General features: G+C 69.1%; 54 protein-coding genes (1 of these 54 only partly in view). 41 read left to right on the top strand and 13 right to left on the bottom strand.

Features of this window, described 5'->3' with window-relative positions; all coding sequences use genetic code 11:
- The 5 genes in view from JAV51_RS00490 to JAV51_RS00470 are tightly spaced (at most 45 nt apart) and all read left to right on the top strand, a layout consistent with a single transcriptional unit that may run on beyond the window.
- On the top strand, positions 1-935 hold the 3' portion of the coding sequence (locus JAV51_RS00490) for a thiamine ABC transporter substrate binding subunit (RefSeq protein WP_197318580.1). Its footprint begins 139 nt before the window's first position; 935 of the gene's 1,074 nt are visible here — the last part of the coding sequence; its start codon lies beyond the left edge, outside the window; its stop codon occupies positions 933-935.
- Positions 911-2,551, top strand: coding sequence for an iron ABC transporter permease (locus tag JAV51_RS00485; RefSeq protein ID WP_197318579.1), 1,641 nt, complete (start codon positions 911-913; stop codon positions 2,549-2,551). The genes JAV51_RS00490 and JAV51_RS00485 overlap by 25 nt, the downstream gene beginning before the upstream one ends.
- The gene (locus tag JAV51_RS00480) at positions 2,551-3,588 is read left to right on the top strand and encodes an ABC transporter ATP-binding protein (protein ID WP_197318578.1); all 1,038 of its coding nucleotides are present in this window, start codon (positions 2,551-2,553) and stop codon (positions 3,586-3,588) included. Before JAV51_RS00485 ends, JAV51_RS00480 begins: the two co-directional genes overlap by 1 nt.
- 34 nt (positions 3,589-3,622) lie before the next feature.
- The gene (locus JAV51_RS00475) at positions 3,623-4,051 is read left to right on the top strand and encodes a (deoxy)nucleoside triphosphate pyrophosphohydrolase (protein WP_197318577.1); all 429 of its coding nucleotides are present in this window, start codon (positions 3,623-3,625) and stop codon (positions 4,049-4,051) included.
- Between the two features lie 45 nt (positions 4,052-4,096).
- A complete protein-coding gene (locus JAV51_RS00470) occupies positions 4,097-4,396 on the top strand; it encodes a YciI family protein (protein WP_197318576.1) in 300 nt (99 codons plus the stop codon).
- 9 nt (positions 4,397-4,405) lie between these two features.
- On the opposite strand, the gene JAV51_RS00465 is transcribed toward JAV51_RS00470, so the two are convergent.
- The gene (locus JAV51_RS00465) at positions 4,406-4,735 is read right to left on the bottom strand and encodes a hypothetical protein (RefSeq protein WP_197318931.1); all 330 of its coding nucleotides are present in this window, start codon (positions 4,733-4,735) and stop codon (positions 4,406-4,408) included.
- A 142-nt stretch (positions 4,736-4,877) separates the two neighbouring features.
- Between JAV51_RS00465 and typA the strand changes: the two genes are divergently transcribed.
- The 5 genes from typA (at position 4,878) to JAV51_RS00440 (ending at position 13,090) form a co-directional block, all read left to right on the top strand.
- Entirely contained in the window at positions 4,878-6,791 is a 1,914-nt protein-coding gene (gene typA, locus JAV51_RS00460; RefSeq protein ID WP_197318575.1) for a translational GTPase TypA, read from the top strand.
- 242 nt (positions 6,792-7,033) lie between these two features.
- On the top strand, positions 7,034-8,905 hold the full coding sequence (locus JAV51_RS00455; protein ID WP_197318574.1) for an ABC transporter family substrate-binding protein: 1,872 nt from the start codon (positions 7,034-7,036) through the stop codon (positions 8,903-8,905).
- Between the two features lie 301 nt (positions 8,906-9,206).
- Positions 9,207-10,967: an ABC transporter family substrate-binding protein gene (locus JAV51_RS00450; RefSeq protein WP_197318573.1), complete on the top strand. Its 1,761-nt coding sequence runs from the start codon at positions 9,207-9,209 to the stop codon at positions 10,965-10,967.
- A gap of 172 nt (positions 10,968-11,139) precedes the next feature.
- Positions 11,140-12,156 carry an ABC transporter permease gene (locus tag JAV51_RS00445; RefSeq protein WP_197318572.1) on the top strand — a complete coding sequence of 339 codons (1,017 nt, stop codon included), beginning with the start codon at positions 11,140-11,142 and terminating at the stop codon, positions 12,154-12,156.
- A gap of 1 nt (position 12,157) precedes the next feature.
- Positions 12,158-13,090, top strand: coding sequence for an ABC transporter permease (locus JAV51_RS00440; RefSeq protein ID WP_197318571.1), 933 nt, complete (start codon positions 12,158-12,160; stop codon positions 13,088-13,090).
- A 364-nt stretch (positions 13,091-13,454) separates the two neighbouring features.
- Here JAV51_RS00440 and JAV51_RS00435 read toward each other — a convergent pair whose 3' ends face one another.
- A complete protein-coding gene (locus tag JAV51_RS00435; RefSeq protein ID WP_197318570.1) occupies positions 13,455-15,227 on the bottom strand; it encodes an ABC transporter ATP-binding protein in 1,773 nt (590 codons plus the stop codon).
- Between the two features lie 140 nt (positions 15,228-15,367).
- Here JAV51_RS00435 and mshB point away from each other — a divergent pair, with 140 nt between their 5' ends.
- The 3 genes from mshB to JAV51_RS00420 are packed head-to-tail and all read left to right on the top strand — an operon-like array spanning position 15,368 to position 17,369.
- Entirely contained in the window at positions 15,368-16,201 is an 834-nt protein-coding gene (gene mshB / locus JAV51_RS00430; RefSeq protein ID WP_197318902.1) for an N-acetyl-1-D-myo-inositol-2-amino-2-deoxy-alpha-D-glucopyranoside deacetylase, read from the top strand.
- On the top strand, positions 16,195-16,611 hold the full coding sequence (locus JAV51_RS00425) for a hypothetical protein (RefSeq protein WP_307845695.1): 417 nt from the start codon (positions 16,195-16,197) through the stop codon (positions 16,609-16,611). Before mshB ends, JAV51_RS00425 begins: the two co-directional genes overlap by 7 nt.
- Positions 16,612-16,613: 2 nt before the next feature.
- A complete protein-coding gene (locus tag JAV51_RS00420; protein WP_197318569.1) occupies positions 16,614-17,369 on the top strand; it encodes a hypothetical protein in 756 nt (251 codons plus the stop codon).
- Between the two features lie 10 nt (positions 17,370-17,379).
- On the opposite strand, the gene JAV51_RS00415 is transcribed toward JAV51_RS00420, so the two are convergent.
- Positions 17,380-18,150: a site-2 protease family protein gene (locus JAV51_RS00415; RefSeq protein WP_197318568.1), complete on the bottom strand. Its 771-nt coding sequence runs from the start codon at positions 18,148-18,150 to the stop codon at positions 17,380-17,382.
- A gap of 276 nt (positions 18,151-18,426) precedes the next feature.
- Here JAV51_RS00415 and JAV51_RS00410 point away from each other — a divergent pair, with 276 nt between their 5' ends.
- Positions 18,427-18,708 (top strand): WhiB family transcriptional regulator, encoded by a 282-nt coding sequence (locus tag JAV51_RS00410; RefSeq protein ID WP_231641034.1) that lies wholly within the window; start codon positions 18,427-18,429, stop codon positions 18,706-18,708.
- Between the two features lie 284 nt (positions 18,709-18,992).
- Entirely contained in the window at positions 18,993-20,930 is a 1,938-nt protein-coding gene (locus JAV51_RS00405; protein WP_197318567.1) for a hypothetical protein, read from the top strand.
- A gap of 36 nt (positions 20,931-20,966) precedes the next feature.
- Here JAV51_RS00405 and JAV51_RS00400 read toward each other — a convergent pair whose 3' ends face one another.
- The gene (locus JAV51_RS00400; RefSeq protein ID WP_197318900.1) at positions 20,967-21,428 is read right to left on the bottom strand and encodes a metallopeptidase family protein; all 462 of its coding nucleotides are present in this window, start codon (positions 21,426-21,428) and stop codon (positions 20,967-20,969) included.
- 93 nt (positions 21,429-21,521) lie between these two features.
- On the opposite strand from JAV51_RS00400, the gene JAV51_RS00395 reads away from it, so the two are divergent.
- The 7 genes from JAV51_RS00395 (at position 21,522) to JAV51_RS00365 (ending at position 28,018) form a co-directional block, all read left to right on the top strand.
- Positions 21,522-21,890 carry a DUF3499 domain-containing protein gene (locus tag JAV51_RS00395; RefSeq protein ID WP_197318566.1) on the top strand — a complete coding sequence of 123 codons (369 nt, stop codon included), beginning with the start codon at positions 21,522-21,524 and terminating at the stop codon, positions 21,888-21,890.
- Between the two features lie 78 nt (positions 21,891-21,968).
- Positions 21,969-23,324: a phosphomannomutase/phosphoglucomutase gene (locus JAV51_RS00390; protein ID WP_197318565.1), complete on the top strand. Its 1,356-nt coding sequence runs from the start codon at positions 21,969-21,971 to the stop codon at positions 23,322-23,324.
- Positions 23,325-23,386: 62 nt separating this feature from the next.
- On the top strand, positions 23,387-23,620 hold the full coding sequence (locus JAV51_RS00385; RefSeq protein ID WP_197318564.1) for a Trm112 family protein: 234 nt from the start codon (positions 23,387-23,389) through the stop codon (positions 23,618-23,620).
- Positions 23,610-24,701 (top strand): SIS domain-containing protein, encoded by a 1,092-nt coding sequence (locus tag JAV51_RS00380; protein WP_197318563.1) that lies wholly within the window; start codon positions 23,610-23,612, stop codon positions 24,699-24,701. The genes JAV51_RS00385 and JAV51_RS00380 overlap by 11 nt, the downstream gene beginning before the upstream one ends.
- 53 nt (positions 24,702-24,754) lie before the next feature.
- Positions 24,755-25,987, top strand: a complete 1,233-nt coding sequence (manA, locus tag JAV51_RS00375; RefSeq protein WP_197318899.1) for a mannose-6-phosphate isomerase, class I — start codon at positions 24,755-24,757, stop codon at positions 25,985-25,987.
- A gap of 156 nt (positions 25,988-26,143) precedes the next feature.
- Positions 26,144-27,061, top strand: a complete 918-nt coding sequence (locus JAV51_RS00370) for a cation diffusion facilitator family transporter (RefSeq protein ID WP_197318562.1) — start codon at positions 26,144-26,146, stop codon at positions 27,059-27,061.
- 189 nt (positions 27,062-27,250) lie between these two features.
- Positions 27,251-28,018 (top strand): LPXTG cell wall anchor domain-containing protein, encoded by a 768-nt coding sequence (locus JAV51_RS00365; RefSeq protein ID WP_197318561.1) that lies wholly within the window; start codon positions 27,251-27,253, stop codon positions 28,016-28,018.
- Between the two features lie 16 nt (positions 28,019-28,034).
- On the opposite strand, the gene JAV51_RS00360 is transcribed toward JAV51_RS00365, so the two are convergent.
- Complete coding sequence (locus JAV51_RS00360; protein ID WP_197318560.1) at positions 28,035-30,377, bottom strand: hypothetical protein; 2,343 nt, start codon at positions 30,375-30,377, stop codon at positions 28,035-28,037.
- Between the two features lie 169 nt (positions 30,378-30,546).
- On the opposite strand from JAV51_RS00360, the gene JAV51_RS00355 reads away from it, so the two are divergent.
- The 7 genes from JAV51_RS00355 to secA all read left to right on the top strand — a co-directional run bounded on the left by JAV51_RS00355 (position 30,547) and on the right by secA (position 40,641).
- Complete coding sequence (locus JAV51_RS00355; RefSeq protein WP_197318559.1) at positions 30,547-31,227, top strand: dTMP kinase; 681 nt, start codon at positions 30,547-30,549, stop codon at positions 31,225-31,227.
- Positions 31,228-31,524: 297 nt separating this feature from the next.
- Entirely contained in the window at positions 31,525-32,202 is a 678-nt protein-coding gene (mtrA, locus tag JAV51_RS00350; RefSeq protein WP_005448994.1) for an MtrAB system response regulator MtrA, read from the top strand.
- Positions 32,203-32,223: 21 nt separating this feature from the next.
- Positions 32,224-33,909, top strand: a complete 1,686-nt coding sequence (mtrB, locus tag JAV51_RS00345; protein ID WP_197318558.1) for an MtrAB system histidine kinase MtrB — start codon at positions 32,224-32,226, stop codon at positions 33,907-33,909.
- 17 nt (positions 33,910-33,926) lie between these two features.
- On the top strand, positions 33,927-35,651 hold the full coding sequence (locus tag JAV51_RS00340) for an LpqB family beta-propeller domain-containing protein (RefSeq protein WP_197318898.1): 1,725 nt from the start codon (positions 33,927-33,929) through the stop codon (positions 35,649-35,651).
- Positions 35,652-35,727: 76 nt separating this feature from the next.
- Positions 35,728-36,510: a ComF family protein gene (locus JAV51_RS00335; protein ID WP_231641032.1), complete on the top strand. Its 783-nt coding sequence runs from the start codon at positions 35,728-35,730 to the stop codon at positions 36,508-36,510.
- A gap of 381 nt (positions 36,511-36,891) precedes the next feature.
- Positions 36,892-37,569 (top strand): ribosome hibernation-promoting factor, HPF/YfiA family, encoded by a 678-nt coding sequence (gene hpf / locus JAV51_RS00330; RefSeq protein ID WP_197318557.1) that lies wholly within the window; start codon positions 36,892-36,894, stop codon positions 37,567-37,569.
- 186 nt (positions 37,570-37,755) lie between these two features.
- On the top strand, positions 37,756-40,641 hold the full coding sequence (gene secA / locus JAV51_RS00325) for a preprotein translocase subunit SecA (protein ID WP_197318896.1): 2,886 nt from the start codon (positions 37,756-37,758) through the stop codon (positions 40,639-40,641).
- On the opposite strand, the gene JAV51_RS00320 is transcribed toward secA, so the two are convergent.
- A complete protein-coding gene (locus JAV51_RS00320; RefSeq protein WP_197318556.1) occupies positions 40,638-41,117 on the bottom strand; it encodes an Rv3235 family protein in 480 nt (159 codons plus the stop codon). The genes secA and JAV51_RS00320 overlap by 4 nt on opposite strands.
- Before the next feature lie 166 nt (positions 41,118-41,283).
- Between JAV51_RS00320 and JAV51_RS00315 the strand changes: the two genes are divergently transcribed.
- The 5 genes from JAV51_RS00315 to JAV51_RS00295 are packed head-to-tail and all read left to right on the top strand — an operon-like array spanning position 41,284 to position 44,781.
- Complete coding sequence (locus tag JAV51_RS00315; protein ID WP_197318555.1) at positions 41,284-41,685, top strand: HAD-IA family hydrolase; 402 nt, start codon at positions 41,284-41,286, stop codon at positions 41,683-41,685.
- Positions 41,686-41,744: 59 nt separating this feature from the next.
- Positions 41,745-42,218 (top strand): hypothetical protein, encoded by a 474-nt coding sequence (locus JAV51_RS00310; protein WP_197318554.1) that lies wholly within the window; start codon positions 41,745-41,747, stop codon positions 42,216-42,218.
- Positions 42,219-42,848, top strand: coding sequence for a DUF3558 domain-containing protein (locus tag JAV51_RS00305; protein WP_197318553.1), 630 nt, complete (start codon positions 42,219-42,221; stop codon positions 42,846-42,848).
- 11 nt (positions 42,849-42,859) lie between these two features.
- Positions 42,860-44,029, top strand: a complete 1,170-nt coding sequence (locus JAV51_RS00300; protein WP_231641031.1) for a hypothetical protein — start codon at positions 42,860-42,862, stop codon at positions 44,027-44,029.
- An 8-nt stretch (positions 44,030-44,037) separates the two neighbouring features.
- Positions 44,038-44,781: an ESX secretion-associated protein EspG gene (locus JAV51_RS00295; RefSeq protein ID WP_307845693.1), complete on the top strand. Its 744-nt coding sequence runs from the start codon at positions 44,038-44,040 to the stop codon at positions 44,779-44,781.
- 3 nt (positions 44,782-44,784) lie between these two features.
- Here the strand turns inward: JAV51_RS00295 and JAV51_RS00290 are convergent, their stop codons facing one another.
- Positions 44,785-45,555 carry an RNA methyltransferase gene (locus JAV51_RS00290; protein ID WP_197318550.1) on the bottom strand — a complete coding sequence of 257 codons (771 nt, stop codon included), beginning with the start codon at positions 45,553-45,555 and terminating at the stop codon, positions 44,785-44,787.
- Between the two features lie 72 nt (positions 45,556-45,627).
- On the opposite strand from JAV51_RS00290, the gene JAV51_RS00285 reads away from it, so the two are divergent.
- The 3 genes from JAV51_RS00285 to pruA are packed head-to-tail and all read left to right on the top strand — an operon-like array spanning position 45,628 to position 49,242.
- Positions 45,628-47,049: a wax ester/triacylglycerol synthase family O-acyltransferase gene (locus tag JAV51_RS00285; RefSeq protein WP_197318549.1), complete on the top strand. Its 1,422-nt coding sequence runs from the start codon at positions 45,628-45,630 to the stop codon at positions 47,047-47,049.
- Positions 47,046-47,558 carry a hypothetical protein gene (locus tag JAV51_RS00280; RefSeq protein WP_197318548.1) on the top strand — a complete coding sequence of 171 codons (513 nt, stop codon included), beginning with the start codon at positions 47,046-47,048 and terminating at the stop codon, positions 47,556-47,558. The genes JAV51_RS00285 and JAV51_RS00280 overlap by 4 nt, the downstream gene beginning before the upstream one ends.
- Before the next feature lie 55 nt (positions 47,559-47,613).
- Complete coding sequence (gene pruA / locus JAV51_RS00275; RefSeq protein ID WP_197318547.1) at positions 47,614-49,242, top strand: L-glutamate gamma-semialdehyde dehydrogenase; 1,629 nt, start codon at positions 47,614-47,616, stop codon at positions 49,240-49,242.
- 136 nt (positions 49,243-49,378) lie between these two features.
- Here pruA and JAV51_RS00270 read toward each other — a convergent pair whose 3' ends face one another.
- Positions 49,379-50,188, bottom strand: coding sequence for a hypothetical protein (locus JAV51_RS00270; RefSeq protein ID WP_197318546.1), 810 nt, complete (start codon positions 50,186-50,188; stop codon positions 49,379-49,381).
- 112 nt (positions 50,189-50,300) lie between these two features.
- Complete coding sequence (rsgA, locus tag JAV51_RS00265; RefSeq protein ID WP_197318545.1) at positions 50,301-51,305, bottom strand: ribosome small subunit-dependent GTPase A; 1,005 nt, start codon at positions 51,303-51,305, stop codon at positions 50,301-50,303.
- Positions 51,306-51,453: 148 nt separating this feature from the next.
- Between rsgA and JAV51_RS00260 the strand changes: the two genes are divergently transcribed.
- Together JAV51_RS00260 and JAV51_RS00255 are read left to right on the top strand one after the other, a co-directional pair.
- Positions 51,454-52,248 carry an SOS response-associated peptidase gene (locus tag JAV51_RS00260; protein WP_197318544.1) on the top strand — a complete coding sequence of 265 codons (795 nt, stop codon included), beginning with the start codon at positions 51,454-51,456 and terminating at the stop codon, positions 52,246-52,248.
- A complete protein-coding gene (locus tag JAV51_RS00255; RefSeq protein WP_197318543.1) occupies positions 52,245-52,859 on the top strand; it encodes an alpha/beta family hydrolase in 615 nt (204 codons plus the stop codon). The genes JAV51_RS00260 and JAV51_RS00255 overlap by 4 nt, the downstream gene beginning before the upstream one ends.
- A 51-nt stretch (positions 52,860-52,910) precedes the next feature.
- Here JAV51_RS00255 and rsrA read toward each other — a convergent pair whose 3' ends face one another.
- Positions 52,911-53,246 carry a mycothiol system anti-sigma-R factor gene (gene rsrA / locus JAV51_RS00250; RefSeq protein WP_197318542.1) on the bottom strand — a complete coding sequence of 112 codons (336 nt, stop codon included), beginning with the start codon at positions 53,244-53,246 and terminating at the stop codon, positions 52,911-52,913.
- Positions 53,243-53,893: a sigma-70 family RNA polymerase sigma factor gene (locus JAV51_RS00245; protein WP_197318541.1), complete on the bottom strand. Its 651-nt coding sequence runs from the start codon at positions 53,891-53,893 to the stop codon at positions 53,243-53,245. Before JAV51_RS00245 ends, rsrA begins: the two co-directional genes overlap by 4 nt.
- 196 nt (positions 53,894-54,089) lie before the next feature.
- Between JAV51_RS00245 and ybaK the strand changes: the two genes are divergently transcribed.
- Complete coding sequence (gene ybaK / locus JAV51_RS00240; protein ID WP_197318540.1) at positions 54,090-54,566, top strand: Cys-tRNA(Pro) deacylase; 477 nt, start codon at positions 54,090-54,092, stop codon at positions 54,564-54,566.
- Between the two features lie 70 nt (positions 54,567-54,636).
- On the opposite strand, the gene JAV51_RS20515 is transcribed toward ybaK, so the two are convergent.
- Positions 54,637-54,711 carry a 50S ribosomal protein bL37 gene (locus JAV51_RS20515; RefSeq protein ID WP_369299112.1) on the bottom strand — a complete coding sequence of 25 codons (75 nt, stop codon included), beginning with the start codon at positions 54,709-54,711 and terminating at the stop codon, positions 54,637-54,639.
- Positions 54,712-54,807: 96 nt separating this feature from the next.
- Between JAV51_RS20515 and JAV51_RS00235 the strand changes: the two genes are divergently transcribed.
- Positions 54,808-56,343, top strand: coding sequence for a sensor histidine kinase (locus JAV51_RS00235; RefSeq protein WP_197318539.1), 1,536 nt, complete (start codon positions 54,808-54,810; stop codon positions 56,341-56,343).
- Positions 56,344-56,510: 167 nt separating this feature from the next.
- Here JAV51_RS00235 and JAV51_RS00230 read toward each other — a convergent pair whose 3' ends face one another.
- The gene (locus JAV51_RS00230; protein ID WP_005440673.1) at positions 56,511-56,765 is read right to left on the bottom strand and encodes a WhiB family transcriptional regulator; all 255 of its coding nucleotides are present in this window, start codon (positions 56,763-56,765) and stop codon (positions 56,511-56,513) included.
- Positions 56,766-56,837 lie beyond the last annotated feature (72 nt).

Here is a 56,837-nt window from a genome sequence, read left to right as displayed (position 1 = left end):
TCACGCACCAGTCGTGGGCGGTGCCGCAGGAGGTCGTGAACGCCTTCGAACAGCGCTCCGGCGTGCGCATCAAGATCCGCAAGGAGGGCGACGCGGGGGAGCTGACCAACAAACTGGTGCTCACCAAGGACAACCCGATCGCCGACGTCGCCTTCGGCATCGACTCGACGTTCGCCACCCGCGCGCTCGACGAGGGCGTCTTCCAGCCGTACACCTCACCGGAGGCCGACCGCGGTCCGCAGCGGTACGCCGTCGACCCGCAGCAACGGTTGTCGGCGGTGGACGTCGGCGACGTCTGCGTCAACATCGACTCCGAGTGGTTCGCCGAGAACGACGTCTCCGAGCCGACGAGTCTCGACGACCTGACCGAGCCGGAGTACGAGGACCTGTTCGTGGTCCCGAGTCCCGCCACCTCGTCTCCGGGGCTGGCATTCCTGTTCGCCACCGTGTCGCAGTTCGGCGAGGACGGCTGGAGCGATTACTGGAAGGACCTGAAGGACAACGGCGTGAAGGTCGTCAGCGGGTGGACCGAGGCCTACACGCAGGACTTCTCCGGCTCGTCCGGTGAGGGCGACCGGCCGATCGTGCTGTCCTACGCGTCGTCGCCCGCCGCGGAGTTGAACGCCGACGGCACGCCGCGCACGAAGGCGTTGCTCGACACGTGCTACCGCCAGGTCGAGTACGCGGGCGTGCTCGCGGGCACCGAGCACCCGGACGAGGCGGGCAAGGTGGTCGACTTCCTGCTCTCGCACGAATTCCAGGCGACGGTCGCGGACAACATGTACGTCTATCCGACACGCGAAGGCGTCGTGCTGCCGGAGGGTTGGGCCCAGGCGGCGCCGTTGCCGAGCGAGCCGATGTCGTTGCCCGGTGAGCAGGTGCAGGCGAACCGAGAGCAGTGGATCAAGCAGTGGCGCGGGTTGCTGGAGGGCTGACGTCCCGGCCCGTGCGGAGGGCGACGGCGGTCGGTGCGCTCGGCGTACTGCCCGTGGCGTTCCTCGGGCTGTTCTTCGCCTGGCCGGTGATCGCGATCATTCGGCTCGGCTTCACCGATGGCGGGGTCGCCGAGACGCTGGCCGACGCGTCGACGTGGCGGCTCGCCGCGTTCACCGTGGTCCAGGCGGCGGCAGCCACCGTGGTGGCATTGCTCGCCGGGTTCCCGCTGGCGTTCGTGCTCGCACGGGTGCGGCTGCCGGGCATCGCCGTGGTCCGCACGCTCGTGCTGGTGCCGTTCGTGTTGCCGACCGTGGTCGTGGGTCTGGCGTTCCGAGCGCTGTGGCCCGAGAGCGGTGTGTTCGGCATCGTCCTGGCCAACGCGTTCTTCAACGTCGCCGTCGTCGCCCGCACCGTCGGCGGCCTCTGGTCGCAGCTCGATCGGCGGATCGAGGACGCGGCCCGCTCGCTCGGCGCTTCCCGGTTCCGGGCCTTCCGCACCGTGACGCTGCCCGCGCTGTTGCCTGCCGTGTCGGCAGCCGCGGCCGTGGTGTTCCTGTTCTGCGCCACGAGTTTCGGCGTGGTTCTGATGTTGGGCGGCAACCGGTACCGCACGTTGGAGACGGAGATCTACCTGCGCACGGTGGATCTGCTCGACCTCTCCGGCGCGGCGGCCCTGTCGCTCGTCCAACTCGTGGCCGTCGTCGCCGCGCTGGCGGTCGGTGCGGTGGCCCGTCGCCGTAACGAAGCCGCGGCACAGTTGCGGTCCGCCCGACACGCCGCGCGCCGTCCCGAGGGCAGCGAGTGGGCCGTCGTGGCCGTGGCGGTCGGGGTGCTCGGTCTGCTGCTCACACCGATCGTCGCGTTGTTGCTGCGGTCGGTCTCCGGCCGGGAGGGCTGGACGCTCGACGGTTACCGCGCGCTGTCGGGCTTCGGCGAGAACGGCGCGCTGGACGTCACCGGTTGGGAGGCGGCGTTCAACTCGTTGCGCACCGCGTCCGACGCGACAATGCTCGCGCTCGTCGTGGGTGTGCTGGCCGCCGTCACGGTGGTGGTGTTGCGGCGGTCGCCGAGTCGTGCCGCCCGGACGACGGGCGAACTCACCGACGCGGCACTGATGCTGCCCCTCGGCGTGTCCGCGGTGACCGTCGGGTTCGGGTACCTCGTGACCCTGGGCGACCTGCCGTGGGATCTGCGGACGTCGCCGCTGCTGATCCCGTTCGCTCAGGCGCTGGTGATCATCCCCATGATTGTCCGGCTCGTGCTGCCGGTGTTGCGCTCGGTGGACGAACGCCTGCGGCAGGCCGCCGCGACGCTCGGTGCCGGCCCGGCGAGGGTGTGGCGGGAGGTCGACTTCCCGTTGGTCGCTCGGTCGCTGCTCGCGGCGGCGGCGTTCGGGTACGTCGTCGCCCTCGGGGAGTTCGGCGCGACGAGCTTCCTTGCCCGACCCGACGCGCCCACCCTGCCGGTGGCCGTCTCGGACCTCGTCAACCGGCCCGGCGAGCTGAACCACCTCATGGCCTACGCGGGGTGTGCGCTGTTGATGGTGGTGACCGTGTTCGTCGCGGCATTGATCGAGAGCGTGCGTGCCCCGCACGCGCGGCTGGGAGAGTTCTGATGTTGACGGTCACGGGTGTCTCCGTCCGCTACGGCGACGTGGTCGCCGTGCGCGACGCCGCTCTGGAGATCGCGGACGGCGAGGTGCTGGCCCTGCTCGGCCCGTCGGGCTCGGGCAAGTCGACGTTGCTGCGCGCGATCGCGGGTCTCGAGCCGGCCGTCGAGGGCCGGGTGTGCTGGGACGGCGAGGATCTCGCCGGGGTGCCCGTCCACCGCCGCAACTTCGGCCTGGTCTTCCAGGACGGCCAGCTCTTCCCCCACCGCGACGTCGCGGGCAACATCGCCTTCGGGCTGCGCATGCGCGGCGTCGACCGCGCCACGCGGGACGAGCGGGTGCGCACGCTGCTCGACCTCGTCGGCCTTTCCGGCTACGGCCGGCGCAAGATCACGGCGCTGTCCGGCGGTGAGGCGCAACGAGTGGCGCTCGCACGGGCCCTCGCGCCCAGCCCCCGGTTGTTGCTGCTCGACGAACCGCTCTCCGGCCTCGACGCGGAACTGCGGGAACAACTCGCCATCGAGGTCACCGAGTTGCTGCGCCGGACGAAGACGACCACGTTGCTCGTCACGCACGATCAGGAGGAGGCCTTCACTGTCGCCGACCGCATCGCGGTGCTCGACGACGGCTCGATCCGGCAGGTCGGCGACGTGCTCGACGTGTGGCGCAGGCCCGTCGACGAGCGGATCGCGCGCTTCCTCGGGGTGACGACGTTCCTGCGGGGAGACGTCGACCACGGCCGACTGCAGTGCGCGCTCGGCGAGGTGACGCTGCCGTGGGTCACCTCCGGCGAGGTGACGGTGGGGTTGCGGCCCAACGCCGTGCGCGCGGTCGAGCTGGACCGGGAGGCCGAGCCCGCCGGTCGGTTGGTCGGGCAGGTGGTGAGCAGGGTCCATCGGCGTGATCACGTCCGCTTGCTGGTGCGGCCCGACTCCGACGTCGGCGAGGTGTCCGCCGTCGCCGCCATGACGAGCCGCGCGGTGCCGGGCGACCGGGTGGTGCTGTCCCTGGACGCGGACGGCATCGCGACCGTCGGATCGTGACGGGCCTCGACGTCGCGGGTAGGTTGTTCGATTCGTGACGACCGACGAACGATCCGCGTTCCCCGCGAGCCGGGGCGCGACCGTGGTGGTGGGTGCGGCCCTGGTGCACGACGGTCGGCTGCTCGTGCAGCAGCGGGCCTTCCCACCTGACGTGGCGGGGCTGTGGGAGGTGCCCGGCGGCCGGGTCGAGGACGGCGAGACCGATGCCGAAGGCCTGCGCCGGGAATGCCGGGAGGAGCTGGGCGTCGAGGTCGTCGTGGGGGATCGCGTGGGGCCGGAGGTGCGGTTGCCGAACGGCATGCTCTTCCGCGTCTATGCCGTGACGCTGGCCGACGGTATGAAGCCCCGGCCCGTGGAGCATCGGGCACTGCGCTGGGTGACGGAGACGGAACTGGACGCACTCGACTGGCTCCCCGCCGACCGGGCGTTCCTGCCCGACCTCCGGGCGCGGCTGCGCGCGTGACCCGACCGAGGTGTGACGGAGGACTCACCGGCCTACCGTGGGGGTATGTTCGTCGTTCTGCTCACGTACACGGCTCCCCAGCCCGAGATCGACTACGCGATACCCGACCACACCGAGTGGCTCGCCCGGCAGTTCGAGCACGGGTTGTTCCTCGCCTCGGGGCGTCGGGTGGACCACCGCGGGGAGGTCCTGCTGGCGCGACCGATGTCCACCGGCAAGTTGGAAGCCACGCTCGCGGGCGACCCGCTGTTGCTGAGGCACCTGGCACATCACGAGGTCGTCGAGTTCTCGGCCACGCGCACGGCGCCCGAACTGCGTGCGCTCAACGAGGCGTTGGCCGGATAGGACCGTCGCTCACCGATCGGCGCAGGTCAGCGTGTCGGCCGACGACGTGCCCGACGCCTGCCGCAGGGCCTTCTCCACGTTCTTGGCGGCCTTCTTCTTCCGCTTCTTCCCGCCCGCCTTCGTGCCGGTCGTCGTACGCACCTGCTTCTCGTCCTGCTTGCGCGCCCGCTTCTGTGCTTCTTTCTGGGCCTTCTTCTGGGCCTTCTTGAGTGCCCTCACCGGACACTTGTCACAGCGAGGCCGCGACCGGCAGCACTTCTTCTTGACCTTGCCTTTCTTGACGAGGTGACGGACGACGGCTTTCGGGTCGTCGGGGCTGGGTCGATCCTTCTTGCCCACCCTGCCGAGGCTAGGTGCGAACGGCGCGGCAGGCAGGTGGCCTTCGGCACTGTCGTGCTGTGACTATGCTGGTCACCGACCACGCCGGGGCCGTCGAGTCCGTTTGGTCGACCATCATTTCTCATTACCAGGGAGCTCCCGCGTGCCCACAGCCGCCGCTCAGAAAGTCCGCACCGACCTCCGCAACGTCGCCATCGTGGCGCACGTCGACCACGGCAAGACCACTCTGGTCGACGCCATGCTGCGGCAGTCCGGTGCCTTCGCCGAACGCTCCGAACCGGTCGAGCGAGTCATGGACTCCGGCGAGTTGGAGCGTGAGAAGGGCATCACGATCCTCGCGAAGAACACCGCGATCCGCCGGGCCACGCCGAACGGTCCGGTGACGATCAACGTGATCGACACGCCGGGCCACGCCGACTTCGGTGGCGAGGTCGAGCGCGGTCTGTCCATGGTCGACGGGGTCGTGCTCCTCGTGGACGCAAGCGAGGGACCGCTGCCCCAGACCCGCTTCGTGCTGCGGAAGGCGCTGGCCGCGCAGCTACCCGTGATTCTCGTGGTCAACAAGGTCGACCGCCCCGACGCCCGGATCGCCGAAGTCGTCGAGGAGACCCACGACCTGCTGCTCGAACTGGCCGGCGAGATCGACGGCATGGACGACGACGCGCTCGACGCCGTGCTGTCGATGCCGGTCGTGTACGCCGCGGCGCGCGCGGGCGTGGCCAGCCTGGAGCGCCCCGCCGACGGTGAGCTGCCCGACGGCGACAACCTCGACCCGCTGTTCGACGTGCTGCTCGACCGCATCCCGGCCCCGAAGGCCGACCCGGACGCGCCGCTGCGCGCGCTCGTCACGAACCTCGACGCGTCGAGCTTCCTCGGCAGGATCGCGCTGATCCGCATCCACGCGGGCAAGCTCCGCAAGGGGCAGACCGTCGCGTGGCTGCGCGAGGACGGCTCGGCACGCAACGTGCGAATCTCCGAACTGCTCGTCACCGAAGCCCTCACCCGAGTCCCCGCGACCGAGGCCGAGGCGGGCGACCTGGTGGCGATCGCGGGTATCCCGGACATCACCATCGGCGACACGCTCGCGGACCCGGAACACCCGGAGCCGTTGCCGCGCATCACCGTCGACGAACCCGCCATCTCGATGACGTTCGGGGTCAACACGTCGCCCCTCGCCGGACGCGGCGGCGGCGACAAGCTCACCGCGCGACTGCTCAAGGCGCGGCTCGACGCCGAGCTGATCGGTAATGTCAGCGTGCGGGTCCTGCCCACCGACCGGCCCGACACGTGGGAGGTCCAGGGCCGTGGCGAGCTGGCGCTGGCGATCCTCGTCGAGACCATGCGACGCGAGGGCTTCGAACTGACCGTCGGCAAGCCGCAGGTCGTCACGCGGACCATCGACGGTGTCGTGCACGAGCCGTTCGAGCGCCTCTACATCGACGCACCCGAGGAACATCTCGGCGCGATCACCCAGCTCCTGGCCGCCCGCAAGGGCAAGCTGGAGCAGATGGACGGGCACGGCACCGGCCGCATCAAGCTGGAGTACGTCCTGCCGTCGCGTGGCCTCATCGGGTTCCGCACCGACTTCCTCACCGAGACCCGAGGCACCGGCATCGCCAACCACATCTTCGAGGGATACTTCCCGTGGGCGGGCGAGATCCGGACGCGCCACAGCGGCTCGTTGGTCGCCGACCGCTCCGGCCCGGTGACCACCTACGCGTTGCTGCAGCTCGCCGACCGCGGCACGTTCTTCGTCGAGCCGGGCACCGAGGTCTACGAGGGCATGGTCGTGGGCGAGAACCCGCGGGCCGAGGACCTCGACATCAACGCGACCAAGGAGAAGAAGCTCACCAACATGCGGTCGTCGACAGGCGACGAGTTGGAGCGACTCGCCCGGCCCCGCACCCTCAACCTGGAGGAAGCGCTGGAGTTCTGCTCCGTCGACGAATGCGTCGAGGTGACGCCCAAGGCCATCCGGGTGCGCAAGGTGGTCCTGGACGCCAACCAGCGGGCGAAGGAGCGCTCCCGGGCCCGCAGCCGCGACCGCAACGCCTGAGCGCGCGTCGACGCCCCGAGTGGCCTTTTCGGGGGCCTTGACACGAACCCGACGGGTCGTCCTGAGAAACTGTGGAACCACATGGTGCGTTCGCGCGTCAGCCACACAGGGGAACAGGACGAGTCGATTCGGTCGGTAGGCCGGGTCGCCCGAACGGGCGTGTCGGGGCCGGTCGAGTGGCGGGCATCGCCGAGACGGTCGGGGCGAACGGTGTCGGAAGCGAGCTGGGAGGGGTCGCGGGCGTGCGGGCGAACAGGGGCAGGCCGTGGACGGTCGTGCTGGCGTCGGTGCTCGTGGGCGTGCTGACCGCGTGCTCGAACACACCGCCGCCTCCCGTGGTCAGTTCGTCGTCGCAGGCGCCACCGCCCACCGAGACGGCCTCGCAGATCGTGGCGGCCGTGGACGACATCGTCGGCGGGTACAACCCGCACACGCTCGCCGACGCGTCCACGGTGACCACGGCGTTGTCCCAGTTGCTGCTGCCGTCCGTCTTCCGGCCCGACGCCGAGGGCGAGTTCGTGCTCGACGACAACCTGATGACGTCGGCCGAGGTGACGAGCGAGGATCCGTTCACGGTCGAGTACCGCATCCGGCCCGAGGCGTCGTGGTCCGACGGTGCGCCCATCGCCGTCGAGGACTTCTCCTACCTCGCCGAGGCCATGCAGACCCAGCCCGGGGTCGCCAACGCCGCGGGGTACGAACTGATCGAGTCCATCGAACCGGGAGAGGGCGGCAAGCTCGTCCGGGTCACCTTCAGCGACCCCTATCCCGGCTGGAAGACGCTGTTCGCGAACCTGCTGCCCGCCCACGTCCTCAAGGACGCCCCCGGCGGTTGGCAGCAGGTGTTGAGCGACAACTTCCCCGCCTACGGCGGCCCGTTCGCCATCAAGAAGATCGACACCGCCCGCGGTGAGATCGTCATCGAACGCAACGAGCGCTACTGGGAGAAGCCCGCCGCGGTCGACCGCATCGTGCTGCAGCGTTCCGACGGCCCCGGCATGGTGTCGGCGCTGCGCAGCGGAAGTGCCCAGTTCGCGCTGGGCAGTGTCAACGGCGACACGCGTGCCCTGCTCGCCGACCTCGGCGAGCACGTCAACCTGCAGGCGGTGCCGCAGCCGTACGTCGTCGACGTGGTGCTGCGTCCGGTGGGGCCCGCGCTGGCCGACGACACGGTGCGGGAAGCCGTCGCAGCGCTGATCGACCGCAACGCCCTCATCGAGGAGGGGACCAGGGGCGGAGACTCGGCGTCCCTGCGGGCCAGCGCGCAGGTGTTGCCGCCGTCGTCGCCGCAGTACTCGCACACGATCCCCGGGGCGGGCCCGCCGCTGAAGCGCGACACCAAGCGCGCCTACAAGCTGCTGGCCGAGGCCGGGTACGAGCGCAAGGCCGGAAGCTGGGTCGACGAGAACGGCCGCGAACTGTCGCTCGTGATCGCCTCGCCCGGGCAGAAGCAGCCGTACCAGCGCATCGCGCAGAAGCTGACCGAGCAGCTCATCGCCCACGGTGTGGACGTCACCGCCGTGCATCCGCCGGCGAAGGAACTGTTCAACTCCACCCTGTCCGCGCCGGTCGACCTCGACGGCGGACCGTCCGGAGAGCCGGTCCCGACCAACGGTCAGGTGGGTATCGACATCGCCGTGATCCCGCGTGCGATCAGCGCCGACCCGGCGACCACGGCCGCCTCCTGGTTCGGGTGCGGTGTGGACTCCGACGAGGAGACCGACGAGGAAAGTTCGTCGGAGAGCGAGAACGCCACGTCCACAGCGGTCTCGACCACGGCACCGAAGGACACGAAGGACGGTTCGGAAGAGTCGTCCACACCGGACGAAGACGACGCCGAGTCCGACTCCGAACCCGCCGTGCCCGCCAACCCCGCCGGCTTCTGCGACCCGGACCTGCAGCCGGTGCTGGACGCCGCGCTGACCGGAGAGAAGCCACTGAAGCAGAGCCTGGCGAAGATCGAGCCCACGGTGTGGGACGCCAGCGTCTCGGTGCCGCTCTTCCAACGCGCCGACACGTTGGCGGTGGGTGCCGGAGTGTCCGGAGTGACCCCCGGCCCGACTCTCGTCGGCCCGTTCTCCGCGGCCGTCAACTGGACGCGCGCCCCCCGCTGACGAACGGTGCAGCGCCGTTCACCGCAGTGGACGCACCCGTCGCGACGAACGACGTAACCGACCAGGTGGCTGGTCTTGCGACTGCTCACAGCCCGTTACTGCGGTATGTTGCGTTCGCTGGAAAGATGTCACCCTTTGGTCACGATCCTCGGAGAAGTGCTGACCGATGGTGGTCATCCTTCTTAGCGTTCCCCCGCAGTGCGCCAATCGAGTGTGATGGGCGTGTCATAAGCTCCGGCGCTAACCGGAGAGTTGGGTCCCACTGAGGAGTCCGGGACTCAGTGCTAGGAGGGCACACGTAATGAGGAGATCGAAGGCCATCTCCGCGTGGTCGATGCTCGCCGCGTCAGCGCTCGTGCTGACCGCGTGCGGTGGCGGCGACAACGCGGACGCTAACGGCTCGACCGTTGACGCCGCGAGCATGGCGGAGGGCAAGGCTCAGGAGGGCGACAACTTCAAGCTCGCCGACGTCCCCGAGATGGACCCCGTTACGGTGGCCATCGACGAGGGCTACTCCGCGTACAACAACAACACCGCGGACGCCAACAGCTCGTACAACACCTACATCCTGACGAGCGTCATCACGGGCCCCACCGTCCTCGACGGTAACAACAAGGTCCTGGTCAACGCCGACGTGATGGAGTCCGTCGAGCTCGTCTCCGAGGACCCGTTCGTCGTCGAGTGGAAGGCCAAGCCCGGCGTCAAGTGGTCCGACGGCGACGAGTGGGACTGCCGCGAGTTCTACCTCGCGTGGCTCGCCAGCTCCGGCACCACCGACGGGTTCAACTCCGCCTCCACCACGGGCTACGAGCTCATGACGCCCGAGTGCACCGACGACCAGACCTTCCGTGCCGAGTTCAGCGAGCCGTACCTGGACTACATGGGCATGTTCGGTGACGTGCGCCTGCTGCCCGCGCACATCATCGAGAAGGAAGTCGGCATCGACGACATCCGCGACGTCGAGCCGGGTTCGAAGGAAGCCAAGGACGTCGCCAAGTTCTGGTCGGGCGAGTGGAAGGGCTTCAAGGCCGAGATCATGCCCGGCTCCGGCCCGTACAAGATCAAGTCTTACGACTCGAACTCCGACACGGTCGTCCTGGACAAGAACCCGAACTGGATCGGGGCCAAGGGCGGTCCGAAGGAGATCACCGTTCGCGCCATCCCGGACACCAAGGCCATGGCCACGGCGTTGCAGAACGGTGAGATCGACGTCGCCGCGTCGACCCAGCCGGACGCCACCGCGGCCGACACCCTCAAGGGCCTGTCCGCGCAGGGCGTGAAGTACGCCTCCGCCGCGCAGCTCACCTACGAGCACCTCGACCTGAACCTCAAGCGTGACGTGTTCAAGGACGAGGCCGCGCGCAAGGCGTTCTTCCAGGTCGTCAACCGCGAGGAGATCGTCAGCAAGCTGCTGAAGCCGGTCCAGGCCGACGCCGAGCCGCTGGGCAGCATCGTCTTCTTCACCGGTGAGGAAGGCTACGAGGACCGCTACAGCGACAAGATGAACCAGGGTGCCGAGGCCGCGGCCAAGACCCTCGAAGAGGGCGGCTGGAAGAAGGGCTCCGACGGCATCTACGAGAAGGACGGCGTCCGCTTCTCGGTCACCATCTCGCACAACGAGAACGCCCGTCGTAGCCAGACGGTCGAGATCATCCAGTCCCAGGCGCAGGCCGCGGGCATCGAGGTCAAGGACGACACCGACCCGAACTTCCTGAAGGGTCGCGTCGACAAGGGTGACTACGACATCGCCCTCTTCGGCTGGTCGTCCGCGCCGTTCAAGGCCGAGTCCAAGGCCATCTACATCAGCGACGGCAACCAGAACTGGCAGGGCCTCGACGACCCGAAGATCGACGAGGCTTTCGCCAAGGCGACCTCGGCGACCAGCGAGGACGACGCGCTGGAGAACTACATCGCCGCTGACGAGGCGATCGCGAACAACTACGCCACCATCCCGTTGTTCGAGACGCCGTCGATGTGGGCCTTCCGTGGTATCGACCGCGTGTACATGCAGTCGTACAACGGTGCTCTGTGGAACGTCGGGGAGTGGGAGGCCGCCGAGTAATCGGCGTCTTCCACACGTCACCGGCTGACGTCTGATCCTGTCGGGGGCCGGTCAACAGGCCGGTCCCCGACAGACGACGTTAGTAGCTGTTCACGCAAACCCGACCCCCACTACCGTGGCGCGGGACGGTGACGAAATAATTCCGGGCGATCCCGGGACTAGGAGCAAGTCGTTGAACCTGGTTTTCTACATCCTTCGCCGTCTGGCGATCTCGATTCCGATCCTGATGATCGGAAGCTTTCTGGTCTTCGTGATGGTGGCCGGTGCGGGCGACCCTCTCGCGGAGCTGCGTACCCAGCCGAACATCAACCAAGAGTCCATCGACGCCATCGCGCGAGAGCTCGGTCTGGACAAACCGCTGATCCCCAGGTACTTCGACTGGCTCGGCGGGTTCCTGACCGGTGACTGGGGTATCTCGATCGCGCAGGGCTCGGCGATGGAGCCGGTCTTCCCGAAGATCATGGATGCCTTCTGGGTGTCGATCCGACTGATCCTCGGAGCCGAGATCCTCGCCGTCATCCTCGGCGTCGCCGTCGGTCTGCTCGCTGCCGTCAAGCAGTACAGCGTCATCGACTACGCAGCGACCACGTTGGCGTTCCTCTTCTTCTCGATGCCGATCTTCTGTGTCGCCATCGTGCTGAAGATGTACGCGATCGACCTCAACGTCGTCATCAACAACCTCGGTCTGAACGACATCTTCGGCAATCCGTTCCTGAGAACGACGAGTCCGGAGACGCTCGCCGCGGACGGCTTCTGGGACTTCGTCATCAAGTACACCGGGGCCTTCCTGCTGCCGACGCTGTCCATCATGTTCATCAGCTTCGCGGCGTACAGTCGCTTCCAGCGCGCGTCCATGCTGGAGACGCTGAACATGGACTACGTGCGGACGGCGCGCGCCAAGGGCTTGACCGAGCGGCGGGTGATCTGGAAGCACGCCTTCCGGAACGCCCTGATCCCGACGACCACGCTGTTCTCGGTGAACTTCGTGACCGTCGTGACGGGCGCCGTCATCACCGAGCGGGTGTTCAACTGGAACGGCATGGGCGCTGTGCTCGTCGAGGCCGTGAACAAGAACGACCCGAACGTGATGATGGGCTGGATCGTGGTGATCTCCATCGCGGTGATTATCGCGAACCTGATCGCGGACTTGTTGTACGGCATTCTGGACCCGAGGATTCGCGTTGGCTGACATGAACTCGCTTGTGACCGGTGCGGAAACCGGTGACAAGCCTCCGATTTCCGAAGGTGCGCTGAGCGCGGAAGCGATGCCGGAGCCACGCAGCCAGGGCGCGCTCGTTCTGCGCAAGTTCCTGCGGCACAAGCTCGCGATGATCAGTGTGGCCATGCTGCTGCTGATCACGCTGGTCGCGCTGATCATGCCGTTGTTCTGGCCGCACGGTTACTGGGACTCGTCGTTCGAGTCCTTCGCCGAGCCGAGTGCCGAGCACCCGCTGGGAACCACTCAGGTCGGCAAGGACATGGTGTCGCAGATCCTGCGGGGTACGCAGTACTCCCTGCTGATCGCGATCACGGTGTCGGTCGTGGCGACCTTCATCGGTGTGGTGCTGGGTGCGTTCGCCGGTTATATGGGCGGGTTCGTCGACTCGGCGATCTCGCGGCTGACCGACCTGTTCCTGATCATCCCCGCGATCGCGGCCGCCGCGATCCTGGTGAAGGTGTTCAGCGGGAGCTGGTGGGTCGTGGCGGTGGTGCTCGCCGGGTTCGCGTGGATGCCGATCGTGCGTATCACGCGTGCCGAGGCGATGTCGCTGTCGCAACGCGAGTTCATCGAGGCGTCGCGCGCGTCGGGTGCGGGCACCGGGCGCATCGTGTTCAAGCACCTCGTGCCCAACATGGTCGGCACCATCACCGTGAACGCGACGCTGGCCGTGGCGCAGGCGGTGCTCGCCGAGGCGGCGCTGTCGTTCATCGGTCTCGGTGTGAAGCCGCCGGACACCTCGCTGGGCCGGGTCATCTCGGAGAACTACGCGCAGATGACCGGTCGCCCGTGGTTGTTCTTCGGCCCGTTCGTCGTCCTGGTGTTGATCTCGTTGTCGATCAACTTCATCGGTGACGGCCTCCGCGACGCCTTCGACCCGCGTCAGCGCAAGGTCAAGGCCTAGCGGCGAACCAGTCCCGGAGCATTTCGCACGACTCGACGGCGGAGGGGAGCACGACCGCGCAAGCGGTGTGCTCCCCTCCGCCGTTTCTGTTGCCGTACCGGCGTGTCCGCGCCTCCCGTCACCGTGTCCGCCGTCCCTGACGGCGTGTCCGCGAGCTGCGTACGCGTGTCTGCACTTCCCGTACGGATGGCGGCAGCCTGACGGCGTGTCCGCAAGCTGCGCACGCAATGTCTGCGTCGCACGCCGCGGACACGCGTGCGTAGGGCGGTGACACGCGTGCGTAGGGCGGTGACACGCCGACAGACGAACGGGGGTGGCACCGGTCGGTGCCACCCCCGTCGGGTCTTGTCGAGGCGCTCGCTCGTCAGTCCTCGACCGGAGCCACGCGGCCTTCCTCCCACGCCTTCCTACGCTCCGCCTGGAGCTCCGGGTTGGCGACGGGGGCGGCCGACAGGAGCCGCTTCGTGTACTCCTGCTGCGGGTTGTGGAGCACCTGGTCGCGCGTGCCCACCTCGACCAGCTTGCCGTGCTGCATCACGGCGACGCGGTCGGCCAGCAAGTCCACGACGGCGAGGTCGTGGCTGATGAACAGGCACGCGAAGCGCAGGTGCTGCTGGAGGTCGAGGAACAGGTCCAGCACCTTGGCCTGCACCGACACGTCGAGCGCCGAGGTCGGCTCGTCGGCGATGAGCAGCTTGGGGTTGAGCGCCAGCGCGCGGGCGATGGCGATGCGCTGCCGCTGACCACCGGACAGCTCGTGCGGGTACCGGTTGCGGTAGTGAGCGGAAAGCTGCACCTTGTCGAGCAGGTCGGCGACTCGGTTGTCGAGCTCCTTGCCGCTGAGGACCTTGTGCAGCACCAACGGCTCCGCGATGGACTCACCGATGGTCATCTTCGGGTCCAGTGTGGACGCCGGGTCCTGGAACACGATGGAGAAGTACGTCCGCAGCGGACGCAGCTCCTTGTGCGACATCGTCGTGATGTCGTTGCCGGCGATCTTGACGGTGCCGGAGGTGGGCTTCAGCAGCCGGATGGCGCAGCGGCCCACGGTCGACTTCCCGGAGCCCGACTCGCCCACCAGGCCGAGGATCTCACCACGGTCGATGTGCAGCGAGACGTTGTCGACGGCGCGGTTCTTGCCCTGGCGACCCTTGCCCGGGTATTCGAGGACGAGGTCCTTGATGTCCAGCGCGGGAGCCGACTCGTCGAGGCGGGAGGCGAGCTTCTCGTGGACCTTCCGGATCGCCTCGTCCGTCTTGGTCTCGACGACCTCGACCTTCGTGTCCTCGAGCAGGCGCCGCCCCTCAGGGCGCTGTCCGAGCACGGGAACGGCAGCGAGCAGTCGCTTGGTGTAGTCCTGCTTCGGGTTGGCGAACAGCTCGTGGACGGGAGCCTGCTCGACGATCTCGCCCTGGTACATCACGACGACGCGGTCGGCGAGGTCGGCGACGACACCCATGTCGTGGGTGATGAGGACGATCGCCGTGTTCAGCGTGTCACGCAGCTTGCGCAGCAGCGCGAGGATCTCGGCCTGCACCGTGACGTCGAGAGCCGTGGTCGGCTCGTCGGCGATGATGACCTTCGGGTCGCACGCGATGGCGATCGCGATGACGACGCGCTGCCGCAGACCGCCCGAGAGCTGGTGCGGGTACTGCTTGAAGCGCCGCTCCGGCTCGGGGATGCCGACCATCTCGAGCAGTTCGACGGCGCGCTTGTCGGCCGCCTGCTTGGAGATGTCCTTGTGGGCGCGCAGAGCCTCCCGGATCTGCCAACCCACCGTGTACATGGGGTTCAGGGCCGTCATCGGCTCCTGGAAGATCATGGCGACGTCGCTGCCGCGGTGCTTGCGGAGCTGCTTGGCCGTCATGTCACTGAGGTCGATCGTCCCGAGCTTGCGCGTGCCGTTGATCTTCGCGGACTTCGGGAGCAGACCCGGCACGGACATCGACGTGACGGACTTGCCCGATCCCGACTCACCGACGATCGCGAGAATCTCGCCCGGCGCGACGTCGAACCCGATGCCCTTGACCGCTTCGACGACGCCGTCCTCGGTCGAGAACGAGATCTTCAAATCCGAAATGGACAGCACGGATTCCGACGATTCCGCCGACTGCGGCGATACTGCTTCTACGCTCACCAGAAGCCCTTCGTGAGGGGAATTAGGGTGTCACGGCGATGTGTGGTTGTGACTCGGCGCGAGGATAGTGCAGATGCGCCGATGTGGGGACGATACGAACGAACTAATCTTAAGTTGTGACCCCGGTACACGGCCGCAGGGTGCTGTTCGTGCACGCACACCCGGACGACGAGAGCATCACCACGGGCGGCACGATCGCCCGCTACGCCGCCGAAGGGGCGCACGTCACAGTGGTGACCTGCACTCTCGGCGAGGAAGGCGAGATCATTCCCGCCGAACTCGACCAGCTCGGCGGCTGGGCGGCCGATCAGCTCGGGGGTTATCGCATCGGTGAGCTGCGAGCGGCCGGAGCGGCGTTGGGCTGGACCGAGCACCGTTTTCTCGGCGGTGCCGGGCGGTGGCGTGACTCGGGTATGGCGGGCACGGAGGCGAACGAGCACCCGCGGGCGTTCGTCCGCGGCGACGTGGAGGAGCAGACCGAGCAGCTCGTGGCGCTGTTCGACGAGCTGCGGCCCGACGTGGTGGTGACGTACGACTCCTTCGGTGGCTACGGGCACCCAGACCACATCCGGGCTCACGAGATCACGACGGCGGCGGTGCAGCGGCGCGGGGGCGCCGACGGGGTGCGTCGCCTGTTCCACACCGTCGCCTCGGCCGAGGCGACCGTGAGCGGGTTGGCGGCGTTGCGGCGGCGCGACGCCGAGGACGCGATCCCCTTCCGTATCCCGGCCGACGACGAGTTGCCCACCACTCCCGACGCCGACATCACCACGCGCATCGACATCGCGCCGTACCGCGACGCGAAGTTCGATGCTTTGCGGGCTCATCGGACCCAGGTGACCGTGGGAGCCGATTGCTTCGCACTCTCCAACGAGATCGCGCAGCCGGTCCCCACCACGGAGTTCTTCGTCCTCGCCCACGGACCCTCCGACGGTGCCGAGACCGACCTGTTCGGAGGTCTCGAAGGGTGCTGACGGAGGCGTCGTCCGTGTCCCGGTGGGGTGTGCTGGCACTGCTGTGTGTGGACGCGGTGCTGCTGGCCACGCTGGAGCTGTTCTACCTGCCGTTGCGGCTCGACGGGCTCGTGTTGCCGAAGGTGGGGGACGCGCCGTTGCCGTTGAGCGTGCTCGTGGCCGTGCTGACCACGCCGTTGCTGGTGACGACGGCGGAGCGGTTGGTCTCCCGAAGGCTGGCGATGGTCCCGTTGCTCTTCTGGCTCGTGAGCCTGTTGGTGCTGGGCGCGGGCGGGCCGGGCGGTGACACCGTCCTGATGGTGGACTGGAGGGCGCTGCTGTTGCTGGCGGGTGGTGCGGTACCTGCTGCTATCGCGCTCGGCGGGTCGCTGGGCCGGGCGGCCAAGGAGGGCGCTGGAACAGGAAGGTGACCGTGGTCGAGCCGAGCAGCGACGAGCAGGTCGTCAAGGTGCTCCGCCCGTTCGTGCGGGCGGCAGGGCCGTTGGTGGACGCGCTTCGCGAGGCGGACCCGTTCACCGTGTCGACCTCCGGCGGCGAGACCGAGGCGTCGGTGCGGGCGCGGCTCGCCGAGGCAGTGAAGTCGGTCAGGGTGCCCGGGTCCGCGGCGTGGGGCACGATGGACACCGACGATCGCGTGGACTGGTGGGTCAACCGGGTCGGCCGCTTCACGGCCCTGGTCACGGCGGCTCCGGGACTGTTGGGTGCCTTGGCGGATCGATTCCCGGTCCAGGACACGATGGGCGTGGCCTCGCAGGGCCTGTTGTTGTGCGCCATCGCCGGGGAGCACGGGGTCACCGACGTCGCGGAGCGGGTCCGACTGATTGCCTGGGTTCTCTTCGAACGCGACATCGACCGCTACGTCGCCGAGGGGCGTTACGCGGGGTACGACCCCGCGGCGGAGGACGAGCGCACGGCGGCGTTGTCGGAGGACCTGCCGACGAACGGACGGAGGCGTGCCCGGTTCGGCGTCAAGGCGGGGGCGCGCACGCTGTGGCGGCTCGGCCGTTCGCTGTTCGGCCTCCTCGGCGAACTGGAGAAGCGTCCGAGCGGTCGCTTCTACCACCAGGCGCTGGGGTCGTTGCCGGTGGTAGGGCTGGTGGGCAACTACCTCGGTGAGCGAGCCGGGTTGCGCCGGGTGGCTGCCCGGGCCCGGCAGTGGTTGCGATAGCGGGGCGTGATCAGCGCCAGAACATGAACACGTACTGACCGACCGCCGCCGCGAACGAGTCACCGCCGACGGCCGCGAACACGGTGTCGGTCAATGACCACAGGGCCGATCCCACACCGGGAACACCGATGACCAGGGCGAAAAGCACGAGAGGAGCCCATGGGCGGGCCTTCGCGCCGAACTCGCGCGCCTTCGGTGACAGGTAGGGCTCGATCGCACCGAACCCGTCGAGGCCCGGCACGGGGAGGATGTTGATGACGAACGCGAGAATCTGCAGCGAGGCCAGGTAGGACAGTCCGGCGAACAGGCCCGGCGGCATGTCGACGGTGGCGACGACCGCCGTGAGGACGACGCCGAGTGCGAGGTTGCTGAGCGGCCCCGCGAGAGACACCCACGACGACACGGTTCGGGACCGCAGCGCCCAGCGGTTGATCCACACTGCGCCACCGGGAAGCGGGATGCCGCCGATCGCGAGGATGATCAACGGAAGCACCAGCGACATGACCGGGTCGGTGTAGCGCCGGATGTCCATCGAGAGGTAGCCCTTGGCGGCCACCTCCCGGTCGCCGCCCTTGTAGGCCACGAAGGCGTGCCCGAACTCGTGCAGGGTCAGCGAGAGGGCCCAACCTCCGATGATCAGCAGGAACATGCCGAGAGTGGGCAGCACCGGACGCTGAAGGATGTCGTCGAACGTCATCGCTGTGGTCAACGCGCCCCCGGCCACGGTGACGGCGAGGATGACGTAGAAGAGTGCGCTTGGCCGAACGACTGAGCGTTGCACTGGCGTGGTGTGTCCTCTCCGTTCGCGGGGAGCAACAGGCGCAAACCGGTCGAGGTTCTCTCGGCGTGTCCCCTTGCGCATGCCGCTCCAAGTATCCCCCAACCTTGCTACTCCGCTTGACCCGGCCGCACTACACAGGTGTAATCACATTGATGTCATTCGACTGTCTTAAAAGGGGGGCAGTCGGGGCATCCGGTACCGCCGGCCCTGGGAGTGCGTGGAAGCGAGGAGGCGGACGTGCGGTTGGATACGACTGGAAGAGAATGGGGGAACGTCATGGAGTGGGGTGGACACCCGGACGATCTGGGTGTGCTCACCGAGCTCTTCGACGTGACGGACGAGCAGGATTGGCAGGATCGCGCGTTGTGCGCGCAGACCGATCCGGAGGCCTTCTTCCCGGAGAAGGGGGGCTCGACCCGGGAAGCGAAGCGAATTTGCCAGGTGTGCGAGGTCCGTAACGACTGCCTGGAGTACGCCTTGGCCCACGACGAGCGGTTCGGCATCTGGGGCGGCCTCTCCGAGAGGGAGCGGAGGAAGCTGAAGAAGCGCGCCGTGTGACCCGCGTCGGGAGCCGCTCGTTAGAGTAGGCGTCCTTGATCTTCACTGTTCGCGGAGTGGCACTTGTCGTGCACGATCGTCGCCTCACCGATCCTTCCTACGCAGTTCTCGGCGTTGTCTCGGCTTCTGGTGCCTCGGCCTGACCGAGGACCCAGCCGGTTCGCGACCCGTTCGGGTCGCCGTGCCCGCGCGTCGAGCATTCTGACCGATACCCGCGTCGAGGTCGAACATGGGTCGATCAACGGCGTGTTGCGGTCATCGCGCGCGTGGTCGGTGAGGTGGGTATGAGGCGGGCGCTGCGTTCGCGGTGGGCTCCGCCCGTGCTCATGGTGACCGCGCTGGCGATCGTTGCACTGGTGCTGCACGCGGGTCGGCTCGGTCTTTCGCTCTCCGGCGGCGCGTTGTCGCCGGTCGGTGAGCTCGGCGAGGTCTGGCGCGAGTACCTCGCAGCCTGGCACGGCGTGGCCGGTGGTGCTTCCGGCGGTGCACCTCCGGCTCTCGCCGTCCTGGGCGTGCTCGGTGCTCCGTTCGCGCCGTGGGGCGGTCCCGCCGCCGCGGTGGCGTTGTTGCTGCTGGCCGACATTCCGTTGGCGGGCTTGTCCGCGTACACCGCGATGCGGCGGCTGCCGGTGGGACGTTCCCACCGGGCCGTCGTGGCGGCGGTCTACGCGCTGTTGCCCGCTGCCACGACGGCGGCGGTGCAGGGCCGGGTCGACGTCGTCGTGGTCCATCTGCTGCTGCCGCTCCTGCTGGCCGGCATCGTGGCGGCGTCGGGGTGGCGAGAAGTTCCGGCACGGTGGCTGAGCCTGAGTGCCGTGTGCGCCCTGGGTCTGGCGACCGTGGGAGCCTTCCATCCGTTGTCCTGGCTGACGCTGCTCGTCGTGGCCGGGGTCGTCTTCGTGGTGTCTCCTGGGCGGGACCGGCCCAGGGCACGAGTTGGTTCTCTCGCCGTTCTGGTGCTGTTGCCCGCCGCGTTGTTGTCACCGTGGCTGCCGGTGCTCGTCGACGAACCCGGGCTCGTGCTGCGCGGTGTGACCGGTGCGGCAGCCGACGTTCCCACCGTGGGCGAGCTGGTCGTCCTGGACCCGGGCGGTCCGGGAGGAACACCGGTCGGAGTCGTGGTCGTGCTCGCGGCGCTGTCGGCCGCGCTCGTGCGCCCCTCGGTCCGGCTGTGGGCGGCGGCCGGACTCGTCGTGGTGGGGGCGGCCGGGCTCGTCGCGACGGTGCTCGACGGCAGGTCCGGCGGTGCGGCGTTCGCGGGGGCGCCCCTGTTGTTCGTCGGAGCCGGGCTGCTCGTCCCGCTCCTGGGCCTCGGCGACCAATCCGCGCGGACGGAGTCGCGACCTCTCCGGCAGCGAGTCGCGGTCGCGGCGGCGTGGGCCGGGGTGCTGGTGCTGGCGGTCGGTGTCGTCCTCGGCGGCCGAGGAGGACCACTCGCGCACCAGCCGGGCGAACCGACGGAACCGCTCGCCGCCGACCTCGCAGCGACGGGGCGCGGGGTGTTGATCCTGGGAGACGACGCGACGGCGACGCCTCGGCTCACGGCCGGGCGCCTGCCCCGATTCGGCGACGACGCGATGGCGTCGAGCGAGTGGATGAGTGCGCGCCTGCGCGACTGGCAACGCCAGCTTTCCGACGGCGCTCGCGAGGGCGTGGTCGACGCGGTGACGTCGGCCGCCACGTCGGGCGTGCTGTTCGTCGTGCTGTCACCCGGCGACGACGGCGAGGTGCTCCGCTCCGTGGCCGGCGACCTCGTGGAGCCTGTCGCGGCGACGTACGACGGCCGGACCGTGCTGCGGCTGACCGCGGAGGCGGGCGCGGCGACGTTGATCTCTCCCGAACAGGCTCAGCGGTCGGTCGGCGGACTGGCTCCCGACGCCGACCTGCTCACGACACCCGCATCGGCGGCGGTGGACGCCGCGCCGCCCGAGATCGGCGTGCGGGTGTCGGAAGGCCCGGAGGGACGTCTGCTCCTGGTGGCCGCGGCCTACGAACCGGGGTGGCGCGCCACGATCGACGGCGTGGGCCATCCGATCGTCAAAGCGTGGGGCGGTCAGGTGGCGGTCGCCGTGCCGCCGGAGCCCGCCGAGGTCCGGGTGCGTTTCGAGAACGGTCGCCACGATCTGCTGCTGCTCGGACAGCTCGCGGCCGTGTCGTTCACGGTGCTCACGGCGGTCCCGTCGCTGCGCCTGGCCAGGTCGTCGCGGTCGTCGGCGACGTGAGAGCCGACGCCGGAGTCGGCGTCGGAGTCGACGTCGTCAGCCGCCGTCGATGATGTCCGGTTCCACGCCGAGGTAGTTGGCGACCTGTTCCACGAGGACGTCGTGGACGAGTTCGGACAGCTCCGTCGGGTCCTTGGCCCGGGCCTCCAGCGGGCGGCGGTACAGCACGATCCGCGCCCGGGTCGGCAGGCCGTCGCGGTCGACGCCCGCGGGCACGAGCCGGGACAGCGGCACCCTCCCGTCGAGCAACACGCCCTCGACCTGCGTGGAGGGAATCTCCATGCGCACTTCCGGCACCTCGTCGACCGCCACGTCCAACTCGGTGAGGTCGTGGCGCCACCGGGCCTCGATCGGCTCCAGCGCGTCGAGGACGAGAGCGTCGAACTTCTCGGCACGGCTCGACGCTGCAGGCACCGTGGACGGGAACAGTGGCCCCCTCAGACCACGACCATGTCGGTCGCGGCGGAACCGCTGCCGCTGTCGCGAGCCTCTCGCCATAGCCACGAGGGGAAGCCTACGCTGCCGTGCCACCGAAAAGTTCTCGGTGTGTCGGCCGCACAGGACACCGCGTACAGGCTATGGTGAGCAACTGTGCGGAGCGTGCGAAAGTGTTCGCGGACGGGTTGCCTCGAACCCGCGGTAGCGACGCTGACCTACGCCTACAGCGACTCGACCGCGGTGGTCGGTCCGCTGGCCACGGCATCGGAGCCTCATTCGTACGACCTCTGCGAGGCTCACGCCCTGCGGCTCACAGCGCCCAAGGGCTGGGAGGTCGTCCGGCACGAGGGGGAGTTCGCTGCCCCGGAACCTTCCAGTGACGAGCTGACCGCGCTGGCCGAGGCCGTGCGTGAGGCGGGGCGTTCCGACCGCCCCAGTGCGCCGCCCCCGGAACAGTCGGAGCCGTCGAGGACGGGTGAGATCCGGCGGGGCCACCTGCGGGTACTCCCCGGCCGCGCCTGAGCGTCCGGACGTGTCGGTAGGCTCCTTCGCGGGTATCGAGGCTTGCGAAGCCTACATCGGAGACGATCGGGGAGAGGCGTGTCGAACCTGTCGGCCATCGTGAAGGCGTACGACATCCGTGGTGTCGTCGGTGACGAGCTGACCGAGGAGCTGGTGGCCGATTTCGGTGCCGCCTTCGCTCTGCTCATCAAGCCGGACTCCCCTTCGGTGGTGATCGGGCACGACATGCGGGAGTCCTCGCCGGGCCTGGCCAAGGCGTTCGCCAGGGGTGTGACGTCGCAGGGACTCGACGTGGTCTCGATCGGCCTCGCGAGCACCGACGAGCTGTACTTCGCGTCCGGCATGCTCAACATGCCCGGCGCGATGTTCACCGCCAGCCACAACCCGGCGCAGTACAACGGCATCAAGCTGTGTCGCGCCGGTGCCGCCCCGGTTGGGCAGGAGTCCGGTCTCGCCGAGATCCGGGACACCGTGGAGCAGGGCGTTCCCGAGTTCGCCGGCCAGGAGGGCACGATCACCGAACGTGACGTGCTGAGCGAGTACGCGGCGCACCTGCACAAGCTGGTCGACCTCAGCGACAGCCGCCCGTTGAAGATCGTCGTGGACGCGGGCAACGGCATGGGCGGCCTCACGGTGCCGAAGGTGTTCGAGAGCCTGCCGTTCGAGATCGTGCCGATGTACTTCGAGCTCGACGGTGCGTTCCCCAATCACGAGGCGAACCCGCTGGACCCGGCCAACATCGTGGACCTGCAGGCGAAGGTCCGTGAGGTGGGCGCCGACGTCGGGCTCGCGTTCGACGGGGACGCCGATCGCTGCTTCGTCGTCGACGAGAACGGCGACCCGGTGCCGCCCAGCGCCATCACCGCCCTCGTGGCGACGCGGGAGCTCGCCAAGGAGCCCGGCGCCACGATCATCCACAACCTCATCACGTCGAAGGCCGTTCCCGAGATCGTGCGCGAACACGGCGGTACCCCCGTGCGGACGCGCGTCGGACACTCCTTCATCAAGGAGGAGATGGCCAGGACGGGCGCCATCTTCGGTGGCGAGCACTCGGCCCACTACTACTTCCGCGACTTCTGGCGGGCCGACACCGGCATGCTGGCGGCCCTGCACGTCCTCGCGGCGTTGGGCGAGCAGGACGGGCCGTTGTCGGCTCTGACCTCGCGGTTCAGTCGCTACGTCGCCTCCGGCGAAATCAACTCCACGGTCGACGACCAGGCGGGTCGGCTGGCGGCCGTGAAGGAGGCATTCGGGGGTCGACACGGCGCGGAGCTGGACGAACTCGACGGCCTCACAGTCGACCTCGGCGAGCGTGGCTGGTTCAATCTTCGTGCGTCCAACACGGAACCGTTGCTGCGACTGAACGTGGAAGCCTCCGACGAGGCCGCCGTGCGTGCGCTGACCGACGAGGTCCTCGCCATCGTGCGTGGCTGAGTCGGTGCCGCGTCCCGGACGAGAAGACGTCACCCAGAATCCGCTAGTGGTAAAGAGGAAGCATGGCCGTCACGCTTGACGCACAGCTCATGGAGATTCTCGCGTGCCCCGCGCCGGACCACGCTCCGCTGACGCCGGGGACACCGGACGACGCCGACGCCGACGCGCTGACCTGCACGTCGTGTGGTCGGGTCTACCCGGTACGTGACGGCATTCCCGTGCTCCTGCTCGACGAGGCGACCCCTCCCGACGACGGGCGTGAGACCGATGACCAGACCAGTTCCGATGGCGCTTGACGACAGTCTCCTCGACGATCCGGCGCGGCTGGCCGGTGCCGACGGTGCCGGTCTGCTGAGGTCGGCCGCGATGGCGGGCGCCCAGGTGCGTTCGACCGTCGAGGCCGCGGCGGAACTGGAACTGAGCGCACGACTGGACGTGGGGCGTCCTCGCTCCCTCGTGATCGTGTCCCGACCGGGGGTCGGGCACGGCGCGGCGAGGTTGTTGGAGGCGCTGATCGCCCCGGCCAGTCCCGTTCCGGTCGTCCTCAGCGACGTCGTGCCGAGCTGGGTCGGCGCTCTCGACGTGGTGTTCGCGCACACCGACGACCCCTACGACCGTGAGCTGGCGTTGTCGCTGGAGCGCGCCGCGCGGTACGGCGCGGGCGTGGTGCTGTCCGCGCCTCTGGACGGGCCGGTGGCGTCGTCGGTGGCGGGGCGCGGTCTCGTTCTGTCACCCCGGGTCCCGGTTCCCGCGGAGCTGACGTTGCCGAGGGCTTTGGCCGCGGGCCTGGTCACCGCCAACGCGGTGGGGCTGGCGACCGTCGACGTCGACGCGCTCGCCGACCGCCTCGACTACGAGGCCGAACGTGGTCATCCCGATCACGAGTCCTTCGTGAATCCGGCCAAGTCGTTGGCGTTGCGGTTGGCCGACCGCACGCCGTTGTTGTGGGGCCTCGACGCGGTGGCCGTCGCGGTCGCGCAGCACGCCGCGTACGCTTTGGCCGCCCACGCGGCCGTCGTCGCGGACGTCGCGCACTACCGGCAAGCACTGTCGCGGCCCGCACTGCGGCGGGCTGCCACGGAGGCGTCGGCGGAGAACACGATCTTCGCGGACCCCGACGACCCGGCCGGTGAGGGGACTCCGGTGCGGGTGGTGCTGCTCGCGGTGATCACGGGTCAGGCGGCGGACGCCAGTCGGCATCGGGCAGGGGAGCTGCTGCCGTCGGCGGACGTGCTGGCGCCGGCGGACGAGATCGTGGCCGACGACGCGGGTCGCGCGGCGGTCCTGGCGCTGCGGTGCGAGTTGGCGGCGCTCTACCTCGGTCTCGCGGCAGGAACGATTGGGGGAGCTGGCCGCGTTGCGCCCGCAACGGCGTAGAGCCAGTACACGAGGAAGGCCGGTGGAACGGCCGGCGAGGAGTTGAGTTGACCGTGGAACTGCTGCGTAACGCAGTCCGGCCCTACGCGTGGGGCTCCAGGACCACGATCCCGGAACTGCTGGGGCGCCCGGTGCCCGCACCGCACCCCGAGGCCGAGCTGTGGATGGGGGCGCACCCCGGGGACCCGTCCCACGTGGTGAGCCAGGACGGGACCGAGCGGAGCCTGCTCGATCTCGTCGAGAGCGACCCCGTCGGCCAGCTCGGTGAGGCATGTGCCGACCGGTGGGGCGGTCGACTGCCGTTCCTGCTCAAGATCCTCGCGGTGGAGGAGCCCCTGTCGATGCAGGCGCACCCGTCCGCGGAACAGGCGGCGGAGGGATGGGCTCGCGAGGAGGCCGCGGGCATCCCGAGGGACGCGCCGAACCGCAACTATCCCGACCCGACGGCGAAGCCGGAACTCGTGTGCGCGTTGACCGAGTTCCACGCGCTCGCCGGTTTCCGCGACCCGCGACGTACCGTGCGGTTGTTGCGGGCCATCGACACACCCGGGTTGACGCGGTACACCGAGTTGCTGGCCGCGCAGCCCGACTCCAACGGGCTTCGGGCGTTGTTCACGTCGCTGATCACCATGCCGCAGCCGACGCTCGACCAGTTGCTACCCGAGGTGCTCGACGCGTGCGTGCGCCACGTCAAGGAACGCGGGGAGTTCGACGTCGAGTGCCGCACCGTCCTGGAACTCGGGGAGGCGCACCCGCACGACGCGGGCGTGCTGGCGGCGTTGCTGTTGAACCGGCTCACGCTGAAGGCGGGTGAGGCGCTCTATCTCGCGGCGGGGAACCTGCACCTCTACCTGCACGGGACGGCGGTGGAGATTCTCGCGAACTCGGACAACATCCTCCGTGGTGGGCTTACGCCCAAGCACGTGGACGTGCCCGAGCTGCTCCGCGTGCTCGACTTCTCCAGCGGCGACATGCCGGTGCTGGGCGGCGACCGGGGCAGTGACGAGCGGGTGGCGGTATATCGCACCGACGCGCCCGAGTTCGAGCTGTCGCGCCTGGAGTGGGCGGCCGGTGACGCGAACGAGGTGACGCTCGGCGGCGCGACGCCGCAGATCCTGTTGTGCACCGAGGGCGAACTGCTGTTGGTGTCCGAGGACGGGACGAAGATCGAGCTGCGTCGTGGTGAGTCGGTGTGGCTTCCGGCTTCCGACCCGGAGGTGCGGATCCGTCCCACGGTGGAGGGGCCTGCCCGCGTTTTCCGGGCGACCGCCGGTACCTGCGCCTGACCGCGGTCGTCGCGGCAGGATGTCCGTTTCGTTCCCTGATTCCGGAGTGTGATCGCTTCACGACCAGGTGCTCCGTCGACGTCGGGGACCAGGTCTTATGCTGCACCCCGATCGCGCCCCGAGTGGTGGGGCCGCGCCTGCGAAGGGGGACACGTCGTGGCAGCAGAAGGTGGTACCAAAGCGATCCTCGCGGCACTGTTCGCGAACGCGGGAATCGCCGTCTCGAAGTTCGTCGGCTTCCTGATCACCGGGTCGTCGTCGATGCTGGCCGAGTCGGTGCACTCGGTGGCCGACACGTCCAACCAGGGGTTGCTGCTCCTGGGGCAGAAGACGTCGAAGCGGCGAGCGACCAAGGCCCACCCGTTCGGATACGGGCGCGAGCGCTACTTCTACTCGTTCATCGTCGCCCTGATGCTGTTCACGCTGGGTGCCGTCTTCGCGCTCTACGAGGGCATCCACAAGATCCAGCACCCCGAGGAGTTGTCGTCGCCGCTCGTGGCGGTGGCGATCCTCGTGGTGGCCATCGCTCTGGAGAGCTACAGCTTCCGCACCGCCATCGTCGAGTCCCGGCAGTTGAAGGGCGAGCAGAGCTGGTGGTCGTTCATCCGGCAGTCGAAGACTCCCGAACTGCCCGTCGTGCTGCTGGAGGACGCCGGCGCGCTGTTCGGGCTCGTGTTCGCGTTGCTCGGGGTCGGGCTCGCGGTCCTCACCGGTGACCCGATGTGGGACGGCGTGGGCACCCTGATGATCGGTGTGCTGCTCGGCGTCATCGCCATCACGCTGATCGTCGAGATGAAGAGCCTGCTCATCGGCGAGGGTGCCAGCGACGGCGAACTCGAGATCATCGCGAACGAGCTGACCTCGGACGACGTCGAGCGGGTCATCCACATCCGCACGCAGTACCTCGGTCCGGACGAGCTGCTGGTGGCCGCCAAGCTCGGCCTGCGGGAGGGGCTGGAGCTCGCGGAGGTCGCGAAGGCGATCGACGAGGCCGAGAGCCGGGTGCGTGCGAAGGTGCCCGCGGCGCGGCTCATCTACCTGGAACCCGATCTCTACCGTCCGGTGAATGCTTGACGGTTCGCGTCACCCGTAGGTTGCGAAGTGACGGCGATCGGGTCGCCGTTCGTCACCGATCGGAATCGAAAGGATCACTGTCCGTCCTTTCGGCATGGAGGTTTCACCAAAAGCGGATAAAGTCCCCTCGCCCACCTGACTCCCTCGTCGGGGGGCTCGTGATCGCCGCTTTCCCCGACGGAGTACCCCATGCCCCCACGCCCCCGACCACGCCTCCTCGCGGCTCTGCTGAGCACGGGGTTGGCCGTGGCGTGCAGCGTGGCCGCAGCGCCGGCGGCGTCGGCGCTGGAGGCCGGGGACGACGCGCGGGCGGAGGTCCGTGAGGGCCTCCTCGCGGAGCCGCAGTGCGAGCAGTTCGGTGGCGGGATTCTGGTCAGCGTCGAGGACGGCGGCATGATCCAGAACATCGGGTTGAGCTACGACGGCGGTGTGCCGGTCCAGGACGACTACGTCACGATCACGGACCTTCCCGACGACATCGCCGTCACCGCGATCGTCGTCGAGGGCGGGTCCCGGCATCACGTGTACCTGCCGGGCAGGTCGGGGCTCGCCAAGAGCCACCCGTGGGTCGAGTTGCGCGCACCGGTGGGTTCGGACGGGACGGTCCCCGTGATCAGCCGCTGGTTCGCCTGCGGTGAGGAGGCGCCCTCGGCGACCGCCACCACGAAGCCGCAGTCGGGTCCCGACGAACCGCCTCGGGACGGGGCGCTGGAGCAGCCCGAGGCGGAGCTCCCGGCGGAGCCGCCGTCCCGGACCAGCACGATCACACCGACCTCCGCCGAGACAGCCGTGCCGACCACACCGACGACAGAGAGCGACGGAGCGGTGGCCGCCGACGACGAACTCGCCTCCACCGGGTTCGGCAGCGGTTGGTTGATCGCTGTCGGAGTCGCGTTGCTCGCGTGCGGCGGTGCGTTGGTGGCTGCGACCCGCAGGCGACGGGGCGAGGAAGCCTGAGAGACGCCGGGCGTCCTCAGCCCGGACCGTTGACCATCCCGTTGCCGTCGAGCCTCGACGATCCCAGCACGTCACCGGGTGCCGGTCCGACCGGTCGGGTCGGCTCCGGGACGGCGGGTGTGGGCCCGGCGAGCCCGGCCGCGTACGCGACGGCGCGGTCCCACTCGGGCTCGGCGATGTAGTCGGTGTGCCGACGCACTCCCGGCGCCCAGCGGCGACCCTGCACGGGGCCGAGCGCCGGATCGGGCAGCCAGTGGTCGCCGCCCAGGACGAGAACTCCGTGGGGGCCACGCTCGGCGGGTTCGAGGGCACCGACGCCGCCGTCCGGCAGGTACCCCACACCCAGCAGCCGCCCGTCGCGCACCTGGTGACGCCAGGTCGTCGCGCCCCCGCCGAACGTGTCGGTGCCTCGGCAGAGTCCGCGCCAGTGTCCGCCGAGAGCGCCGTAGAGGCGGGCGAGCGAGTCGTGGCCGAACACGCCGGGGAACGCGCGTTGGTAGCCCCACTGCAGCGGTGTCCCGGCGGTGAGGAGGCCGAGCCGTTCGAGTTCGGCGTCGGACAGGGTGGCCGAGAGACGTCCCGCCGTGATGACGGTGAGCAGCCCTCCCACGTGGTAGCCGGAGAGGACGACTCGGCTGTCCGGGGCACGCAGGTGCTCCTTGGCGCGCTCGGCGAGTTCGGGCACCACTTTCAGCGCGTACGACGGTGGCACCACCGGGTGGGCGACCCGCGGCCAGAAGCACACGAGGTCGGCGAACGCGGCGAGATGGCGCATCCGCATTGCCCCGGTGGCGGCGGTGAGAACGGCCCGCAGCAGCGCCACGGCCAGCACGCCGAGCGCCACCACGCCCACCGCCGACAACGGCATGAGGAACTCCGGCAACTCCACCGCGCGCAGGCGGACGACCAGCAGAGCGGCGGCGCCGACGATCATGGCCAGCACCACCGTGAGCACGATGCGATGCAGATGCTTGCGTTCCCACGCCGCCCTGGCCCACGCGTCGGCCGCCTTGCCGACGTCTTCGGCCGGGGTGTCCATCAGGTGCAGCACCTCGGGCACTCCGCGTCGGGCACGGCGCAGGGGGACGGCCACGGCGAACACGGGAATGGCGATCAGCGCGGCGAACCCGAGTCCGGCTCCCCACAACACAGTGATGAGCGTGTACCCGCGTGGGAGGGCGATCGAGGGATCGAGGACGTGCCGGGCGGCGATCGCCAGGCCAGCGCCGAAGCCGCCGCCCAGCAACGCGGCCAACGCGAGTGCGGGAGCAGCGGCCCAGCCGCCCGCCCAGGGGCGAAGGCGCTTCGGCAGTCCCGCCCACGCGCGGCGGGCGAGGACGGCGGTGGGCACCAGCAGGAGCGCGAACAGCACACAGACCGCGAACAGCGCCGCTGCCAGCAGCTCCACCGTCGAGTTGGCTCCGTCCGACACCTGTGTGGACAGCGGCGTCGCGACCACGGCCGCCACCCCGACCAGCACCAGCGCCGTCGTGATCAGCAGGACGCGGCCGACCCGCCCGGCGAGTCGGTGTGCGCGAAACGCGGTCGCCCCCGTCGTGAAACCCAGCAATGCCAACGTGACCACCCACGTGACGGTGTCGACGGTCGCGTCCGGCGCGACGAACGGGCCACCCAGCAGGACGAGCACGACGACCCCGAGCGCGGCCACCGTGTGCAGGCAGCGCAACGTCGTCGTGTCCCGTTCGTCGTCGAGCACGGTGCCACCGGGCAGGTCAGGCCGACGCTCGCGCAGTCGGGGCGCGCGGACCGTCCACGACGACGACGCCACCGAGAACAGCACCCCGACGAGCAGGAGCAGCGGGGCGAGTCCCACGGCCGTGCGCACACCCGAGACGTCGCGCAGCCACGACGGTGCCGCCTCCAGGCAGTCCGCACCGGGCCGCAGGCACTGCGCGGCCAACAGATCGAGACTCAGCACCGCGAACTGGGCGACCAGCAGCATGGTGAGCAGCAGGCCCGCCACCCGCAGCAGTGCGCGACACACCACCGACAGCGCTCTCGACGGACGCGTCCCGGAGTCCGGCGGCAGCATCCACTGCGCGACGTTGACCAGCGCGAACGGAAACAGCAGGGCCCAGGCGGCCTTGGCCGCGCCACCGGAGGTCATGCGGTCCCACAGGTAGCCTTCGAGCGTTCGGGAGACGGACCGGCCCAGTGCCTGCAGCACCGGCCCGGGAGCGGGTCGCCGCAGCCGGTCGCACGGGCGGATGATGCGGCCGACGCCGTCACCCGCGACGTCGACCGTGCCCGTCGAGTCCAACAGACTGTCCCCACTGGCGCCGACGAGTCCCGGAACACGCAACTCGACGACGTGGGTGTCGGGACCGGGAAGTGGCACGCGCGGAACACCTCGCTCCTGTGTCGAAGGCACGGACTGCGGAACGGATCTGGTGGCAGCCGAAGTCGATCGTGTACACACGGTAACGAAGTTGTGCCGTTTCCGCTGGTTGCCGATGCGGTCGGTCAGCGCCCGCCGGGCGGGACCCGTGGTACGCCACAATGGGCACATGGGGTCGCAGGGGTTGCTGGTGGCGGTCGAGGGGCTCGACGGCGCTGGGAAACGCACGCTCACGAACGCGCTCACCGAGCAGCTCAACGCGCTTGGCGCGAGCGTCACCACGGCTGCGTTCCCCCGGTACGGCCGGGACGTGCACGCCGACCTCGTCAGGGAGGCGTTGCACGGGCAGCACGGCGACCTCGCCGACTCCGTGTACGGCATGGCCGTGCTCTACGCGCTCGATCGCCGCGACGCCGCCGACGACATCCGTGCGGCGCTGGCCGACCACGACGTGGTGCTGCTCGACCGTTACGTCGCCTCGAACGCCGCCTACCAGGCCGCTCGCCTGCACCAGGGCGTGGACGGCGAGGTGGTGCGCTGGGTGCGGGAGCTGGAGATCGACCGCTTCGGACTTCCGGTGCCCGACCGGCAGATCCTGTTGCGGGTGCCCGTGGCCGTCGCGGCGAGCCGGGCGGCGGACCGGGCACGGCAGGACGCCACGCGCGCGAAGGACGCCTTCGAGTCGGACGACGGCCTCCAGGCGCGCTGTGCACGGGTGTACGACGCCCTCGCCGAGGCGCACTGGCTCTCGGAGTGGCACGTCGTGGACGGCAGCCGCGACCTGCGAGCGGGTGCCGAGGCGACTGAGGCGATGGCCGTGCTCGCGAAGACGCTCTACCTCGGGAAGTGACCGAGTCGGGCCGACGGTGCCCGGGCCGCGTCGGGCAGCGGCGCGAACGGTGACCGTCTCGCCGCATCGTCGACCGACCGGACGCCGACGGGACCGTTCTTCGCCTCGGTCCGCATAGCGCAACAGCCGCGCGCACGACAAGACTCCGAAGGGGCCAACGCCGGTCCTCCCTTTCGCCGTACCCGCAATCGATCGGGACGAGCGGCACGACGCGGACACCGTGTTCTGTGTCGCTTCCCTGACACAGTTTCGCGGGTCGTGCACATTGCACCTGACGGAAATGCGAATATGTGGCTCATGAAGGCGCGTGTGCTGGTCGTCGACGACGACCCCGCTCTGGCAGAGATGCTCACGATCGTGTTGCGCGGTGAAGGCTTCGACACTGCCGTGGTGTCCGACGGCTCCCGTGCGCTGCCCGCGTTGCGTGAACTGAAACCCGACCTCGTTCTGCTCGACCTCATGCTGCCCGGCATGAACGGCATCGACGTGTGCAAGGCGATCAGGGCGGAGTCCGGCGTGCCGATCGTCATGCTCACCGCCAAGAGCGACACCGTGGACATCGTGCTGGGGCTGGAGTCCGGCGCCGACGACTACGTCGTCAAGCCGTTCAAGCCGAAGGAACTCGTGGCGAGGGTGCGGGCGCGGTTGCGGCGGACCGAGTCGGAGCCCGCCGAGACCCTCACGATCGGTGACCTGACCATCGACGTGCCCGGACACGACGTGACGCGGGACGGCCGGTCGATCGCGCTGACGCCGCTGGAGTTCGACCTGCTCGTGGCGCTCGCGCGCAAGCCGCGCCAGGTGTTCACGCGCGAAGTGCTGCTCGAACAGGTGTGGGGTTACCGCCACGCCGCCGACACGCGGCTGGTCAACGTCCACGTGCAGCGTCTGCGCTCGAAGGTGGAGAAGGACCCCGAGCATCCCGAGGTGGTGCTCACCGTCCGCGGCGTCGGCTACAAGGCGGGTCCGCCGTAATGGCACTCGTAAGGTGAGCGTATGAACGGGCGACTGGCTTCGACGGGCCGGTCGGTGCTGTCGGTGGCCAGGCGCGCCGCCGCGTTCGGCAGGCGGCGCTCGGTCGCGTTCGGGGTGCTGTGGCAGCGGTCGTTGCAGTTCCGGGTGACGACGTCGACCCTCGCGCTGTCCTCGGCGGTCGTGTTCGTGTTGGGCGTCGTGCTGCAGAACCAGATCGTCGAGCGGCTGGTGCACACCAAGGAACGGGCGGCGCTCACGCAGCTCCAGGTGGCCGTGCGCACCGCCGAGAGCGAGTTGGTCGGCGACGCGGGACAGGACGACGCCCTGCGAAACCGGTTGTCCAACGCGCTCAAGGCGCTGACCAGCAGCTCGGTGGCGACGCCGAACATCGACAGCTCGGCCGCTGCGGGGGCGTTCGAGCCCGTGCTCGTCGCGGGTGATCCGAGCGAGCCCAATGGCAAGCTCATCCACGCCGGACCGGTGGAGAACGTCCCGACCGGGCTCCGGAACTACGCCGAGAACAACCAGGTCGCGCTGCAGTACCACACGCAGGGCCAGACCTATCTCGTCGCGGGCGCCCCGGTGACGACGGCGACGCGGCCCATCCAGCTCTACCTGCTGTTCCCGATGACCACCGAGCAGAACACGGTGGCCACGGTGCAGAACACGCTGCTGGTCGGCAGTGCGTTCCTGCTCGTGCTGCTCGCGGTGATCACGAACATGGTGACGCGGCAGGTGGTGCTGCCCGTCCGCAGGGCCGCCGCGGCGGCGGAGGGCTTCGCGGAGGGCGACCTCGATCGCAGACTCGACGTGACCGGCGAGGACGACCTCGCCAAGCTCGCCATGTCGTATAACGAGATGGCCGCGAGCATCCAGGAGCAGATTCGTCGCCTCGAGGAGTTCGGGCAGCTCCAGCGGCGGTTCACCTCGGACGTCTCCCACGAGCTGCGTACGCCGCTGACGACCGTGCGCATGGCGGCCGACGTGCTGTACGCGTCGCGTGAACAGTTCCCCTCGGGGCTCGCGCGGTCGTCGGAGTTGCTGGTCGACGAACTCGACCGGTTCGAGAGCCTGCTGCGGGACCTGCTGGAGATCAGTCGACTGGACGCGGGCGTCGAGGAGCTGGCCGCGGAGTCGGCCGACCTCCGCCCCGTCGTGCACCGGGCCGTCGAGCAGGTGAGGGTCATCGCGGGCACCACCGGCAGCGGCATCGAGCTCGAACTGCCCGACGAGGAGGTGACCGCGGAGTTCGACGCCCGACGTGTCGAACGGATCCTGCGCAACCTGCTCGCCAACGCCGTGGACCACGGTGAGGGCCGTCCGGTGCGGCTGCGGCTCGCCGCCGACGAGCACGCCGTCGCGATCAGCGTCCGCGACTACGGCGTCGGTCTGCGCCCCGGTGAGGCCGAGTTGGTGTTCAACCGCTTCTGGCGGGCCGACCCGTCACGCAACCGGAGGACGGGAGGCACGGGACTCGGGCTCGCGATCAGTCACGAGGACGCGCGGCTGCACGGTGGGTGGCTCGAAGCCTGGGGCGAGCCGGGCCAGGGGTCGTGCTTCCGGCTCACGCTGCCCCGGGTCGCGGGAGAGACGCTGGAACACAGCCCCATCCCGCTGCCCCCGGATCCTCCACCCGCCGTTCGCCGGGACGACGAGTCCGAGCAGGGGAGCGACGATCCGGTCGCCGGAGAGGAGGAGGTTCGGTGAGACGACGGACGACCGCCATGCTGGCCGTGTTCCTCTGTTTCGTGACCACCGTGGCCGGCTGCGCCGCGATCCCCACGGAGTCGCAACCCAAGGCCATCCCGCAGCAGAACGCCGGTCAGCCCACCCAGGAGATCCCCGAGCCGGAGCTCGGCCTCGACCCGCTCTCGGTGGTGCGAGAGTACGTGCGCAACAGCGTGCAGCCGGCCAACGACCACGCGGCCTCCCGCGCGTACCTCAGCGGCCCGTTGCGGGACACGTGGACCCCCGACGCCAGCCTGCGGGTGGTGAAGGACGACTTCGGCACCGTGTACGCCCCGGAGGACGCGCAGCCCTCCGATCCCAACGAGCGAGTGGTGGCGCTGCGGGCCGTCGAGGTCGGCAGGCTCGCGGCGGACAACTCGTTCATCGCGGGTGTCGACGAGTACCGGGCGCCGGTGCGGGTGCGTCGGCAGTCGAACGGCGAGTGGCGCATCGTCGACCCGCCGGACGGCATCGTCATCACCGAGACCGACTTCGACACCGCCTACCAACAGGTGCCGGTGTACTTCTTCGCTCCCGACTCGACGGCGCTCGTCTCCGATCTCCGGTACGTCGTCGCGCGTCCGCAGTCCGGGCTTCCGGCCCGCGTGGTGGACCTGCTGTTGTCGGGCCCGTCCGACGGGCTCGCCGACGCCGTGCGCAACCCGATCGGCGAGGCGGCGACGCTCGACAGCAACGTGACGCTGAGCAACGACGGTGCGCTGGTCGTGCCGCTCACGGGCCTCGGTGACGAAGCGGTCCACGAGCGCGAGCTGATGGCGGCGCAGGTGGTGCGTTCCCTGCAGCACGTCACGACAAGCCGGGTGAAGCTGTTGTCCGACGGCACGCCATTGGTGCCCGGGCACACCGAGTGGCGGCCCAGCGATCTCCCTGCGTACGACGTGTTGTCCTCCCCGAACGCCGAGCTGCCGGGACTGATGACCGTGGACGGCCGCCTCCGGTCCCTCGGCTCCGGCGCGCCCGTGGACGGTCCGGCCGGAACGGGTGCGTTGAAGGTCGTCAGCGCGGCCCAGGCGATCAACGGCCATCAACTGGCCGTCGTCGTGCAGGCGGGCGACGGGGTGCGGTTGCAGGTCGGCGACTACGGCGTGGCCGGGCAGGAGGTCGATCTGTCCGGCACGGAGATGACGCGACCGACCTGGCGACCTCCCGGCGGCACCGACGAGAAGTCCACCGAGGTGTGGACGGTGGTCGACGGCGAGCAGGTCACCCGGGTCCGACAGGACGCGAACGGTCGGTGGGTCACGCAGGCGGTCAACGCCGCCGAGCTCTCCGATGCCGGGAAGATCACGGCGTTGCGCCTGTCCCGGGACGGTGCCAGGGCCGCGCTGGTGGTCGACGGGCGACTGGTGGTGGCGTCCGTGGTGCGCAGTGCGTCCGGTGCGACGTTACGGGCGCCGCGGGTGCTCCAGGAGGACCGGTTGAAGTCGGTCGTCGACGTCGACTGGCTCGACCACGACACGCTCGTGGTCGCCACGTCGTCCGACCGCGTGCCGGTCGCGAAGGTGTCGGTGGACGGGTTCCAGCTCGACCAATACAACACCTCGAACCTGACGCCTCCGATGCGGTCGATCACGGCGGCGCCGGGGCGGCCCATCGTCGTGGCCGACCGGACGGGCCTGTGGACGGCCGGGGAGATCGGCGCCGTGTGGGTTCCGCACAACCAGAGCGTCCGGGGAGCCCAGCCGTTCTACCCGGGCTGACCCGTTCGGACACCGAACGGAGCCGTTCGACCTTGCGAGGTCCGCGATCGTCGGAGGTGTCCGCCACGGTGGCGGCATGACTCCGGGTGTGACTTCCACGAACGACCGCTTCCGCGCCGCGATTCGGGCCGTGGCCTTCGCCACCGTCGACTTGGTGCTGCCCGCGGTGTGCGCTGCGTGCGGGCGACCAAGTGCGGCGGTGTGCGGCGGATGCCTGGGGGAGCTGTCCTCGGGACCGACGCTCGTGGCACCCGGTGTCGCGGCGGTGGCCCCGTACGAGGGCGTGCCACGGGAGCTGGTGCTGGCCTTCAAGGAGCGAGGGCGACGCGATCTCGGCCGATCGTTGGGGCGAGCGCTGGCGGCGGCCGTGCCGCGAACTCCGGGTGCGCGGCCGGCGAGCGACGGCACGTGGTGGCTCGTACCGGTCCCGTCGCGGCCTGCCGCCGCGAGAGCGCGGGGAGGGCCGCACGTCCTCGCATTGGCCAGGTGGTGCGCCGCGACGTTGGCCGAGGACGGCGGGGCCGCGGCCGTGGCACCCGCATTGCGGTTGTCGTCACGGGCCAGGGACGCCGTGGGGCTCGACCGCGCCGACAGGGTTCGCAACCTTCGCGGCCGCGTCCACCTCGCACCGGACGGAGCGCCGGAGCCGGGAACGCCGGTGGTGCTGCTCGACGACGTGGTCACCACCGGGGCGACGGTGCGGGAGTGCTCCCGAGTCCTGGCGGGGCACGGCGTCGAGGTCACCGCCGCCTTGACGGTGACGGCCACGCCGCGAGGTTTCGGAGACGCCCGAGTGAAACCTCGCAACTTGTCACCCACATGGGTAGTCGGGGAACTGAAGGAGGGGGGCCGTCGTTGACCGGATATGACGCAGCCCACGGTCACTCAGAGCCAGGCCAGGGTATGCCGACTGCGTCACCGGTATGAATCCGCCACCGGTGCACTGCTCCGAACGGGAATCGACGACACCGTCGCAACCCGGGTTTCATCTCGTACCGTCACCGTCCGCCGATTCTCGGGATCCCCCGCCGCGGGGACTGTTGCGGTGACGTCACGAGGGCTACCGTGCAGCGCTAACGGACGTCCCGGCCGTAGGGGAGGTGAACAGTCGATGTCCCCGGTGTCGAGGCACTGACACGGCGCGGATGCCCGAAACTCCGCCGCATCCGGTTTCGCCGTCGCTTCGACATCAGTGGTCGCCCATTTCAACACTCGCACGTAGTGAGCGAGGAGGTCGTGAATGGACATCGTCATCAGGGGTCGCAACGTGGAGGTTCCCGAGCACTATCGGGTGCACGTCGCGGACAAGATGGCCCGACTGGAGCGTTACGACAGGAAGGTCGTCCGCTACGAGGTCGAACTCTTCCACGAACCCAACCGTCGGCAGGCCAAGAACTGCCAGCGTGTCGAAATCACTGGTAGGGGCAAGGGCCCGACCGTTCGGGCAGAGGCTTGTGCGGGCGACTTCTACGCTGCGCTCGACGCGGCGATCAACAAGCTCGAAAGCCGACTCCGTCGTTCCCACGACCGGCGACGTGTCCATTACGGACGACGTGCGCCCGAGTCCCTCGCAGAGGCCACCGCGGCAGGCATCTCGGCCGCGACCACCCCGTCCCGGGGCCGTTCGGCCACCGCGGTGCTCGAAGCGCCCGCCGAGGTCGAGACCGACGAGGCGGTTTCGACCGACTCGCTGGACGTTCCCGAGCCGCGCTGGGACGACGGTGTCGCTCCGCGCCAGCCCGGGCGAGTGGTCAGGGAGAAGCAGCACTCGGCCGAACCGATGACGATCGACGACGCCCTCTACCAGATGGAACTGGTGGGGCACGACTTCTATCTCTTCAACGACGCCGACACCGGGAAGCCGAGCGTCGTGTACCGCAGGAAGGGCTTCGACTACGGAGTGATACGACTGGGCTGACGGCAAGCGCGGCCTGTCGGACGGGCCGCGCGAGTGCCGAATTTTCGAATCGGCGGCCCGCGCGATCATGACGCGCGGGCCGCCGCGTGCACGCAGGCCTGCACATTCCCTACGATGGGTATGCTGCCCGGCGCCCTGCTGGGGTGCTACGACGTCCATACAGACACCGCTAGCGAGGTCGACCCGATGCTTCTGAACCGCCTGCTCCGTGCGGGCGAGGGCAAGATGGTGAAGCGGCTGCGCCGCATCGCCGACCACGTCAACACCCTCGAAGACGACGTCAAGGACCTTTCGGACGCCGAGCTGCAGGCGAAGACCGACGAGTTCCGGAAACGGCACGAGGACGGCGAGTCGCTCGACGAATTGCTGCCCGAGGCCTTCGCCGTGGTGCGGGAGTCCGCGAAGCGCGTCCTCGGCCAACGTCACTACGACGTGCAGTTGATGGGTGGCGCGGCGCTGCACCTGGGTCAGGTCGCGGAGATGAAGACCGGTGAGGGCAAGACGCTCACCAGCCTCCTGCCCGTCTACCTCAACGCGTTGTCCGGCAAGGGCGTCCACGTCGTCACGACGAACGACTACCTGGCGCAGCGTGACTCCGAGTGGATGGGTCGTGTGCACCGCTTCCTCGGGCTGGAGATCGGTGTCATCCGCTCCGACCTGACGCCCGCCGAGCGCAAGCGCGCCTACGCCGCCGACATCACCTACGGCACGAACAACGAGTTCGGCTTCGACTACCTGCGCGACAACATGGCGTGGAGCCTCGACGACTGCGTGCAGCGCGGGCACAACTTCGCCATCGTCGACGAGGTCGACTCGATCCTGATCGACGAGGCCCGGACGCCGCTCATCATCTCGGGTCCGGCCGACCAGTCGTCCCGTTGGTACGTGGAGTTCGCGCGGATCGCGCCGCTCATGAAGAAGGACGTCCACTACGAGGTGGACGAGCGCAAGCGCGCCATCGGTGTCACCGAGCTCGGCGTCGAATTCGTCGAGGACCAGCTCGGCATCGACAACCTCTACGAGGCCGCGAACACGCCGTTGGTCGGGTTCCTGAACAACGCCCTCAAGGCGAAGGAGCTCTACCGCAAGGACAAGGAGTACATCGTCCGCAACGGCGAGGTGCTCATCGTCGACGAGTTCACGGGCCGTATCCTCGCGGGCCGCCGGTTCAACGAGGGCATGCACCAGGCCATCGAGGCCAAGGAGCGCGTCGAGATCAAGGCGGAGAATCAGACGCTCGCCACGATCACGCTGCAGAACTACTTCCGCCTCTACGACAAGCTCGCCGGCATGACCGGTACGGCCGAGACCGAGGCTGCGGAGTTCCACCAGACTTACAAGCTCGGCGTCGTGCCCATCCCGACCAACCGGCCGATGGTGCGTGTCGACCAGCCCGACCTCATCTACAAGACCGAGGAGGCGAAGTTCGAGGCGGTCGCCGACGACATCGCCGAGCGGCACGAGAAGGGGCAGCCGGTCCTCGTCGGCACGACGAGCGTCGAGAAGTCCGAGTATCTGTCGAAGCTGCTGCTCAAGCGCGGGGTGCCGCACGAGGTCCTCAACGCGAAGCAGCACCACCGTGAGGCGCTGATCGTCGCCAAGGCCGGTCGCCGAGGCGCGGTCACGGTCGCGACGAACATGGCGGGTCGAGGCACCGACATCGTGCTCGGCGGCAACCCCGACATCATCGCCGACGAGGTGCTGCGCGACCGCGGGCTCGACCCGGTGGAGAACTCGGAGGAGTACGAGGCCGCCTGGCCGAAGGTGCTCGAAGAGGTCACCGCCGAGTGCAAGGAGGAGGCCGAGGCGGTGCTGGAGGCCGGTGGCCTCTACGTGCTCGGCACCGAACGACACGAGTCGCGGCGCATCGACAACCAGTTGCGTGGTCGTGCCGGTCGTCAGGGTGACCCGGGTGAGTCGCGCTTCTACCTCTCGCTCGGCGACGAGCTCATGCGCCGGTTCAACGCCGCCATGGTCGAGCGCGTCATGACCACCATGCGGCTGCCCGACGACGTGCCGATCGAGCACAAGATGGTCTCCAGGGCGATCAAGAGCGCTCAGACCCAGGTCGAGCAGCAGAACATGGAGATCCGCAAGAACGTCCTCAAGTACGACGAGGTCATGAACCAGCAGCGCAAGGTGATCTACGCCGAGCGTCGTCGGGTTCTGGAGGGCGAGAACCTGCGCGAGCAGGTCGAGAACATGATCTCCGACGTCATCGGCGCGTACGTCGAAGGGGCGACCGCCGACGGCTACGCCGAGGACTGGGACCACGCCAAGCTGTGGACCGCGCTCAAGACGCTCTACCCGGTCGGAGTGACCTGGGAAGAGATCATCGAGGAGAACGAGGACGTCGACTCGGAGCGCTTGCGCGAGATCCTCGTCGCCGACGCCCTGGCCGCCTACAAGCGGCGTGAGGCCGAGCTCGACGAGAAGGTGGCGGAAGGCGCGATGCGGGAGCTGGAGCGCCGGGTCGTCCTGTCGGTCCTCGACCGCAAGTGGCGTGAGCACCTCTACGAGATGGACTACCTCAAGGAGGGCATCGGCCTGCGGGCGATGGCGCAGCGCAACCCGCTCGTCGAGTATCAGCGTGAGGGCTTCGACATGTTCAACGCGATGCTCGAATCGCTGAAGGAAGAGGCCGTGGGCCTCATGTTCAACCTGCAGGTGCAGCAGGCCGAACAGCCCGCGCAGGCCCCGGCGCAAGCCGAGCAGCCTGCCGCGTCGCCCGCCGCGGCGCCGGCGGCCGCCGCGCCGACGGGCAACGGCAAGGCGGCGGCGCCCGCCAAGGCGGCGCCGAAACCGAGCAGCACTCCGCGGCACGCGCGTCCGGTGCCGCCGCAGCCGGCGATCCCGAAGGAGTCGGTGCCGACGGCGCTGCAGGGCAAGGGCCTCGGCGGCCAGACGCCGCAGGGCCTGACGTTCTCGGGCCCGTCCGAGGGCGGCGGCGTGCAGTCTCGTGGTGACGGGACCAGCAACAAGGCCAAGAACGGCGCCGCTGCCGGGAGCACGCGTCGGGAGCGGCGAGCCGCCGCCCGCGAACAGGCGAAGAAGAACAAGCGCGGCCGCTAGAGGCGTCGACCGAGCACGGTGAACAGGGTGCAGCGCCACCCTGCTTCGCCGTGCTCGAATCGCGCCACGAGAGCGTAGGCACGGTCGGTCAGATGCGCCGTGCCGCACACCTCCAACGCTCGTTCAGCCGGTCGACACACGTGGATGTTGCGAAGCACGTAGCGTGTGCTGACCGTGCGTGGCCGCGCGCGCAACTGCCGTTGAAGCAGCGGTGACAGCCACCCGTCGAGCTGGCTGGCCGGTCTGCGGCCCGCCTGCACCTCGACGAGTGCGGTGAGCACCCGATGCAGCATGCGCCTGCCCGGGGCGGACAACGAGTACTCGTGGCGAGTCGCGTTGTGCGCCTGGAGCTCGGCCAACAGGTCGTCGAGCGACAGTTGTCCCTCGGCGACCTCCCCCTCCGAACGCTCCCCGAACTCTGTCGGTTCGTACGGGTCGAGTGGCAACAACCCGCTGGCCGACGTGAACGCGTTCATCGCGGTCCTTTCTGTTGTTCGTGGACGGCCCCCCTTGACCGCCCACTAAGTACAGAGGGCGCGAACACGCGTTTCGCCCCAAACAGGACCTGATGAGGTGATCGTCAGTGCGCTCGGCCCGCCCGGGTGGACGCTGTGTGATACGGACCGGACGTAGAGTGGCGTGATGCTGCGAGCGTTGGTGTTGGACTACGCGGGAGTGCTGACCGACGTCGAGGGCGAGCGACTGTTCGAGGCAGCGCGCACGTTGCGGGCCCACGGGGTGCGGACCGCGTTGCTGTCGAACGCCGCGGGCGGACCGGCGGCGAGGGAGGCGTTCGCGGACCGATTCGACGTCGTGGTTTTCTCCGGCGACGTGGGTGTCGCGAAACCCGACGTCGCCGTGTTCCGCCTGACGGCCGACCGCCTCGGCGTCGCGCCGAGCGAGTGTGTGTTCGTGGACGATTCCGTGCGCAACGTGGCGGGTGCCGTGGCCGCGGGGATGGTCGGTGTCCGACATGTCGGAGTCGAGGAGACGTTGGCGGAATTGGGCGTGTTGTTCCCCGTTCTGGTTCCAGGAACCGGCTGACCGCTCGCGACGTGTTCGTTACCCTCGGGGTGGTTTCCGGTGACTGTGCGGGAGTGATGATGGCTGAAGCGTGGTACGACGCCCTCGCCAATGAGGCGGCGAACGGCGTGAGCGCGACTGCGGCGGTCGGTGCGGTGCTGGGAGGACCCGCCGGTGCCGTCATGGCGGGCGCGTCCGCGGCAGCCCGTGTGGCCGCCGCGGCCGGAGCCGGCGGCTCGTGGTCCTTCGACCCGGACGAGATCGACGCGGTCATCGCGGAGTGGAAGGCGCTGGCTGAAGACCTGGCGAGGGATAGTGAGGCAACGGCTCAGGCTGAGAACCTCTCATACCCTCCGTCGAACGACCAGCCCAGCAATAGCTTCATCGGTTCCGTCTCCGTCGGTTTGAGTGCCTTAGCCAGGTCGAACCAGTCGATGCAAAAATACGTGCAAGATTTCATTGAAAAGCTCGAGAAGGCCAAAACCTCTCTCGGGTCGGCTGACGATGCGTACGCGAACTCTCTCGGGCGCGGCGCAGATACGAGTGAGGTTTAAGTGCGCAAAACTGTTTCGCGGTTCGCCGTGCTGACGCTCGGTGTGTCAGTCCTGGTGGCCTGTTCTGGATCGACTGAGGGGTCGCCAGAGTTGGGCGAAACATCAAGCCAGGCGACGACCTCAACTCGAAATTCGGGTGTCCGACTCGCTGTGGAGGACCCCCTCGATGTCGGTCCGTTCCTTTCTCGGCCGTGTGATCTTCTTCCCGAAGAAGCTCTCAGCTCTGCGGGGCTCAACGCGCAGAGTGGTGAAGCCAGTCTGCCGGAAAACGACCCCGCAGCGAAAGCTACGGGACCGTATTGCAGCTGGATCGGTGATAATGCCAGTGCGAGTGTGGGTGTCCAGTCGGAGAACACCAAACGCGGCATGGGGGGCCTCGATGGTCTTTATGCCGTTTACGAGCAGGGCAGATATGAGTTTTGGGAGGAGACCGAGGTCGCGAGTTACCCGGCTGCTTTCGCCGCGTCGGTCGACCTGCGGTCCGAGGGACGTTGTCAGTTGGCTGTGGGGATCGCAGACGATATGTCGTTCACAGCGAATGCCTACGTCGGAGATGACCCTCAATCCGCTTGTCAGGTCGCAACTGAGTTAGCAGCTCAGGTCATCGAGACTCTCAAGGGGGCACGCTGACGATGACGGGAATGTCTGGCCCCGACATCTTCCGAAACTTCAAGGAAGGTGCGGGTACCGGAGGTCTGGAAGCGCTGGCTGACACGCTGATCAAGCTGCGCCAGGGGTACGAAGAACGCGCACAAGCGATCAAGAAGATCCAGCAACGTATGGAGGCCGCCTGGACTGGTGACGCCGGGACGGCCGCGAGTGCGGGCGCCGGGCCTCTGGGGAACGCCCTGATCGAGTCCGCCGACAACATGGACCGGACTTTCGATTCGGTCAATCGCCAGGCCCAGGCTTGGCACAAGGCGTCGAACTCCGTCGAGCCCGTTCCGCCCAAGCCGGAGAAGCCGGGGTTCTGGGACAACGTCACCAGCCTCGGCGGTGCCCAGGACACGTACTTGCAGAAGAGCGTCGAACACATCGTGGCCGCCGAGCGCAACGTGCAGGTCATGAGCGAGTACGAGGCGCAGACCTCGTCGAACCAGGAGTTCCCTCGCAGCTACACGACTCTGTCGTCCGTCGGGGGCAGCATCACGATCGACACGGGTCCCTCGTCCAGCAGCGTCGGCACCGGGACGTCGTCCATTCCCGACGTTCGGACTGGGTCGGGGCCTGCCGGGCCGTCGGTGACCACGGGGTCTGCGCCGCCGTCGACCAGCAATGTGCCGCCGATGGGGCGTCCGCCGGTCGCGCCGACTCCGCCCACGCCCGGTCCGGTCGCGCCGACGCCCGCGCCCGTGGCCACGGGTCCCGTCGGTCCGGTGCCCGCGGGTAACGGCGGCACGCGCGATCCCAAACGTCCGACGACCTCACGTCCGGTCACCGGGCGAAGCATGGGGGAGCGCGCCGGGTCGCGGCTGTACAGACAGCCCGGTGGCGGTTCGACGCCCACGTCCGGTGGCGCCGGAGCGCGGCTCGGGGAAGGCGGCGGAGCCAAGAGCGGCCAGTTGGGTGCCGGACGCGTGTCGGGCACCGGGCCCATGGGCGGTCCCGGCGGTGGTCCCGCCGCTGCCGCCGGAGGCGCGGCGGGCGCGCGTGGTGGTGCGGGCATGGCACCCATGGGCGCCGGCGGTGGTCGTGGTCAGGGCGACGAGGACAAGGAACACCAGCGCGCCTCCTACCTGCAGGAGAACGACCCCGACGAGGCCTTCATCGGTGATCTCGGCAAGACGGCGCCGCCGGTGATCGGTCAGTGAGCCAGGTCGTGGAACTGTCGGTCGGGGCCCTCGCCGCCGCTGCCGAACGCGAGGGTCTCGGCGCACTGCACATCGCGCTGCAACCCGAACCGATGTGGTATCCGCGTGAGGAACGCGACGCGGCGCAGTCGGCGTTGAACCAGGAGTTCGCGGCCGCCGGGTTGCTCGACGGCCGAGGTCGTCTCGACCCGGAATTCGTCGATCTGCTCCCCGTCCTCACGAACGCATCGCTGGAGTATTTCGGGTGGGTCTCGCAGGACGAGACCACCTGGAGTGTGCTGGCCGCGTCGCGAGGCATGCTGGGCGTGCTCGCCGTGCGGCACGGCGACTGCGTGTCGCTCTCCGTCGTCGACCACACCGAGTTGCCCGCCTCGCTCGTGCGGGCGCTGCCCGAGGTCGGTCCCGGAGGCGGCACCCGGTGGGTGGTGCGGGTCGCCGACTTGCAGGAGGGTTTCGAACAGACCCACCGCGACCGGTCGGTCGCGCGGGTCGTCACCGAGATCAAAAAGGTGATGGAGCGGCCCGCCCTCGGCGGTGGCGAGCTGTACGTCGCGGACCGCGACCCGTCGGGCACCTACCGGACCGTTCGGACGCCCCTGCATTTCGTCGACACCGACTGGGGTCGTTACCTCAACCACCGGGTGCGCGTCGGGGACGAGGAGGAGTTCTGCGTCCAACCCGGCGACCCCGGCGCTCTGGTGGCGACGCTGGAGTCGTTGCGCGGGCACCTCGTGGTGACCCAGCGCGCGTGACGGTCACCGGCCGCGGCGGACGAGTTCGAAGCACACGACCGCCGCGGCGGCCGACACGTTGAGCGACTCGACGTCGCCCGGCATCGGGATCGACACCCAACCCGCCGCGAGGTTCGACACGGCTTCGCTCACACCGTGCGTCTCGCCGCCCAGCACGAACACCGCGCGCGACGGCACGGGCACGTCGAACACCGGCGTGGCGGCGGCACCGGCCCGGGAGCCCAGCGCGTACAGCGTGTAGCCGGCCTCGACGAGCAGTTCCGCCGCCTCGGCGGCCGAGCCGCACCGCAGCACCGGCGCGCGGAACGCCACACCCGCCGATGCCTTCACGACCAGCGGGTCGAGCGCGGCCACTCCACGTCGTGGCACCACGATGCCGGGCAGGCCCGCAGCGGTGGCCGTCCGCAGGATCATGCCGACGTTCGCGGGAGTGGTGATGCCGTCCAGGAGCAGCAACGGCGACGGCGGCGCGGTGCGGTCGAGCGCCGCCGACAGGGGCAGCATGCGGGGAGCGACGACGTCGGCCAGCACACCCTGGTCCTGCTTGCCGTTGCCCGCGAGCACCTTCACCCGATGCGCACTCGCGGTCTGCACGGGCACACCCCGGTTCCTCGCCGCGCGGCGGATCTCCGCGACGGCCGGTCCACGGGCCGTGTCGGCCAGCATCACCTTGTCGACGTCGAGCGTGTCGTCGGCCAGCACCTCCAGAACGGGTTTGCGGCCGTAGACGGTCAGGAAGCGGTCCTTCGGCGACGTCGCCTGCTTGTCACCCACCGCGCCAGTCTCCCATCACGCCGAGCACGCGCGGACGAGGCGTTCCAGCTCGGATTCTGTCAGGATCACGTCATGGCCGACCGTCTGTCCGCGCTGGATGCCTCGTTCCTCTACGTGGAGGAAGAGTCGGTGCCCATGCACGTCGGCAACGTCGCGATTCTGCGGCGCCCGCGGTCGGGTTTCGATTACGCGCGCCTGCTGTCCCTGGTGTCCCGGCGCCTGGCGTACCTGCCGCGCTACCGACAGTACGTGGAGCCGGTGCCGGGCCATCTCGCGCGGCCGGTGTGGGTGGAGGACGGCGACTTCGACGTCACCTACCACGTGCGGCGCTCCGCGCTTCCGTCCCCGGGCAGTGACGCGCAGTTGTTCGAACTGGTGGCCAGGTTGTTGGCGCGACCGTTGGACCGTGACCGTCCGCTCTGGGAGCTGTACGTCGTCGAGGGGCTGGCCGACGACCGGGTCGCGCTCGTGACCAAGACGCATCAGGCGTTGGTGGACGGCACCGCCACCCTCGATTTGGGCCAACTGATTCTCGACTCGGAAGCCGCCGAACCGGACGACGACGTCGAGTTGTCGCCGTGGCCGGAGTGGACACCGTCGTCGCGGCCGGGACGGGCGCGGCTGTTGCTCGACGCGATCACCGAGAGCGTGCGCAGGCCGACGGAGGTGGTGGACAACGTGCGGAGCGCCGCGCGCGATCTGACCACCACGGCCGAGCGGCTGTTCGACACCGCAGGGGAGCTCGCGACGACGGTGCGCTCCCTCGTGCGCCCGGCGCCGCGGAGCCCGCTCAACGCGCGGGTCAGCGGAGCACGCGTATTCGCGGGCACGTCGGTGACCCTGGACGACCTGCGTGAGGTCCGGCGACGGCACGGCGGGACGATCAACGACGTGGTCTTCGCGGTCGTCACCAGCGCGTTGCGGCAATGGTTGTTGTCGCGGGGACGCCCGTTGGAGCCGACGGACACCGTGCGGGCACTCGCGCCGCTGGCGGTGCGCGGTCCGGACGACGTCACCTTCTCCACGATCTCGCTGCTCGACAACCGGGTCGACCCGTGTCTGATCGACCTTCCGGTGGGAGAGCCGCACCCGGTGCTGCGGTTGCAGCACATCGCGCACGCGATGGCGGAGCAGGTGCGTGCCCGCCGGTCGGTGGCGGCTCGGGCACTGGTGCGCGTCAGTGGGTTCGCACCCGCCACGATGTACTCGTTGGCGGCGAGGGCGGCGAGTTCGCTCTCGGGGCGACTGTTCAACGTGGTCGTCGTGAACTCGCCGGGTCCGCAACACCGCCTGTACGCGGGGGCGGCGCCGCTGGAACGCATCTACCCCGTGTTGCCGCTGGCCCGGGAGCAGGCGCTGGCGGTGGGCATCACGTCGTACGAAGGGAACGTCTACTTCGGATTGAACGGCGACCGCAAGGCGCTGTCCGACATCACGGTGCTCGCGGGTGCGGTGACCGAGGCGATCGAGGAACTGAAAGGGACGAACGGGTGAGGATCTACGTGCCTGCAACCATCGGCATGTTGCGGGAACTGCTCGACTCCGAGGAGCTGACGCCCGTCGGCGGAACGGCGTTCGCGCTGACCCCGGCGCTGCGGGAGGCGTACACGAGCGGGACGACGGAGGAATTGGAGTACGCGGCGCTCACCGACGCCGCGCGGGCGTCGCTGCGGCTGCTGGCGTCCGATCCCGACCTGGTGGAGACGAGCGACAAGGAGCCGCCGCGTCGGGTCGTGGTGTCGGCTGACGTCGACGACGTGACGTTGCGGCCCGATCTGGACGACGCCGTGGTGAAGGTGTCGGGCCCGGTGGCGTTGACGGCCGTCGCGGCCATCCACGTCGATCTGCCCGAGGCGGAGAACGCCGTTCTGGCGGCGGCGGAGGTGATAGACGACGCGGACCTCGGAGACGAGGACGCGGAGTTGACGCTCGGCGACGTGGAGGACCACGAGCTCGCCTGGTACGCGCCGCAGGAACTGCCGTTCCTGCTCGAACTCATGTAAGCATGTCACTGCGCACCGCTCACGAGGCGGATCGATACGGAAAGCGAGACACACCATGGACGCTGTGACATCCGTTCCCGTACCGGCCAACGAACCGGTCCACACCTACGCTCCCGGGACGGCGGAGCGGGAGTCGCTTCGGGCGAAACTCGCCGAATTGGAGGGCGAGAAGCACGAGCTGACCCAGACGATCGGAGGCCGCCGCCGCATGGCCGGTGGTGACGCCTTCGACGTCGTGCAACCGCACGACCACGGACATGTGCTGGGGGTGAGTGCGCAGGCGACGAACGACGACGTGGCCGACGCGGTGGCCGCGGCGAAGTCGGCGGCACGCGAGTGGAGCGAGCTGCCCTTCGACGAACGTGCGGCCGTGTTCCTCCGTGCCGCGGACCTGATCGCCGGACCCTACCGGGACACCCTGAACGCCGCCACGATGCTGGGGCAGTCGAAGTCGGTGCAGCAGGCCGAGATCGACGCGGCGTGCGAGCTGATCGACTTCCTGCGATTCAACGTTTCCTATGCGCGGCGCATCCTCGCGGAGCAGCCGAACTCGGTGCCGGGTGCCTGGAACCGCATGGAGTACCGGCCGCTCGACGGGTTCGTCGTGGCCATCACACCGTTCAACTTCACGGCGATCGCGGGCAACCTGCCGAGCTCGCCCGCGCTCATGGGCAACACGGTGGTGTGGAAGCCGACGCCGACGCAGCAGTTGGCCGCGCACTACACGATGCAGATCTTCGAAGAGGCCGGTCTGCCTCCGGGCGTGATCAACATGGTGACCGGCGACGGCGCGGCCGTCAGCAAGGTCGCGTTGACCGACCCCGGTTTCGCGGGCCTGCACTTCACGGGCTCCACGGCGACGTTCAAGCTGCTGTGGCGGACGATCGCGGACAACCTCGACACCTACGGCTGCTACCCGCGCATCGTCGGGGAGACCGGAGGCAAGGACTTCGTCGTCGCGCACCCGTCGGCCAACGTGGACAAGCTGGTGGCGGCGTTGGTCCGTGGCGCCTTCGAGTACCAGGGCCAGAAGTGCTCGGCGGCGTCGCGCGCGTACGTGCCGCGGTCGCTGTGGAACAACGGACTGCGTGAGCAGCTCGTCGAGCTGACGAAGACCGTGTCCTACGGCGACGTCACGGACTTCTCGCACTTCGGTGGTGCGGTCATCGACGCGAGGGCGTTCGCGAAGCACCGGGCGCTGTTGGAGAGCGTGCCCGGCGACCCGCACCTGGAGGTGCTCGTGGGTGGCGGGTGCGACGACAGCGTGGGCTACTTCGTCGAACCGACCGTGCTCCTCTCCGACGACCCGAAGCACGAGGTGTTCTCCACCGAGTACTTCGGCCCGATCCTCGCCGTGACGGTGTACGAGGACGGCGAGTACGAGAAGGTTCTCGACCTCGTCGACACGACGGCGCCGTACGCGTTGACGGGTGCGGTGTTCGCCGACGACCGGAAGGCCATCCAGCAGGCTCACCGGGCGCTGCGGCACGCCGCGGGCAACTTCTACGTCAACGACAAGCCGACCGGGTCGATCGTGAGTCAGCAGCCCTTCGGCGGCTCGCGGGCGTCGGGCACCAACGACAAGGCCGGGTCGATGTTCAACCTGCTGCGGTGGACGAGCCCGCGCTCCATCAAGGAGACGTTCGACGCCCCTGTCGACATCACCTACCCGCACATGGGCTGACGAGCCGAGGTCCGATACGCAGAAGCGCCCCGAGCCACTCGGGGCGCTTCGTCGTCGGGTCGGCGTCCGACCCGCGGTACAACGAGAAACGCCCCGAGCCGACAGCGGCTTCGGGGCGTTTTCTCTTCAGCGTCGATCAGTACGACGGCATCTCACCGACCTGGTCGGCCGGCGGAGCCTTGATGTCGACCGGGGTGCCCCAGTCGGAGTAGGTCATGACGATGCCGGCGTCACCACCCGGCGCGCCCGCGGCCTCGGCGACGGCGCCCATGTTCATCTCGATGCGGACCGGCAGGTTGTCGCTGTTGAGGTACAGCTCGACCGGGATCATGGTGCCCGCCGGGATGGAGGCGGCGGCACTCTCGTCACCCAGCATCTCGCCGGCCTTCGACAGGTCGAGCTCGACGGTGTACTGGGTCACCTTCTGACCGTCGATCTCGGTCTCCTTGGTGTCCTTGATCTCACCGCCGGCCTTCTGGAGCTGCTCCAGCGTCTTGGACGGGTCGCTCTGCTCGGTCATCTGGTCGAAGTCCTGACCCATGCCGGCGGCGTCCTCGGCCGTCATCTTGATCCAGGGCTTGCTCGGGTCGGGGTTGAGACCCTCGGGCATCTTCATGTAGATGACGTTGTCCACGAAGATCATGTCCATGGACTGGCCGCCCATGTCCATGGTCATGGACATCGCGGTGTTCTCACCCGAGTAGATGCCCTCGCCCTGGGCGGTGATGCTCTGCCCGCCCATGTTCATCTCCATCGTGAACTTGGACGAGCTGCTCTGGGTCGTCTGCTCCTGCGCCGACGCCACCAGCGACGACAGGTCGCCGAACGCGCCCCCGTTTCCGCTGCCGCCGGGGAGGCCGTTGTTGCTGGACGAGTCGTCTCCACCACAGGCGCTCAGCGCCAGAGCCAGCGCGACACCGCCGGCGGCGAGAACAGAGGTACGCATGGAAATCCCCTCAAATCGATGTGAATCCAGGTTCGTCCCTCAGACGAAAGATCCAGCCCCAGGGTTCCATGCGGCCTCTTACCAATTTCACACACCCCGTCGTCGGGGGTCCTCAGACTTCCGCTCCACCACGCGAGGCGAGCAGCCTGCGCAGCGACGACAACCTCGTCGCGCGGGCGGCACCCGACGCGACGACCTCGTCCAGCACGCAGTCCGGGTCGTCGGGTGCGCCGAGGTGACCGCAGTTGGACGGGCACTCCTCGGCGGCCTCGGCGAACTCGGGGAACGCCGCCACGACCTCGTCGGGCGTGACGTGGGCCAGGCCGAACGAGCGCACTCCCGGCGTGTCGACGACCCAGCCGCCGTCGGGCAGGGGGAGGGCGACCGCGCTCACGGACGTGTGCCTGCCCTTGCCGACGGCACTGACTTCTCCCGTGGCGAGGTCGGCGTCGGGCACGACGCGATTGACCAGGGTCGACTTCCCGACCCCGGAGTGACCGACCAGCGCGGACACGCGGTCGCGCAGCAGGTCGGAGACCTCGGAGACGTCACCGTCGTAGCGCGTGACCACGGCCGGGACCTTGAGGTCCGCGTAGTAGGCGAGCAGGTCGTCGGGTGGGGCGAGATCCGCCTTCGTCAGACACAGCACGGGTTCGAGCCCGCCCGTGTAACAGGCGACGAGACACCGGTCGATGAAGCCGGTTCGCGGTGCCGGATCGGCCAGCGAGGTCACGATGAGCAGTTGTTCGGCGTTGGCGACCACCACGCGCTCGTACGGGTCGGTGTCGTCGGCGGTGCGACGCAGCACGCTGTCACGTTCGGCCACCCGCACGATGCGGGCGAGCGTGTCCGGCCTGCCACTGACGTCCCCCACCAACTGCACCCGGTCGCCCACCACGATGGGGGTGCGCCCGAGTTCCCGCGCGCGCATGGCGGTGACGACGCGGTCCGGAGCACCGTCGACCGCGCACCGCCACCGGCCTCGGTCGACAGCCACCACCATGGCCGCGACGGCGTCGGCGTGCGCGGGGCGGCGCTTGCTGCGCGGTCGTGAGCCCTTCCCGGGGCGCACCCGGACGTCGCTCTCGTCGAGTCTGCGCCAGTCCCTACCGGCCAAGCCGCTGCCACCCACTCTCTCGTGCCCGTCGTTCGTCGTCCCACCATGATCCCTCACGGCGTTCGCCACGGCCGGGCAACCGTGCCACGATGGCGAGCGGGGACCCGAGCAGGGCCGAGAGTCAGTGGTGAGAGGGAGGCCGATTCCGATGTGTGGCCGTTACGCCGCCACCAAGGACCCCGCCACGCTGATGCGGGAGTTCGACGCGGTGGACGGCACCGAGGGCAAGGCCGGTGGTGCCGACTACAACGTCGCTCCCACCAAACACGTGCCCACGGTCGTCGAACGCCATCCGCGGGACGCCGACGGCACGGTGCTGGAGGACGAGCCGCCGGTGCGGAGCCTCCGGATGATGCGGTGGGGTCTCGTCCCGTTCTGGGCGAAGGACCCTTCGGTGGGCAACCGGATGATCAACACCCGGGCGGAGACGGCGACGGAGAAGCCCGCGTTCCGGAAGGCGCTGTCCCGGCGACGCTGCCTCGTGCCGGCCGACGGCTGGTTCGAGTGGAAGGCCGTCGACGGCGGCGCGGGGCGGAAGGCCGCCAAGGAGCCGTACTACATGACGACGAAGGACTCGTCCTCGCTTGCCTTCGCGGGACTGTGGGAGACGTGGCGTGACCCGAACGCCGAGCCGGACGCGCGCCCGCTCGTCACGTTCTCGGCGCTCACCACCGAAGCCGTGGGACAGCTCGCGGAGATCCACCACCGGATGCCGCTCGTGCTGCCGGTGCAGCGGTGGGCGGACTGGCTCGATCCGTCACGCACCGACGCCACGGACTTGCTCACTCCGCCCGATCGTGACTGGCTCGACGAACTGGAGCTGCGGCCGATCTCGACGAAGGTCAACAACGTCCGCAACAACGGTCCGGAGCTGATCGAGCGGGTGGAACCCGACGCCACCGACCTCGACGCCGCGTTGTTCGAGCTGCCGAACCCGTCATGACGGCCACCGAGATTCCCACGCCCCACGGGCCCGCCCGGGTCTCGCTGCACTCCGCCGACCAGGGGGTGGCCGCGTTGCTGCTCGGGCACGGCGCCGGAGGCGGTATCGATGCGCCCGACCTGGTGGCCGTCGCGCGCGCGGCCCGCGCGGTGGACGTGCACGTCGCGCTGGTCGAGCAGCCGTACCGGGTGGCCGGGCGGAAGGCGCCCGCACCCGCGAAACAGCTCGACGCCGCCTGGCTCGCCGTGGCCGCTCACCTCGCGGAAACGACGTTCGAAGGGCTGCCGCTCGTGTTCGGCGGCCGGTCCTCCGGCGCGCGGGTCGCCTGCCGGACGGCGGGAGCGGGAGGGGCCGACGCCGTGCTCTGCCTCGCGTTCCCCGAGCATCCGCCGGGCAGACCCGAGAAGAGCAGGCAGGCCGAACTCGACGCGGTCGAGGTTCCCACGCTGGTCGTGCAGGGCGAGCGTGATCCCTTCGGCCGCCCGCAGCCGGGCCCTCACCACGAGATCGTGACCGTCGCGGGGGACCACAGCCTCAAGGCCGACCTCGACGCGGTGTCCCGCGCGGCGTCGGAATGGCTCGGCCGCGTCCTGCGGCCGCTCGTCGCGTGAGGCCGGCCGCGTCGAGGTTCACTTCTCCGCCCGCGCTGGGGACGGCGGGTGTCAGTCCGAGGTGCGTTGCGTCGTGCGCTCCATCACCGCGTCGGTCTCCGAGGCTGTCACCCGGGACCGTTCGGCGACCTTGTTCCGGATCGACGCCTTGAGGCGGTTCTTCAGCTCGGCCGGAGCGTGCTCGCCTCCGCACTTGCGTGCGAGGAGCTGCTTGATCTGCTCGTCGATGCCGTACTCCTCAAGGCACGGAGGGCAGTCCTCGATGTGCCGGCGCAACTGGGCGTCGCGTTCCGGCGTGCACTCCTTGTCGAGCAGCAGGTAGATCTCTGCCAGGGCGTCGTCGCAATTGACGTGCCCGGTCTCGTTCGACTCGTCGCGGACGGTCATCGACGCGCCACCTCCCGCTGCTGCCCGGAGCGGATGAAACCCCGTTCCCTGGCGACGTCGGCAAGCAGGTTCCGCAGCTGGCCACGGCCACGGTGCAAGCGCGACATCACCGTGCCGATGGGGGTGTTCATGATCTCGGCGATCTCTTTGTACGCGAAGCCTTCGACGTCGGCAAGGTACACCGCGAGCCGGAAGTCCTCCGGAAGCTGCTGCAACGCCGCCTTGACGTCGGTGTCGGGCAGCTTGTCCATCGCTTCGACCTCGGCCGAACGCAAGCCCTTCGACGTGTGGCTCTCGGCCTGGGCGAGCTGCCAGTCCGTGATCTCGTCCGTGGGTTGCTGCAGGGGTTGCCGCTGCCGCTTGCGGTACCCGTTGATGTAGGTGTTGGTGAGGATGCGATACATCCACGCCTTCAGGTTGGTGCCCTGCTTGAACGAGGCGAACGCGGCGTACGCCTTGAGGTAGGTCTCCTGGACCAGATCCTCGGCGTCCGCGGGGTTCCTCGTCATGCGCATGGCCGCCGAGTACAGCTGGTCGACCAGCGGCATGGCGTCGCGCTCGAAGCGTTCGACCAGCTCTCGTTCGGCGTCCGTGCGGGGCTCCGTCGTCGACGTGGGCACGTCGACAGGGCTCTGCGTGCTCGGCAAACCGTTCCCTTTCCGATGTGCGCCGGGCTGACGGCGCGAGGTGTCTCGAACCGGCCGGATGTCGTCCAGGTTCGCTGTGACGACCCGGGGGCGGCTCGTTGGCGTGGTCAGCGTTGTCGGCACGTCGTGTGCAACGAGGGCTCCGGCGGAGTTATTCCCGGGAGCCGTTCGGCGTTCCCGACTACGATCCAGCGCCGTGGCTGGAAAAGGAACGCCCGCAACCGCGTTGTTGACCAAGCGCAAGGTCTCGCACGTCCTCCACACCTACGAGCACGACCCGAGGGAGTCGTCGTACGGTTCGGAGGCTGCGGCCGCTCTCGGGGTTGCCGAGGAGCGGGTCTTCAAAACGTTGGTGGCGGAGGTGGACGGCAAGCTCACAGTGGGTGTGGTGCCCGTCACCAACCAGTTGAATCTCAAGGCGCTCGCCGCGGCGGTGGGGGGCAAGAAGGCGAGGATGGCCGACACCGACGCCGCCACCCGCGCGACGGGGTACGTCCTGGGCGGCATCTCGCCGCTGGGTCAGCGCACCCGACTTCCCGTGGTCGTCGACGAGTCGGCCCGTCGCTTCGAGACTGTGTTCTGTTCGGGCGGACGTCGTGGGCTGGAGATCGAACTCGCCCCGGACGACCTGATCTCTCTCACCTCGGCCACCGTCGCGGTCATCGCCGGGTGAGGTGGGTGCTCGCCCGGCGCCGGGACAGGTGAGTCGGCTCACTCGGTCCAGCGCCGGGCGTGGCGCGTCGTCAGGAGTTCGGCTTCTTGCCGTGGTTGGCGCCGTTCTTCTTGCGGTCGCGCCGCTTGCGAGCTCGCTTCGACATTGATCACTCCTTGCCTGCAGACGTCGCGTTTAGTGTGTCATGAGGGGTGCTTCGCGCGTGTCACCCCCTTCGCCGCCGACGTTTCCCGGGAGAGGCATGTCCACCCTTGCTGAGCTGCTCGCCGACCACACGGGACTCCCCGGCGAGTCCGTCGACCATCTGCAACTCGTGGTGGCCGAGTGGCAACTCCTCGCCGATCTGTCGTTCGCGGACTTCCTGATGTGGGTCCCGGTGGAGGACGGCGCCGACGCCTTCGTGTGCGTGTCCCAGGTGCGCCCGACGACGGCTCCGACCGCGCATCCCGAGGACGTCGTGGGGGCCCGGTTCACCGCGGAGGAGCATCCCCAACTGAGTCGAGCCATGCGGGAGGGGCGGATCTGCCGCGAGGAGGAGCCGCACTGGTATCGCGACCTGCCCATGCGACGCGAGGCCATCCCGGTCCGGCTCGGTGACTCCGTCATCGCGGTGTTGTCGCGGGAGACGAACCTCGCGACACCGAGGGTGCCGAGTCCGCTGGAGATCGCCTACCTCGGCAGTGCGGCCGATCTGTGCCAGATGATCGCCGACGGCACGTTCCCGAGCCCGGGAGCGGCGACCGACGTGCACACGAGTCCCCGGGTCGGGGACGGCCTGGTGCGGGTCGACCAGAGCGGCACCGTGGTGTTCGCGAGTCCCAACGGGCAGTCGGCCTACCACCGCATGGGCTACGAGTCGGATCTGATCGGCACCAGGCTCGTGCCGCTGACGCGGTCGTTGGTGCGCGACCCGTTCGACGCCACCGACGTGGCCCACCGCATCCTCGACGCGATCAACGGCAAGCCCGGTACCCGCACGGAGGTCGAGTCCCGACGCGGTGCCGTGGTGCTGTTCCGTGCGTTGCCGCTGCGGCCGGCGGGCCGCGCTGCCGGAGCGTTGGTGTTGGTGCGGGACGTGACCGAGGTGAAACGTCGCGACCGGGCACTGATGTCGAAGGACGCCACGATCCGCGAGATCCACCACCGGGTCAAGAACAATCTCCAGACGGTGGCGGCGTTGTTGCGGCTCCAGTCGCGGCGGACGCAGTCGGACGAGGCCAAGCAGGCGCTGACCGAGTCGGTGCGACGGGTGTCGTCCATCGCGATGGTGCACGAGGCGTTGTCGATGTCGGTCGACGAACGGGTCGATCTCGACACGTTGTTCGACAAGGTGCTGCCGATGGTGGGTGAGGTCGCCACGGCGGAGGCGCACGTGCGCGTGAGCCGGACCGGCTCGTTCGGGGTCGTGGCCGCCGAACTGGCGACGCCGCTGGTCATGGTCGTGGCCGAGCTCGTGCAGAACGCGGTGGGCCACGCCTTCTCCGGGGGACGCCACGGTCGGGTCGACATCGTGGTGGAGCGCTCGGCGCGGTGGCTGGACGTTCTCGTGCGTGACGACGGCAAGGGCTTGCCGCCGGGATTCTCGCTCGAACGAGCCAACGGTCTCGGGCTGCAGATCGCCCGCACGCTCGTCGAATCGGAGTTGCGGGGCACGCTGTCACTGCGAGGAATTCGTGAGGACGACACCACGGCGGGAGTGGCGCGTCGCGACGAAGGTGACCGGAAACGGACGGGAACCGAGGCTGCGATTCGGGTTCCGCTCAGCCGACGTTCGTGAACGCGCGGACGCCGAAAGCGGTCAACTCGGGCTCGTGTCGGTGAAGTGTCGGATCGGAATCGGGTTGCGAATCACGGGTGCGCGCGCTTGAGGGCCGACACCCGAAACGGGTGCCGGCCCTCAAATCTTTTGCCGCCGACGTTCGGCAAAAGGAAAACGCGGTTCGCTCAGAAGCTGCTGCGCGTGCCGATCTGCGCGCGACGACGCTTGAGGGCGCGCCGCTCGTCCTCGCTCATGCCGCCCCAGACACCGGCGTCCTGGCCGCTGGCCAGAGCCCAGGCCAGGCAGTCGGAAGCCACGGTGCAGCGGTGGCAGACAGCCTTCGCCGCAGTGATCTGAGACAGAGCGGGACCGCTGGTGCCCACGGGGAAGAACAGTTCCGGGTCCTCGTCTCGGCAGGCCGCGCGGTGGCGCCAGTCCATTTCTTCGAGCTCCTTATTCGGGCGCGGGTGTGCCGCGCCACAGTCGTCATGGCGGTCGTTTTTGGGGTGCTT

The organism is Saccharomonospora sp. NB11, from assembly GCF_015910535.1.
Lineage (GTDB): Bacteria > Actinomycetota > Actinomycetes > Mycobacteriales > Pseudonocardiaceae > Saccharomonospora.
This window is presented reverse-complemented; position numbering and strand designations above follow the sequence as displayed.

What these genes read in the sequence shown, in the direction of transcription:
- mtrB (WP_197318558.1), top strand. Translation starts at nt 32,224, where the DNA reads ATGAACGGGCGACTGGCTTCGACGGGCCGGTCGGTGCTGTCGGTGGCC.
- mtrA (WP_005448994.1), top strand. Translation starts at nt 31,525, where the DNA reads ATGAAGGCGCGTGTGCTGGTCGTCGACGACGACCCCGCTCTGGCAGAG.
- JAV51_RS00235 (WP_197318539.1), top strand. Translation starts at nt 54,808, where the DNA reads ATGTCCACCCTTGCTGAGCTGCTCGCCGACCACACGGGACTCCCCGGC.
- JAV51_RS00320 (WP_197318556.1), bottom strand. Translation starts at nt 41,117, where the DNA reads ATGAACGCGTTCACGTCGGCCAGCGGGTTGTTGCCACTCGACCCGTAC.
- hpf (WP_197318557.1), top strand. Translation starts at nt 36,892, where the DNA reads ATGGACATCGTCATCAGGGGTCGCAACGTGGAGGTTCCCGAGCACTAT.
- pruA (WP_197318547.1), top strand. Translation starts at nt 47,614, where the DNA reads ATGGACGCTGTGACATCCGTTCCCGTACCGGCCAACGAACCGGTCCAC.
- JAV51_RS00230 (WP_005440673.1), bottom strand. Translation starts at nt 56,765, where the DNA reads ATGGACTGGCGCCACCGCGCGGCCTGCCGAGACGAGGACCCGGAACTG.
- JAV51_RS00270 (WP_197318546.1), bottom strand. Translation starts at nt 50,188, where the DNA reads ATGCGTACCTCTGTTCTCGCCGCCGGCGGTGTCGCGCTGGCTCTGGCG.
- JAV51_RS00450 (WP_197318573.1), top strand. Translation starts at nt 9,207, where the DNA reads ATGAGGAGATCGAAGGCCATCTCCGCGTGGTCGATGCTCGCCGCGTCA.
- JAV51_RS00380 (WP_197318563.1), top strand. Translation starts at nt 23,610, where the DNA reads ATGGCGCTTGACGACAGTCTCCTCGACGATCCGGCGCGGCTGGCCGGT.
- JAV51_RS00310 (WP_197318554.1), top strand. Translation starts at nt 41,745, where the DNA reads ATGGCTGAAGCGTGGTACGACGCCCTCGCCAATGAGGCGGCGAACGGC.
- JAV51_RS00285 (WP_197318549.1), top strand. Translation starts at nt 45,628, where the DNA reads ATGGCCGACCGTCTGTCCGCGCTGGATGCCTCGTTCCTCTACGTGGAG.
- JAV51_RS00410 (WP_231641034.1), top strand. Translation starts at nt 18,427, where the DNA reads ATGGAGTGGGGTGGACACCCGGACGATCTGGGTGTGCTCACCGAGCTC.
- JAV51_RS00315 (WP_197318555.1), top strand. Translation starts at nt 41,284, where the DNA reads ATGCTGCGAGCGTTGGTGTTGGACTACGCGGGAGTGCTGACCGACGTC.
- JAV51_RS00385 (WP_197318564.1), top strand. Translation starts at nt 23,387, where the DNA reads ATGGCCGTCACGCTTGACGCACAGCTCATGGAGATTCTCGCGTGCCCC.
- JAV51_RS00355 (WP_197318559.1), top strand. Translation starts at nt 30,547, where the DNA reads ATGGGGTCGCAGGGGTTGCTGGTGGCGGTCGAGGGGCTCGACGGCGCT.
- secA (WP_197318896.1), top strand. Translation starts at nt 37,756, where the DNA reads ATGCTTCTGAACCGCCTGCTCCGTGCGGGCGAGGGCAAGATGGTGAAG.
- JAV51_RS00300 (WP_231641031.1), top strand. Translation starts at nt 42,860, where the DNA reads ATGTCTGGCCCCGACATCTTCCGAAACTTCAAGGAAGGTGCGGGTACC.
- JAV51_RS00400 (WP_197318900.1), bottom strand. Translation starts at nt 21,428, where the DNA reads ATGGCGAGAGGCTCGCGACAGCGGCAGCGGTTCCGCCGCGACCGACAT.
- JAV51_RS00340 (WP_197318898.1), top strand. Translation starts at nt 33,927, where the DNA reads ATGCTGGCCGTGTTCCTCTGTTTCGTGACCACCGTGGCCGGCTGCGCC.
- JAV51_RS00470 (WP_197318576.1), top strand. Translation starts at nt 4,097, where the DNA reads ATGTTCGTCGTTCTGCTCACGTACACGGCTCCCCAGCCCGAGATCGAC.
- JAV51_RS00260 (WP_197318544.1), top strand. Translation starts at nt 51,454, where the DNA reads ATGTGTGGCCGTTACGCCGCCACCAAGGACCCCGCCACGCTGATGCGG.
- JAV51_RS00405 (WP_197318567.1), top strand. Translation starts at nt 18,993, where the DNA reads ATGAGGCGGGCGCTGCGTTCGCGGTGGGCTCCGCCCGTGCTCATGGTG.
- JAV51_RS00335 (WP_231641032.1), top strand. Translation starts at nt 35,728, where the DNA reads ATGACTCCGGGTGTGACTTCCACGAACGACCGCTTCCGCGCCGCGATT.
- JAV51_RS00480 (WP_197318578.1), top strand. Translation starts at nt 2,551, where the DNA reads ATGTTGACGGTCACGGGTGTCTCCGTCCGCTACGGCGACGTGGTCGCC.
- JAV51_RS00255 (WP_197318543.1), top strand. Translation starts at nt 52,245, where the DNA reads ATGACGGCCACCGAGATTCCCACGCCCCACGGGCCCGCCCGGGTCTCG.
- JAV51_RS00365 (WP_197318561.1), top strand. Translation starts at nt 27,251, where the DNA reads ATGCCCCCACGCCCCCGACCACGCCTCCTCGCGGCTCTGCTGAGCACG.
- rsrA (WP_197318542.1), bottom strand. Translation starts at nt 53,246, where the DNA reads ATGACCGTCCGCGACGAGTCGAACGAGACCGGGCACGTCAATTGCGAC.
- JAV51_RS00440 (WP_197318571.1), top strand. Translation starts at nt 12,158, where the DNA reads ATGAACTCGCTTGTGACCGGTGCGGAAACCGGTGACAAGCCTCCGATT.